Annotated in this window: 46 protein-coding genes, 3 other RNA genes, 13 pseudogenes and 1 CRISPR repeat array (2 of these 63 only partly in view); of the genes and pseudogenes, 31 read left to right on the top strand and 31 right to left on the bottom strand. The window is 63.2% G+C overall.

Features of this window, described 5'->3' with window-relative positions; translation table 11 throughout:
* A CRISPR array of direct repeats spans positions 1 to 124; the repeat unit is 28 nt; unit sequence TTTCTGAGCTGCCTACGCGGCAGTGAAC (it extends 2,364 nt beyond the left edge of the window).
* Positions 125 to 255: 131 nt separating this feature from the next.
* From cas6f to cas1f, 6 genes are all read right to left on the bottom strand, one after another.
* Complete coding sequence (gene cas6f, locus PD885_RS02820; protein ID WP_231892682.1) at positions 256 to 837, bottom strand: type I-F CRISPR-associated endoribonuclease Cas6/Csy4; 582 nt, start codon at positions 835 to 837, stop codon at positions 256 to 258.
* Positions 827 to 1,864, bottom strand: coding sequence for a type I-F CRISPR-associated protein Csy3 (csy3, locus tag PD885_RS02825; RefSeq protein WP_088056636.1), 1,038 nt, complete (start codon positions 1,862 to 1,864; stop codon positions 827 to 829). Before csy3 ends, cas6f begins: the two co-directional genes overlap by 11 nt.
* A gap of 22 nt (positions 1,865 to 1,886) precedes the next feature.
* The gene (gene csy2, locus PD885_RS02830) at positions 1,887 to 2,897 is read right to left on the bottom strand and encodes a type I-F CRISPR-associated protein Csy2 (protein WP_002802606.1); all 1,011 of its coding nucleotides are present in this window, start codon (positions 2,895 to 2,897) and stop codon (positions 1,887 to 1,889) included.
* Entirely contained in the window at positions 2,894 to 4,249 is a 1,356-nt protein-coding gene (gene csy1, locus PD885_RS02835; protein ID WP_002802608.1) for a type I-F CRISPR-associated protein Csy1, read from the bottom strand. The genes csy2 and csy1 overlap by 4 nt, the downstream gene beginning before the upstream one ends.
* Before the next feature lie 78 nt (positions 4,250 to 4,327).
* Positions 4,328 to 7,693: a type I-F CRISPR-associated helicase Cas3f gene (gene cas3f, locus PD885_RS02840; RefSeq protein WP_002802609.1), complete on the bottom strand. Its 3,366-nt coding sequence runs from the start codon at positions 7,691 to 7,693 to the stop codon at positions 4,328 to 4,330.
* Positions 7,690 to 8,679, bottom strand: coding sequence for a type I-F CRISPR-associated endonuclease Cas1f (gene cas1f, locus PD885_RS02845; RefSeq protein WP_002802611.1), 990 nt, complete (start codon positions 8,677 to 8,679; stop codon positions 7,690 to 7,692). The genes cas3f and cas1f overlap by 4 nt, the downstream gene beginning before the upstream one ends.
* 92 nt (positions 8,680 to 8,771) lie before the next feature.
* On the opposite strand from cas1f, the gene PD885_RS02850 reads away from it, so the two are divergent.
* A non-coding RNA gene (locus PD885_RS02850) (sX9 sRNA) lies at positions 8,772 to 8,849 on the top strand.
* Positions 8,850 to 8,859: 10 nt separating this feature from the next.
* Here the strand turns inward: PD885_RS02850 and PD885_RS02855 are convergent.
* The 3 genes from PD885_RS02855 to PD885_RS02865 all read right to left on the bottom strand — a co-directional run bounded on the left by PD885_RS02855 (position 8,860) and on the right by PD885_RS02865 (position 13,912).
* A complete protein-coding gene (locus PD885_RS02855) occupies positions 8,860 to 10,884 on the bottom strand; it encodes an acetyl/propionyl/methylcrotonyl-CoA carboxylase subunit alpha (protein WP_002802613.1) in 2,025 nt (674 codons plus the stop codon).
* 243 nt (positions 10,885 to 11,127) lie between these two features.
* Complete coding sequence (locus tag PD885_RS02860) at positions 11,128 to 12,738, bottom strand: carboxyl transferase domain-containing protein (RefSeq protein ID WP_002802615.1); 1,611 nt, start codon at positions 12,736 to 12,738, stop codon at positions 11,128 to 11,130.
* Between the two features lie 10 nt (positions 12,739 to 12,748).
* On the bottom strand, positions 12,749 to 13,912 hold the full coding sequence (locus tag PD885_RS02865) for an isovaleryl-CoA dehydrogenase (RefSeq protein ID WP_002802617.1): 1,164 nt from the start codon (positions 13,910 to 13,912) through the stop codon (positions 12,749 to 12,751).
* 128 nt (positions 13,913 to 14,040) lie between these two features.
* Between PD885_RS02865 and PD885_RS02870 the strand changes: the two genes are divergently transcribed.
* Positions 14,041 to 14,661, top strand: coding sequence for a TetR/AcrR family transcriptional regulator (locus PD885_RS02870; RefSeq protein ID WP_002802619.1), 621 nt, complete (start codon positions 14,041 to 14,043; stop codon positions 14,659 to 14,661).
* A 109-nt stretch (positions 14,662 to 14,770) separates the two neighbouring features.
* Here the strand turns inward: PD885_RS02870 and PD885_RS02875 are convergent.
* From PD885_RS02875 to PD885_RS02885, 3 pseudogenes are all read right to left on the bottom strand, one after another.
* Positions 14,771 to 15,049, bottom strand: a pseudogene (locus tag PD885_RS02875) (DUF3325 domain-containing protein).
* A pseudogene (locus PD885_RS02880) lies at positions 15,046 to 15,460 on the bottom strand (PepSY domain-containing protein); the annotation flags it as partial. The pseudogenes PD885_RS02880 and PD885_RS02875, both read right to left, overlap by 4 nt.
* A 52-nt stretch (positions 15,461 to 15,512) precedes the next feature.
* Positions 15,513 to 15,801 (bottom strand): annotated as a pseudogene (locus PD885_RS02885) (DUF4198 domain-containing protein); the annotation flags it as partial.
* Between the two features lie 298 nt (positions 15,802 to 16,099).
* Between PD885_RS02885 and PD885_RS02890 the strand changes: the two are divergent.
* Both PD885_RS02890 and PD885_RS02895 read left to right on the top strand, forming a co-directional pair.
* Complete coding sequence (locus PD885_RS02890; protein ID WP_002802624.1) at positions 16,100 to 16,618, top strand: c-type cytochrome; 519 nt, start codon at positions 16,100 to 16,102, stop codon at positions 16,616 to 16,618.
* Between the two features lie 283 nt (positions 16,619 to 16,901).
* On the top strand, positions 16,902 to 18,620 hold the full coding sequence (locus PD885_RS02895) for an ExeM/NucH family extracellular endonuclease (protein WP_088056637.1): 1,719 nt from the start codon (positions 16,902 to 16,904) through the stop codon (positions 18,618 to 18,620).
* A gap of 111 nt (positions 18,621 to 18,731) precedes the next feature.
* Here the strand turns inward: PD885_RS02895 and PD885_RS02900 are convergent, their stop codons facing one another.
* A complete protein-coding gene (locus PD885_RS02900) occupies positions 18,732 to 19,118 on the bottom strand; it encodes a MerC domain-containing protein (RefSeq protein WP_002802628.1) in 387 nt (128 codons plus the stop codon).
* Positions 19,119 to 19,171: 53 nt separating this feature from the next.
* Between PD885_RS02900 and PD885_RS02905 the strand changes: the two are divergent.
* A pseudogene (locus PD885_RS02905) lies at positions 19,172 to 19,939 on the top strand (CobW family GTP-binding protein).
* Between the two features lie 172 nt (positions 19,940 to 20,111).
* On the opposite strand, the gene PD885_RS02910 reads toward PD885_RS02905, so the two are convergent.
* Positions 20,112 to 20,858, bottom strand: a complete 747-nt coding sequence (locus tag PD885_RS02910; RefSeq protein ID WP_231895765.1) for a type III secretion protein — start codon at positions 20,856 to 20,858, stop codon at positions 20,112 to 20,114.
* Between the two features lie 459 nt (positions 20,859 to 21,317).
* A pseudogene (locus PD885_RS02915) lies at positions 21,318 to 21,497 on the bottom strand (EamA/RhaT family transporter); the annotation flags it as partial.
* Positions 21,498 to 21,618: 121 nt separating this feature from the next.
* Between PD885_RS02915 and PD885_RS02920 the strand changes: the two are divergent.
* From PD885_RS02920 to PD885_RS02945, 5 genes are all read left to right on the top strand, one after another.
* Positions 21,619 to 22,281: an alpha/beta hydrolase gene (locus tag PD885_RS02920; protein ID WP_088057096.1), complete on the top strand. Its 663-nt coding sequence runs from the start codon at positions 21,619 to 21,621 to the stop codon at positions 22,279 to 22,281.
* Between the two features lie 79 nt (positions 22,282 to 22,360).
* Complete coding sequence (gene zapE / locus PD885_RS02925; protein WP_002802646.1) at positions 22,361 to 23,455, top strand: cell division protein ZapE; 1,095 nt, start codon at positions 22,361 to 22,363, stop codon at positions 23,453 to 23,455.
* 29 nt (positions 23,456 to 23,484) lie between these two features.
* Positions 23,485 to 23,560, top strand: a non-coding RNA gene (locus tag PD885_RS02930) — sX9 sRNA.
* Positions 23,561 to 23,625: 65 nt separating this feature from the next.
* Positions 23,626 to 24,054 carry an organic hydroperoxide resistance protein gene (locus tag PD885_RS02935; RefSeq protein WP_002802649.1) on the top strand — a complete coding sequence of 143 codons (429 nt, stop codon included), beginning with the start codon at positions 23,626 to 23,628 and terminating at the stop codon, positions 24,052 to 24,054.
* 681 nt (positions 24,055 to 24,735) lie between these two features.
* Entirely contained in the window at positions 24,736 to 25,152 is a 417-nt protein-coding gene (locus PD885_RS02945; protein ID WP_002802651.1) for a hypothetical protein, read from the top strand.
* Between the two features lie 299 nt (positions 25,153 to 25,451).
* Here the strand turns inward: PD885_RS02945 and dkgB are convergent, their stop codons facing one another.
* From dkgB to PD885_RS02960, 3 genes are all read right to left on the bottom strand, one after another.
* Positions 25,452 to 26,255, bottom strand: coding sequence for a 2,5-didehydrogluconate reductase DkgB (dkgB, locus tag PD885_RS02950; RefSeq protein WP_002802653.1), 804 nt, complete (start codon positions 26,253 to 26,255; stop codon positions 25,452 to 25,454).
* A 75-nt stretch (positions 26,256 to 26,330) separates the two neighbouring features.
* Positions 26,331 to 27,359 (bottom strand): NADP-dependent oxidoreductase, encoded by a 1,029-nt coding sequence (locus PD885_RS02955; protein WP_002802654.1) that lies wholly within the window; start codon positions 27,357 to 27,359, stop codon positions 26,331 to 26,333.
* 111 nt (positions 27,360 to 27,470) lie between these two features.
* Complete coding sequence (locus tag PD885_RS02960; protein WP_002802656.1) at positions 27,471 to 28,454, bottom strand: aldo/keto reductase; 984 nt, start codon at positions 28,452 to 28,454, stop codon at positions 27,471 to 27,473.
* A 233-nt stretch (positions 28,455 to 28,687) separates the two neighbouring features.
* Between PD885_RS02960 and PD885_RS02965 the strand changes: the two genes are divergently transcribed.
* On the top strand, positions 28,688 to 29,542 hold the full coding sequence (locus PD885_RS02965; protein WP_002802658.1) for a class I SAM-dependent methyltransferase: 855 nt from the start codon (positions 28,688 to 28,690) through the stop codon (positions 29,540 to 29,542).
* 239 nt (positions 29,543 to 29,781) lie between these two features.
* Complete coding sequence (locus PD885_RS02970) at positions 29,782 to 30,354, top strand: pseudouridine synthase (protein ID WP_002802660.1); 573 nt, start codon at positions 29,782 to 29,784, stop codon at positions 30,352 to 30,354.
* A 335-nt stretch (positions 30,355 to 30,689) separates the two neighbouring features.
* On the opposite strand, the pseudogene PD885_RS22605 reads toward PD885_RS02970, so the two are convergent.
* Together PD885_RS22605 and PD885_RS02975 are read right to left on the bottom strand one after the other, a co-directional pair.
* Positions 30,690 to 30,875, bottom strand: a pseudogene (locus PD885_RS22605) (IS5/IS1182 family transposase); the annotation flags it as partial.
* Positions 30,863 to 31,297, bottom strand: a pseudogene (locus tag PD885_RS02975) (transposase); the annotation flags it as partial. The pseudogenes PD885_RS02975 and PD885_RS22605, both read right to left, overlap by 13 nt.
* Before the next feature lie 257 nt (positions 31,298 to 31,554).
* Here PD885_RS02975 and PD885_RS22890 point away from each other — a divergent pair.
* The gene (locus tag PD885_RS22890; protein ID WP_302179651.1) at positions 31,555 to 31,686 is read left to right on the top strand and encodes a hypothetical protein; all 132 of its coding nucleotides are present in this window, start codon (positions 31,555 to 31,557) and stop codon (positions 31,684 to 31,686) included.
* Between the two features lie 178 nt (positions 31,687 to 31,864).
* On the opposite strand, the pseudogene PD885_RS20375 reads toward PD885_RS22890, so the two are convergent.
* Both PD885_RS20375 and PD885_RS02985 read right to left on the bottom strand, forming a co-directional pair.
* A pseudogene (locus PD885_RS20375) lies at positions 31,865 to 32,034 on the bottom strand (IS5/IS1182 family transposase); the annotation flags it as partial.
* 68 nt (positions 32,035 to 32,102) lie between these two features.
* Positions 32,103 to 32,534, bottom strand: coding sequence for a hypothetical protein (locus tag PD885_RS02985; protein WP_002802663.1), 432 nt, complete (start codon positions 32,532 to 32,534; stop codon positions 32,103 to 32,105).
* A 163-nt stretch (positions 32,535 to 32,697) separates the two neighbouring features.
* Here PD885_RS02985 and PD885_RS02990 point away from each other — a divergent pair.
* Positions 32,698 to 32,778, top strand: a non-coding RNA gene (locus tag PD885_RS02990) — sX9 sRNA.
* Positions 32,779 to 32,866: 88 nt separating this feature from the next.
* Here PD885_RS02990 and hrpB read toward each other — a convergent pair.
* Positions 32,867 to 35,368 carry an ATP-dependent helicase HrpB gene (hrpB, locus tag PD885_RS02995; protein ID WP_002802665.1) on the bottom strand — a complete coding sequence of 834 codons (2,502 nt, stop codon included), beginning with the start codon at positions 35,366 to 35,368 and terminating at the stop codon, positions 32,867 to 32,869.
* A 257-nt stretch (positions 35,369 to 35,625) separates the two neighbouring features.
* Between hrpB and PD885_RS03000 the strand changes: the two genes are divergently transcribed.
* Complete coding sequence (locus tag PD885_RS03000) at positions 35,626 to 35,931, top strand: hypothetical protein (RefSeq protein WP_002802667.1); 306 nt, start codon at positions 35,626 to 35,628, stop codon at positions 35,929 to 35,931.
* A 114-nt stretch (positions 35,932 to 36,045) separates the two neighbouring features.
* On the opposite strand, the gene PD885_RS03005 is transcribed toward PD885_RS03000, so the two are convergent.
* On the bottom strand, positions 36,046 to 36,519 hold the full coding sequence (locus PD885_RS03005) for a YehS family protein (RefSeq protein ID WP_088056640.1): 474 nt from the start codon (positions 36,517 to 36,519) through the stop codon (positions 36,046 to 36,048).
* Positions 36,520 to 36,800: 281 nt separating this feature from the next.
* On the opposite strand from PD885_RS03005, the pseudogene PD885_RS22610 reads away from it, so the two are divergent.
* A pseudogene (locus tag PD885_RS22610) lies at positions 36,801 to 36,995 on the top strand (hypothetical protein); the annotation flags it as partial.
* Positions 36,996 to 37,003: 8 nt separating this feature from the next.
* Here PD885_RS22610 and PD885_RS03015 read toward each other — a convergent pair.
* On the bottom strand, positions 37,004 to 37,810 hold the full coding sequence (locus tag PD885_RS03015) for a TatD family hydrolase (RefSeq protein ID WP_088056641.1): 807 nt from the start codon (positions 37,808 to 37,810) through the stop codon (positions 37,004 to 37,006).
* A 153-nt stretch (positions 37,811 to 37,963) separates the two neighbouring features.
* Between PD885_RS03015 and PD885_RS03020 the strand changes: the two genes are divergently transcribed.
* The 6 genes and pseudogenes from PD885_RS03020 to purU all read left to right on the top strand — a co-directional run bounded on the left by PD885_RS03020 (position 37,964) and on the right by purU (position 42,664).
* Positions 37,964 to 39,238 carry an MFS transporter gene (locus PD885_RS03020; RefSeq protein WP_002802672.1) on the top strand — a complete coding sequence of 425 codons (1,275 nt, stop codon included), beginning with the start codon at positions 37,964 to 37,966 and terminating at the stop codon, positions 39,236 to 39,238.
* A gap of 96 nt (positions 39,239 to 39,334) precedes the next feature.
* Positions 39,335 to 39,490, top strand: a complete 156-nt coding sequence (locus tag PD885_RS03025) for a hypothetical protein (protein WP_231892681.1) — start codon at positions 39,335 to 39,337, stop codon at positions 39,488 to 39,490.
* Between the two features lie 24 nt (positions 39,491 to 39,514).
* Complete coding sequence (locus PD885_RS03030; RefSeq protein ID WP_002802675.1) at positions 39,515 to 40,396, top strand: NAD-dependent protein deacetylase; 882 nt, start codon at positions 39,515 to 39,517, stop codon at positions 40,394 to 40,396.
* Positions 40,397 to 40,458: 62 nt separating this feature from the next.
* Positions 40,459 to 41,577, top strand: coding sequence for an NADH:flavin oxidoreductase/NADH oxidase (locus PD885_RS03035; RefSeq protein WP_040762027.1), 1,119 nt, complete (start codon positions 40,459 to 40,461; stop codon positions 41,575 to 41,577).
* Between the two features lie 59 nt (positions 41,578 to 41,636).
* Positions 41,637 to 41,744: pseudogene (locus tag PD885_RS22615) on the top strand (XVIPCD domain-containing protein); the annotation flags it as partial.
* A gap of 68 nt (positions 41,745 to 41,812) precedes the next feature.
* Positions 41,813 to 42,664, top strand: a complete 852-nt coding sequence (gene purU / locus PD885_RS03045) for a formyltetrahydrofolate deformylase (protein ID WP_088056642.1) — start codon at positions 41,813 to 41,815, stop codon at positions 42,662 to 42,664.
* Between the two features lie 306 nt (positions 42,665 to 42,970).
* On the opposite strand, the pseudogene PD885_RS20380 reads toward purU, so the two are convergent.
* A pseudogene (locus tag PD885_RS20380) lies at positions 42,971 to 43,358 on the bottom strand (winged helix-turn-helix domain-containing protein); the annotation flags it as partial.
* A 188-nt stretch (positions 43,359 to 43,546) separates the two neighbouring features.
* On the opposite strand from PD885_RS20380, the gene PD885_RS03060 reads away from it, so the two are divergent.
* The 4 genes from PD885_RS03060 to PD885_RS03065 all read left to right on the top strand — a co-directional run bounded on the left by PD885_RS03060 (position 43,547) and on the right by PD885_RS03065 (position 45,833).
* Positions 43,547 to 44,488: an efflux RND transporter permease subunit gene (locus PD885_RS03060; RefSeq protein WP_231895766.1), complete on the top strand. Its 942-nt coding sequence runs from the start codon at positions 43,547 to 43,549 to the stop codon at positions 44,486 to 44,488.
* 15 nt (positions 44,489 to 44,503) lie between these two features.
* A complete protein-coding gene (locus tag PD885_RS22350; protein ID WP_040762033.1) occupies positions 44,504 to 44,686 on the top strand; it encodes an efflux RND transporter permease subunit in 183 nt (60 codons plus the stop codon).
* Complete coding sequence (locus tag PD885_RS22355) at positions 44,683 to 44,802, top strand: efflux RND transporter permease subunit (RefSeq protein ID WP_250637300.1); 120 nt, start codon at positions 44,683 to 44,685, stop codon at positions 44,800 to 44,802. Before PD885_RS22350 ends, PD885_RS22355 begins: the two co-directional genes overlap by 4 nt.
* Positions 44,803 to 44,864: 62 nt before the next feature.
* Positions 44,865 to 45,833, top strand: coding sequence for an IS5 family transposase (locus PD885_RS03065; RefSeq protein WP_002801490.1), 969 nt, complete (start codon positions 44,865 to 44,867; stop codon positions 45,831 to 45,833).
* A 575-nt stretch (positions 45,834 to 46,408) separates the two neighbouring features.
* Here PD885_RS03065 and PD885_RS03075 read toward each other — a convergent pair.
* Positions 46,409 to 47,553, bottom strand: a protein-coding gene (locus PD885_RS03075; protein WP_088056644.1) for an IS3 family transposase whose coding sequence is annotated in 2 segments (ribosomal slippage) — positions 46,409 to 47,316 and positions 47,316 to 47,553 — 1,146 coding nt in all. Because the reading frame shifts where the segments join, the coding sequence is not laid out codon by codon here.
* Positions 47,554 to 47,838: 285 nt separating this feature from the next.
* Between PD885_RS03075 and PD885_RS03080 the strand changes: the two genes are divergently transcribed.
* Positions 47,839 to 48,645 (top strand): IS5 family transposase, encoded by an 807-nt coding sequence (locus PD885_RS03080; RefSeq protein WP_002801519.1) that lies wholly within the window; start codon positions 47,839 to 47,841, stop codon positions 48,643 to 48,645.
* A 20-nt stretch (positions 48,646 to 48,665) separates the two neighbouring features.
* Here PD885_RS03080 and PD885_RS21690 read toward each other — a convergent pair whose 3' ends face one another.
* Positions 48,666 to 50,456, bottom strand: coding sequence for a hypothetical protein (locus PD885_RS21690; RefSeq protein WP_197685830.1), 1,791 nt, complete (start codon positions 50,454 to 50,456; stop codon positions 48,666 to 48,668).
* A 601-nt stretch (positions 50,457 to 51,057) separates the two neighbouring features.
* A pseudogene (locus PD885_RS03090) lies at positions 51,058 to 52,251 on the bottom strand (cyclic di-GMP phosphodiesterase); the annotation flags it as partial.
* Positions 52,252 to 52,392: 141 nt separating this feature from the next.
* On the opposite strand from PD885_RS03090, the gene PD885_RS03095 reads away from it, so the two are divergent.
* From PD885_RS03095 to ilvD, 3 genes are read left to right on the top strand one after another with little or no spacing between them, the layout of a single operon-like run.
* On the top strand, positions 52,393 to 52,938 hold the full coding sequence (locus tag PD885_RS03095; RefSeq protein WP_040762037.1) for a gamma carbonic anhydrase family protein: 546 nt from the start codon (positions 52,393 to 52,395) through the stop codon (positions 52,936 to 52,938).
* A 58-nt stretch (positions 52,939 to 52,996) separates the two neighbouring features.
* A complete protein-coding gene (locus PD885_RS22620; protein ID WP_156775372.1) occupies positions 52,997 to 53,161 on the top strand; it encodes a hypothetical protein in 165 nt (54 codons plus the stop codon).
* A gap of 49 nt (positions 53,162 to 53,210) precedes the next feature.
* Positions 53,211 to 55,049 (top strand): dihydroxy-acid dehydratase, encoded by a 1,839-nt coding sequence (gene ilvD / locus PD885_RS03105; protein WP_002802691.1) that lies wholly within the window; start codon positions 53,211 to 53,213, stop codon positions 55,047 to 55,049.
* A 311-nt stretch (positions 55,050 to 55,360) separates the two neighbouring features.
* Here ilvD and PD885_RS03115 read toward each other — a convergent pair whose 3' ends face one another.
* Positions 55,361 to 55,792 carry a winged helix-turn-helix transcriptional regulator gene (locus tag PD885_RS03115; protein ID WP_002802692.1) on the bottom strand — a complete coding sequence of 144 codons (432 nt, stop codon included), beginning with the start codon at positions 55,790 to 55,792 and terminating at the stop codon, positions 55,361 to 55,363.
* Between the two features lie 153 nt (positions 55,793 to 55,945).
* Here PD885_RS03115 and PD885_RS03120 point away from each other — a divergent pair.
* Positions 55,946 to 56,268 (top strand): annotated as a pseudogene (locus PD885_RS03120) (NAD(P)H-binding protein); the annotation flags it as partial.
* A gap of 258 nt (positions 56,269 to 56,526) precedes the next feature.
* Here the strand turns inward: PD885_RS03120 and PD885_RS03125 are convergent.
* Positions 56,527 to 56,844, bottom strand: partial view of an Abi family protein gene (locus PD885_RS03125; RefSeq protein WP_002802695.1) — the 3' portion only. It continues 594 nt past the right edge of the window; only the last 318 of its 912 coding nucleotides appear in the window; its start codon lies beyond the right edge, outside the window; the stop codon is at positions 56,527 to 56,529.

Raw genomic sequence — 56,844 nt, forward strand, 5'->3', positions numbered from 1 at the left:
GAACAACACATTCGATAGTATACGAGGAGAGACGTTTTTCTGAGCTGCCTACGCGGCAGTGAACCGACCTCGCCGGTCTCACTACGGGCCTAGTGTTTTCTGAGCTGCCTACGCGGCAGTGAACAAGATCAGATCTTCATCAATCCATTGATAAATAAAAGAAATACCGACAAAACAGGGCAGGCACCCTTTGAAACAAGGTGCCTGCCAAGTGGTTGATTCTAAAGCAGCCTTTGTTCTGTCCGGGAAAAAGGGTCAAAACCAGGGCACGGTCGCTTCCTGGCTCAGGCCATAGCTGTTGAAGCTGCCGTTCGTCGGCTCCGATAGCAGGGGGCCGTGACGGATGAACAGCGGGAATGACGCCTGTCCCGTGCTGCGGCTGCCCAGTACGACGAACGGCAGTGGCAGCTGTTCGGCTGCCGCATCCGGGATGCGTTGGGCGGCTGTCTCTGCATCGATCCCATGACGGCGCATGGCACGACGGCGCAGGCGCGAGGGACTGCTCTTGGCCTGCACCCTGGTGACGTGCCGATGTTGGGTGTCGGCAGGGGCAGCGAGAATGGCCGATACCGCCAGGTGATCGAGCATCCCGTGCAGCCAGGGTCTCGCCATCAACATCTGCAAGGCGGTCTGTCGACCGTGCAAGCGCAGGTGGGCACCCAGACTTGGCTTGCGCGCGTCATGGCGTGGAAAGCTGACGCCGATGTCTTGGCGTTGCTGCTGCACCAGTGCGCGGTGCAGGCGCACATACAGGCCGCTGAGCAGCTGGTGCGGCGCAAGCTCCGGGTCGGGACGAAGTTGGAGATCCACATAGTGGTCCATGGCGTCAGCCCGCATCGCCGAAGACACCGCCCCGGATCAGCGTGGCGATCACGAAATGCTGCTGGTCCGGCTCGGGCAGCTTGTCCTTGAGCACCCAGTTATCGAGCAGGTTGTAGAAATCCAGCTTGGCCTTGGGCTGCCGGTAGGCTTTGCCTTGTGTGGTAACCGAACCGTACGGCTCCACGGCGATCGGGCCGTTGTCGTCTGCCTCCGGGTACCAGGTGTCGATGGTGCGCAGCGCATTGCCGATCTTCTGCGAATGGATCGCAGCCACCGCATTGTCGCCATCGCCGACGGCGTAGAGGGTCTTGCTTTTCTTGCTGCTACCCTTGTCCAGGATGAGCTCCTGCGAGGGAAATACCTCCTGGCCCGCACCCACACGCACAAACGCGGTGACCTGCAACAGCAGGTGCGCACTGCCCGCCAGCGCGGTGGCGATCAGCGAGGACAAGGCGACCAGATCCGCGGCTTCGGCAGATGGAGCCCGCAAGGTGCGCAAAGAATGGTCGTGCGCCTGGAACGCCCACTGCGCGGCAGGCACGCCATTTTTCAGATGCGCGACCTGCACCTCCACCTGCTCCGCACCGATACGGTTGCGCCACAAAAAACGCCCGTTGGCCAGGTTGGCCGCATAGCGTTGGGCCAGCGTGTCGAAGCCATGCTGTTGTACATAAGCGGCAACGGTGGCGGTGAGTTTCTTGCGGTAGTCGGTGTCGTTGCAGGCCGAGGGTGTGCCGGTACCACCAAGCACGCGCAGAGTGAACTGTACCTTCAGCGTGTCGGCATCCAGCGGTAGGGCAGCCACGTCCACGGTCTGCAGATTGGGGTTCTCAATGGCGGCATCGAGTTTGGTCGGGTCCTGTTCCTTGACCTTGAGTCGGTTGGAAATGGTGCCGCGGACGGATTTTTCGCGCAGCTTGATGGGCCGCCAGTCGGCAGGCGTGGCGCGCGCTGCCCACGCGCCGGAAAACAACAGCGCGTCGGAGGGATCGAGTTTGCGTTCGAAGGCGAGGACGGAGGCGGTCTTGAGGTCGGTTGTCATGCTGAAATTCCTTGTCGTGAGGTCAGTCGAGAGAGAAGGTGGAATCTGGCGTTTGGTCGGCAATGACTGCCGCAGCGAAGTCGTTGCGACAGCGGTACAGGCCCTGGCCGGGGTCGCTGCTGGCGTACCAGAGCAGTTGCTGCGGTGCGTCCAGGCGGTGCGGGCTGATCCACTGGCCGAGCGAGTACAGGCTTTCGACGAAGCGGAAGGCCGTGTCGGTATCGCGTGCATTGGCCACGCTGCCGGCCGCCTGCAGCTCGCCCAGAGCGCCGTAGCCCACCGGGATCGGCACGGTCCAGCCATGCCCGCTGCGGTCGTGGCTCCATCCGGGCGTGTCGTTCGGGGTGGTGTCGCTCTGATAGCGCCAATTGATGCGCGACAGCGACAACCAGGCATCCAATCGAGTGGCGCCGGGATCGGTGGCTTGTAGTTCGGCCAGGCGGGCGTCGAGCAGGTCGGCGCGTTCCACCAGCGCGAAACCGGGTAGCAGCCGCATGCGCGCCTTGCGGAATTGCGTCGTGCGGTCGTCCTCGGTGCCGGTCAGCTCCAGCGTCCATGGCTGGTAGCGATGCCGCCAGGGCTGCGCCGGTGCCCGCAGGCTGCCGCCGGCGATGCGCATGCCGGCAAGCAGTTCGGCCACGGCGTCGGTGTCGGCTTGCTGCGCCGGCGGGTCGTCGCTCCAACGTTGGCTGTGCACGCCCAGCACCAGGCTCAGTTCCAGATGGATGCGGCCTTCCTCGACGATGGGGGCGGTCTTGCCGTCCTTGCCGATCGGATTGCGGGTCAGGTGGAAGGCTTTGACGAAGCCGCCCTCGGTCACCTGTTCCTGATGGGCGTGGCAGACCGCGCCGATGGCGTGAAACGTCAGCTCCAGCCCGGCGGCGTGGACCTTGCGTTGCAATGCCCACATCAGGCCCAGCAACGCGGTCATCGACGGGAAGCCGTGGGTCAGAGGGCTGGAAACGGCGTTGGCGTTGTGGACATGCAGATGGGGCAGCACCAGCAAGTGGCTGAAAGCGGGGCAACGGCTCATGCCTGGCCTCCGGCAGACGCACGTCGCTGCAGTGGCACCGGCCAGGTCGCCTCGATGATCGCCTGCCTGGCCCAGTGTCGGTACTCGTTATCGCCGACGCTGGTCAGCCCTGCCTTGTGCAGTTGCGCATTGACCCAATTGGCGAAGCGACCCGCGACCTGGTCCGGCCAGTCGCCGAAGGCGTAGGCAGCGTTGAAGGCGTCGTCGTCCTGGGTCCATTGCGGGTGTTGCGGATCGCGGCGGACCGGCAGCACGGTGCGTTCCGGGTCCAGCCACAGTTGTTCGTAGAGCGGCAGCGTGCAGTTCGCATCGCGGGTCCAGCCGGGAGCGAAGCGCGCCTGGGTTTCGGCGGCGAACACGGCCAGTTGTGCGCTCAGTTCCTGTTCGATGCGTTGGCGGATTCGGCGCGTCTTGTCGTTGGGCGGCGGATCGTCAAGCAGAAAGTCGGCCAGTGTCTTCACTATCGCGCGCACGTCCTTGCCGTAGCCGAACCGGTCTATCACCGAGTCGGTCTTCAACAAGCTGCGCGGATGGTCCAGCGTCCAGCTCGGCGGCAGCGAGGCCAGCAGGTAGTTCACGCCGCCGCGTTCGCTGTTGAGTTGGCTTACATTTTGTTGATTGGAGCCGCCGAGTTTGCGTGCCACCAGATTGCGGTAATCGCGGTAGCTGCCGTCGTGCGGTTGTTTGGTGCGCTGGGCCTGGCGAGCCAGCTTGTTGGTCTCACCAAAGCGGGCGTCCTGGATGTCGGCGTGCACCACATGCGCCAGCGTGCTGGAGAACAGCGGTTGCAGCAGATGGTACTGCGTGTCATCGGTTGGTTGGTCGCCAACCAGCCAGTAGACCTGTTTGGCCATGCCATGCGAGCTCAGTTGCGGTTCGCTGCGGGCCAGTGCGGCGAAGGCCTGCATCCAGCCGGTGGCGACGTCGGTATCGGGGTGCAGGGCAGCGCGCAAATCGCTGTCGCCGGCCTGCATCCACGCCAGCAGACCCTGGCCCTCGACCTCGATCTTGAGGAATTTGAAGACATCCAGCGCGGCGGCATTGCCCACCACGTCCTGTGCGTAATGCGCACCCAGCAGATGGCTGCCGATCTCGGCGTGCTGCGGCAGGCTGTCGGGCGGCACATGCAGGCTGCTGCCGCGTGCGTCCGGGTGGGTGGCCTTGAGCACATGGGTGACGGCCTGGATCTGTCCGACCCGCCGCGCCGCATCGGCCAGCCATGTCGCGTAGTCGTATTTCGATGCCGCTCCGGCATCGCCTTTGCCATCCTTCAGCTTGGCCAGTCGCCGGGCTTCAATAAAGTCGACGATGGCGGAGCGGAAGCGTTTTGCTCTCTCGGTTGGTTCTGTCATCCCAATCTCCTTGTCGGTACTTCAGTGTGTCATCTTGGTAAACGCTTGCAGTATCACGGGATGAGACGCAGCAACCGATCATCCTTTGAACTTCGCAAACCCCAGCCACGGGTGATAACGCCAGCCGGTTTCGCTGGCCGGCACGTCTACTGTCGTGAACTTCCTGGCGCACTCCTCCAATGACAGGTCGAGGGAATCGGCCTGCTCGATGAGCAGATTCATCAACTCGAAGCGCCCCCATGGTCCGATGCCTGGTGCCGATGCCAGTGCGAGGTCATGGCGCTGGCTCTGCTCGATGCGGACATACAGGTCGGCGGCATGACGGTCGGGGGATCTCTCGACGCGATGCAGTCGCGGCACCTCGTTGTCGTCCGGCAGGAACACCAGGGTGACGCGGGGCTGGTTGTCGTCGCGGAATGGTTGCTGTTGCGGCAGTAACCCGGTCAGGGAGGCATGCGGGTGTTTACGGGCGGCGAAGGCGTGGTCGCGCTCCAGCGACGTGGCGTTTGCCTGCGTCAGCATGCTGGCGGCGATGCGCTTCTGCTCCAGATCCACCAAGCGTTCGGAAGGCTCCCACTGCGCGTTGTCGGGGCGTGGGCGAATGCGTGGCACGGCGCTGAGCGTGCGGTAGTCGTCTTCGCGCAGCAGTTCGCGTAGCCACGGCGTTTTCAGGCGGAATTTGCCCGCTTCTTTCCCACTTCCTTCTTTCTCGAAGCCTGGCCTGATGTAGGTCGGCCCGCCCTGCCCGCCCTTGCGGAAATGCCGTACGTTGGTATCGAAGATCAGCACGTTGGGCGTTGCGCCGGCCTTCCCACGATGGCGCTGCACGCGCCCGGCCAGTTGGATCAGCGAACGCATGGAGGAGGGCTCGGCCACCGCCCAGTCGGCATCCCAATCGCGGCCGACTTCGCAGACTGGCGATGCCAGTACCACGAACAGTTGCTCGCGTGCGGGGTGTGCGTCGATCAGGGCGCGGATACCCGGCAGGCGATAGACGCCGTTGCCATCGCCGCGCCGGTTGAAGGCCTGGTCGAGTTGATGCTCGATGGCCGAACGCTGCACTAGCGGAAAGCGGGCGTGATAGACGCACAGGTGGATCTGCGTGCCCTCCGGCGCGCCGGCCGCATGCAGTGCCTGCGCAACGTCGAACAGCGGCTCGATATTGGCCATGCGTACCAGCCCGAAGCTGATGCGCTTGCCGCTGACCGGATCGGGTTCGGCATGCGCGTGGTGCAGGCGCAGGCAGGCGTCGCGTACATACGGTGCGAACTGCTCATGCAGCTGTGCATCCGGCAGGTTGCGTGGCAGATCCAGCGGCAGCAGTTCGCCGCGCCGTAGGGCTGGGGCCTTGGCGAGCGTGGCGATGCGTTTTTCGACGAACTGCATGTGCTGGTCGAGAAAGCCTGTGCCGCCGACGCACGTGGCGGACTGCACACCGAACTCGTCGCTCCACAGACAGGGAACGTCGATCGCGGCGCCAGCTTGACCGCCATCCTGGCCACGGTTATGCCGATACCGCTGTCGACCGGCGCAGTAGGCCAGGTACATGCCGGCCACCAGCGACGGCGGCAGCGTGGCCGATGACAGCAGCACGCGCGTGCCCAGCATGCCGGCCCATTGCACCAGCCGGGTCAGCGCCGGCAGGTCGTTGAGGTCGTAGTCGTCCAGCTCGTCAAGAATCAGATCGGCACTCATCAAGCGCAGCATCGGTGCGATCTGGCGGCCGGCGCGCAACGATTCGGTCGCCGGCACCATGTGGTCCACGGTGCAGACCAGCACCGGCGCCGACAACAGTTTGCCGATATCCGGATCGTGTAGCGCACGCGACAGCAGTGGGTGGTCGGCGGTGACGCCTTCGTAGAGCACGTGGCTGTCTTCGTCGAGCAGATCCTGCACCGAGGCCGAGCCGTGCGCTTCGGCTTGTTGCGCGTAAAACTCGAATAATGCGCGGCTGGCCGAACCGCCGACGCGGATGGCCAGTTCGTCCTCGCCCAGATGCAGGTCGGTGCGGAAGCTGCGCCCGGTCTGCAGGGTGAGCGTGCGCAGGCCCAAGGCGTAGGTGGCACGCAGGCCCTGCTGCGGATCGGCCAGTGCATAGAGGATGCGCGCATTGGCCAGCGTTTTGCCGCAGCCGGTCGAAGCCATGTTGACGATAAAGGCGCCGTGTTCGCGCGCTGCCTCGCGCATTGCGGTGGCTGCGTCGAAGGCCTTGTCCTGCCAGGCGAAACGCGGATCGGCACTGCGTTTGCGCAGGCCGCGGTGGTTGGCCAGTCTGGGCAGATGGCGCTCGAAGCCGGGCAAGGCATGGGCGATCAGCCCGGCATCGCGGGCGACGCCAAGCAGGTGCTCGTCCAACGGTTGTTTGAGGCCTTCGCGGTCGGTATTGGCGTAGAGCTGCGTCTTGCCATCGCCATGCACGCGCAGCGGCGAGCTCTTGGGCAGGGCCGAGTAATGATGGTCTGCCAGCATCAACGTCAGCCGCGCCAGATGCAGGACGTAAAGATTGTCCAGCCAGCTCTGATCGCGACGCAGGCGCAGTGCGAGCAGACGCTTGGCCAGCCGCGCGGCCTGTGCGCGCCATTTTGGTTCCGTCACCGGCAACGATCCGGCAGGTGTCCAGTACGACAGGACGCTGTCGGGTTCGGCGGGCTGCGCAATCTCGTTCCAGTCGTGCGCCACCAGCGATAGAGGTGTTTCCAGCCAGGCCGGGTTGAAGTTCAGCGCACGCTTGCCTAGCCAGTCCTGCCTGCCGTTGTCCTGCCGGACCGGTACGACTGGAAGCCGGTGATGCGTGAGCACCAACCACGCCACGGCCGCGGCAAGCGGTGGCAGTTCGCGAAAGGGATAGCGCGATGTTGCATCGATGCCATCGCGTTGATAGCGCCCGTTGGCAAGCCAGTCCGCCTCGACGAAGGCGTGCGGGTCGGCCAACCGTTGCAGCCAGCCTGCGTCGTCGTCGCTGCCGACGAACGCCTGGAACAGCCGCAGCGAGACCCATTCGTGGCGATACAGGTTGCGTTCGCGCAAGTTTCCACGCAGGCGTGCCTGGAAGGCGATGCTGGCTTTGCCCAGATCGTGAAACAAGGCGGCAAGCTGGGCGAGCAGGCGGATGTCTTCGGCGCGATGCCAGTCGTTTTCGTCGTCGCGGCGCAGGATGTTGCGCGTGCTGGTATTGGTCGGCACTGCGCCTTCGGCATTGAAGCGACGCGCATCGCCGACGATCCACAGCAGCTCGGAATGATCGCGGCCGCGAATCCAGTGGCAGGCGATGGCGCTGTTCTTGCGCGCGGTTTTGCGCAGCAGTTTGCGCAGCGTCGTCAGGCCGGCCTCGGTGATGGGCGATTGCCAGGTGCGATCGCCACGCCGCTCGGCGAATTGGTCGAGGATGCGGCGGGTTTCGGTCAATGCGCGCTTGTCGCACTGCGAGATCAGCAGGATGTTCACGGCGCCGGATCCGCCTGCCCGGCCGCCGCTGTCTGCAGTGCCACTGCCTTGAGCGTGTCCAGCATGAAATCCAGCGCCTCGCTGCGGGTGAGCGCTTCGATGCAGTTGCGCCGAAACGCCTGCTCGTCGTCGCCACGCATTGCCGACAGGAACGCTTGCGGCAGGATGCTGGCGTCCTTCACCAGATCGGCGATGTCGAACACCAGCCCGCCGCGGCGCGTCTTGCCATGCAGCACGGCCAGTCCATGCGGCAGGCCCAGCACCCAACTGGCGGTGGCGCCCAGCCCGTAGGCCAGATAATTGCCGTGGTCGAGAAAGCGATTGGCCGGGTCGCCGCCCGTGCCGCGCTTGGCGCGAGTGAAATCGCCATAGCCGACGGTGTCGACCGCCAGCTTGAACAAGGCCTTGGTCAGCCTGGCTTCTTCGGTCAGCAATGACGCATTGTCCTGCGCCTGTTCGATGTTGCGGCGTGTCTTGCCCAGAAGGGCTTCCAGCCTGGCTGCATCCGGCGCAAAGCCGGCGTCCTTGAGTGCGCGCTGCTGCCACTGTTCGCCGATGCGTACCGCGCGGGCCTGCTGGAATGCCTTGGCCGCCATCAGGCGCAAGTCGTCGTCGAACCAGAACGACACCCAGGCCTGCAGATATTCGGTCGGGCGATACTCGCTCTGCGGCGAGAACCAGGCCACTTCCACGTCTATCTCGTTGGCCGAGAACAACGGTGTACCGCCACCGCCGCAAAACCCGACCAGCACCCCAGCTTTGGCCAGCTCGCGCATCGCGGCCTGGGTGATGGACGTGCCGGTGCCGAGCAATACCGTGGTGGTATTGGCGATGGGGATATTCCAATACAGCGAGCGTTTGCCTGCGTCGGTGACGTACTCCACGCGACCACCGTTGACCAGCACGCGGCAATGCTGCAGGTAATAGATGTTCGCCCGCTTGGAATGCAGGATGGTCTTGAGATCTGAAGCCGATAGCTCGTCCATTTGCTCGGTTTCCTGGCTGGGGCAGCAATTAGAATGGCCAACAAAATTACTGCGCAATCGCCAAGCGGCCGCGCCCGGTGCCCGGAATCCTCATGTACCACTTGTACAAGTTAAGGTTCCTCCGCGCCGTCCGCACCCGTCTGGCGACTGCCCGCTACGTGTCGTTAGCCAATCTAATCGCTAAGCGGACGTGGACACAAATTCCACCAGCGCGACGCCGTCAGATACCAGATCGCCTTCCGCAGCCAGATACGCTTTTACGATGCCGTCGCTGGGTGCGTGCAGGGTGTGCTCCATCTTCATCGCTTCGAGCACCACCAAGGCTTGCCCGCGGGTGACAGGCTGACCCACCGCTGCAACCAGCGATACGATGCGGCCGGGCGTTGGTGCGGTCAGCCCGCCGGCGTCGTGCGCCGGCTGATCCGCCTCGACCAGCGCGTCGTGGTGACGGAACACCACCCGCTGCGTGGCACCGATCAGGGTCAGCATGTTGCCGTCACGCAACGTCTGCATGCGCCATTGCCGACCATCCATTTCCACGCGCACTGCGTTGTCCTGCGCGTGGTAGCGCAATGTGTGGGTGTTGCCTGCAGACGTTACTTGCCAGCCATCGACAAGCCGACGTACCCCGAACTGGCGGCGCTCACCGCCTGCCTCCAGCATCACGGCCTGCGCCGCATGCGCGCCGATGCGCCAGCCATCGCTGTGCTGCCACGGCGAAAATGGGTCGGCTGGATCTGCCGCGGCCTTCGGCAACGACTCGGCAATCAACACTGCCGCCAAGCACCAGGCGCTGCCCGGCCTGACCGCATCCGGAAACAACGCTGCATGCTCGCGCTCGATCAATGCGGTGTCCAGATTGGCGGAGGCAAACGATTCGGTGCCGATCAGGCGTGCGAGAAACACGCTGTTGGTGGTGACGCCCACCGCATGGAACTGCGCCAACGCCTCGCGCATGCGCGCCAGCGCGGCGGGGCGATCGACATCCCACACGATCAGCTTGGCAATCATCGGGTCGTAGTACGGGCTGATGGTGTCGCCTTGCTCCACGCCGGCATCGACGCGTACGTGGGCACTGGCGGCAGGTAACTGCAGCTGGCGCAGCGTGCCGGTCGAAGGCAAAAAGCCGCGCTCGGCATCTTCGGCATACAGGCGCGCTTCCAGCGCATGCCCGTGAATGCTGAGCGCGTGCTGACGACGCGGCAATGGCTCGCCTGCTGCAACGCGCAGTTGCCATTCGACCAGATCGGTACCGGTGATCAATTCGGTCACCGGGTGCTCGACCTGCAGCCGGGTGTTCATTTCCATGAAATAAAAATCACCGTCCGGTCCGGCAATGAATTCCACTGTGCCCGCACCGACGTAGCCCACTGCGCGCGCCGCATCCACGGCGGCCTTGCCCATTGCCGCGCGGCGTTGTTCGGTCATGCCGGGAGCCGGCGCTTCTTCCAACACTTTTTGATGCCGACGCTGCACCGAGCAATCGCGCTCGAACAGGTACACCACGTCCCCGTGCGTATCGCCAAATACCTGAATCTCGATATGGCGCGGGCGCTCGACGTATTTCTCCACCAACACTTGCGCATCGCCGAACGCCGATTGCGCCTCACGCTGGCAGCTGGCCAACGCCTCTTCGAATGCGTCGCTGGCGTCCACCCGACGTATGCCCTTGCCGCCACCGCCAGCAATGGCCTTGATCAAGACCGGGTAACCGATCGCATCGGCCTGCGCACGCAGGAAGGTCGGGGCCTGCTCGTCGCCGTGGTAGCCCGGGGTCAGCGGCACGCCGGCACGTTGCATCAACGCCTTGGCTGCACTTTTGTCGCCCATCGCGCGGATTGCGGCTGCCGGCGGACCGATAAACACGATGCCGGCCTGCGCACATGCGTCGGCGAACGCTGCGTTTTCAGAGAGAAATCCATAACCGGGATGGATCGCCTGCGCGCCGCTTGCGCGTGCCGCATCCACAATCGCAGCGCCGCGCAGATAGCTTTGCTGCGCCGGTGCCGCACCGATATGAATCGCCTCGTCGGCCAGCCGCACATGTCGTGCATCGCGGTCTGCATCCGAGTACACCGCTACAGTGGCGATGCCGAGCTTGCGACAGGTCGCGACGACGCGGCACGCGATCTCGCCGCGATTGGCGATCAGGATTTTGTCGAAGTACGGCTGCGTTGCTGCGGCGATGGGGTCGCGCTGGGTCATCGGATAAGTCTCTGCACGTCGCTGGGGCGGCGGGTGGCGCTACGAAGAAGAAACGGTTGCGCGTAATGCATGAAAGCTTTGACTGCGATGGAAGTTTGTCTCTGCTGTGCAACAACGCCGCCAGCTGTCTGGAGATCAAACAGTGCGGGCACTCAAGTAGCGAACTCCGCGGCGTGCACCCAAAGGCAGATGCATCCGCGATCGCAGCGCGCAGCAATGCCAATGCACGCGCGCTTCACCACCTCACATCCGAAACACGCCGAAGCGTGTCGGCTCGATCGGCGCATTCAGCGCGGCCGACAACCCCAGCCCAAGCACGCGACGCGTATCGGCAGGATCGATGATGCCGTCGTCCCATAGCCGTGCGCTGGCGTAATACGGATGGCCTTGCTGCTCGAACTGCGCACGGATCGGCGCCTTGAACGCCTCTTCTTCTTCGCCCGACCATGCGCCGCCCTTGGTTTCGATGCCGTCGCGGCGCACCGTGGCCAGCACGCTGGCGGCCTGCTCACCGCCCATCACCCCGATGCGCGCATTCGGCCACATCCACAGGAAATTCGGCGAGTACGCGCGGCCGCACATGCCGTAATTGCCGGCACCGAACGAGCCGCCGATCACCACGGTGAACTTCGGCACCTTGGCGCAGGCCACCGCCATCACCAGCTTGGCGCCATCCTTGGCGATGCCAGCGTGTTCGTATTTGCGCCCGACCATAAAGCCGGTAATGTTCTGCAGAAACACCAGCGGAATGCCCCGCTGTGTGCACAGTTCGATGAAGTGCGCGCCCTTGAGCGCGGACTCGGAAAACAGAATGCCGTTGTTGGCGATGATGCCGACCGGGTAGCCATGCAGATGCGCAAAGCCTGTCACCAACGTACTGCCGTAGCGTGGTTTGAATTCGTCCAGCCGCGAGTCGTCGACGATACGCGCGATCACCTCGCGTACATCGAACGGTTTGCGCGTATTGGCAGGAATCACGCCATACAGTTCGTCGGCACCATAGCGCGGCGGCAACGGTTTCTGCAGTGCCAGCGATGCGGCCGGTTTGCGCCAGTTGAGCTGCGCAATGATGGCGCGCACACGTGCCAATGCCTGCAGATCGTTGTCGGCAAAGTGATCGGCCACGCCGGAGATACGCGTGTGTACATCGGCGCCGCCCAGTTCTTCGGTACTGACTTCTTCGCCGGTGGCGGCCTTGACCAATGGCGGGCCGCCGAGAAAAATCGTGCCTTGCTCGCGCACGATCACCGTTTCATCGCTCATTGCGGGCACGTAGGCACCACCGGCGGTGCATGAGCCCATCACACAAGCGATTTGCGCAATGCCGCTGGCAGAGAGATTGGCCTGGTTGTAGAAAATGCGCCCGAAGTGATCGCGATCCGGAAATACTTCATCTTGCAGCGGCAAGAACGCACCGCCGGAATCGACCAGATAAATGCACGGCAGGCGATTCTGTTGCGCGATTTCTTGTGCACGCAGATGTTTCTTCACCGTCATCGGATAGTAGGTGCCGCCCTTGACAGTAGCATCGTTGGCCACGATCACGCATTCAACGCCGGACACGCGCCCGATGCCCGCCACCACGCCCGCGCACGGCACCTGATCGGCGTACATGCCATGCGCGGCGAGTGGCGCGATCTCCAGCAACGCGCTGCCCGGATCCAGCAATGCGTCGATGCGCTCGCGCACCAGCAACTTGCCGCGCGCGGTGTGCTTTGCACGTGCGGCATCGCTACCGCCCAGCGCGATCTGCGCCAGCGTGCGGCGCAGATCGTCGATCACCGCGCGCATCGCAGCGAGGTTGTGTTGAAAACTCTCGCCGCTGACCTGCAGCTGGCTGTTGATCACGCTCATGATGGCTCCGTCAGGCGGTGCGATCGAACAACTCGCGGCCGATCAACATACGTCGGATCTCCGAGGTGCCCGCACCAATCTCATACAGCTTGGCATCGCGCCACAAGCGCCCGGTGGGGTAGTCGTTGATGTAGCCGTTGCCACCCAGCACCTGGATCGCCTGGCCGGTGAGCCAGGTGGCTTTTTCGGCCGCATACAAAATGGCACCGGCCGCATCCTGGCGCGTGGTGCGCCCCGCATCGCAGGCGCGCGCCACAGCGTAGACATACGCGCGGCAAGCGTTGAGCCCCACGTACATGTCGGCCAGCTTGGCCTGCATCAACTGGAAGGTGCCGATCGGCTCGCCGAACTGCCTGCGTTCGTGCACGTACGGCAGCACCACATCCATGGCGGCGGCCATCAACCCGAGCGGGCCGCCAGCCAACACCGCGCGTTCGAAATCCAGGCCGGACATCAACACTCGCACGCCACCGTTGAGCGTGCCGAGCACGTTTTCGGCAGGCACTTCGCACTCGTTGAACACCAGCTCGCAGGTATTGGAGCCGCGCATGCCCAGCTTGTCGAGTTTCTGTGCGGTGGAAAACCCCGGCATGCCCTTTTCGACGATGAATGCGGTGATGCCGCGTGCACCCGCATCCGGATCGGTCTTGGCGTACACCACCAACACATGGGCATCGGGGCCGTTGGTGATCCACATCTTGCTGCCATTGAGCACGTAGCAGTCGCCGCGCGCATCGGCACGCAGCTTCATCGACACCACATCCGAGCCGGAGCCGGCCTCGCTCATCGCCAGCGCGCCGACATACTCGCCAGTGCACAATTTCTGCAGATAGCGCTGTTTCTGTTCGGGCGTGGCGTTTTTGCGCAGCTGGTTGAGACACAAATTCGAATGCGCGCCGTACGACAAGCCGATCGCGCCACCGGCCCGCGAGATTTCTTCCATCGCCACCACATGGGCCAGGTAGCCCATGCCACTGCCGCCGTAGTCTTCCTCCACGGTCAGGCCGAGTAGGCCCTGCGCGCCGAACAGACGCCACAGCTGCGCGGGAAAGACATTGTCGTGATCGGCCGCGGCGGCGAGCGGGGCGACATGGTGGCTGGCGAAGGCCGCGACGCTTTCGCGCAGCAGATCGATCTCTTCGCCAAGCTCGAAGTTCAAGGACGGCACATGCATGGAGCGACTCCACAATGATCTGGACGTGCCCGGTGGGAGCGGGCAGGCTGCGCGGCGTTTGTGAGCAGCCTAGCGGTACGCAACAAAAAAGTGAACTAAAATTCAGCTATTGAACCCAGAATCTCACCATGGCTTATCGACGCTCCGCCCTGATGGAAGAACGCCTGGCCGGCAACCGCGAACGCATACTGCACGCGGCCCGGGCCTTGATCGCTGAAGGCGGCTACCGCAATGCGCCGGTCACCGCAGTCGCCGCCGCCGCAGGTGTTTCGACCGGGCAGATTTACCGACATTTTCCGTCCAAAGCTGAGTTGTTTGTAGAAGTTCTCAACGCCGCCGTACAGCGCGAAATGACCATCCTGCGCGCCATTATCACCACGCAGGCCAGCGCCGCCGAGCGCCTGCGCAATGCGATCACTACCTTCGTGCGGCGTGCCTTGGCGGGCCCGGCGCTGGCCTACGCCTTCATCGCCGAACCGGTGGAGGGCGAGGTAGATGCCGAGCGCATCCGCGGCCGGCGTTTGTTTGGCGAGGTGTTTCGCCAGCTGCTTGCCGAAGGTATTGCAGCTGGCGAATTCCCCGAGCAGTCGTTGGATGCGGCTGCGGCCTGCATCGTCGGCGCCTTTACCGAGGCCCTGGTGGGGCCGGTTGCGCCCAGCCGTGGCGATTCGCAGCAAGGCGAACAGCTGGTCGAAGCGATCTGTGGCTTTTGTTTGCGTGCGGTCGGCGCGCGACAGGCTGCGCGCTGACCTCGCACTGACCTCACGACCCGCTTTGCTGCTCCGATGCACCTGACTGTGCATTCCCTTGCCGGAGTCGTGCGATGGCCGCCGTCCTCACTTCCCTGGCCCTGACCGATCAGTCCACCAGCAAGTGCGCCACTGCGGCCAGCACCGGCGCCGCCACAGCCGTCGGTAGGATCAGGCCACGCCGCTACGGCAGCGACAACAGCGCTGCCGCGCCGGTCAACGTGCCCAGCCACACTGCCTAACCGATTCCCCAGCCCTGCGCACGCAGCTGCCGCGAGCGCGTAGCGCCCAGCATGCGGGCATGCACCTGTCGTTGATGCTTGTCCATCGCCAGGCAAAAGGCTGCCAATCCAGACAAATTCGGCGCCAGCAACAGCAGTACGCTCATGCACTTTCCTGCATCGGTACGCTGCCCTGCACGGGCACGGCGGCAGCGGCACACACACGTCGCGCACACGCGGGCTGCGGTGCACTTCTCAATGCTGCAAGCGCCAATATCCAGACACACGCCCAGTTCCGGACACACCAGATCGACACCGGCCAGCGTCCATTGCCCGGCCGGCAACCTCACGCCCAGATACAGCTGCCAGCTCCCCATTGCGCGACGCGGCCAAACGAACGCGGCCAATAACGCTGTGGCCCAGGCGACAAAGAACAGGTTCGCTTCCATTGCAGCCCGCGCCTCCAACGTCACCGGCAACAACCGGTTTGCCGAGAAGAAACTGGTGAAGGCGATCGGCAAGCCGGCGACAGCGCCGATGTTGAGCGCATCCATCAGGCGCAGGCCTTTGCCCGGGCGAAAAGTAAAGAAGTCCTTGAAGATTTTCTTGTGCTTGATCACCCCACTGAATATTGCTGCTCGCAGCGGTGGGCACCAGTTCCAAAGCGAGCTTGGGCGAGGGCGTGGCGCGACCGTCACGTGCGTAATAGCTTACCGTCACGAAACCGCCGGCCTCGGCCTTCCACGGCGCGAATACGCTGTAGTCGCTCAACCAGGCATCGTCGTTGCCGGAGAGTGGCGCGGTGAGGAAGGTCGCTGCCGCGCTGTAGTGCACCGGCCTTGCCGGCAATGCCGAAAACGGTCGGCTTCACCACGCGCTTGATCTCGTCTCCGCCGTGATCGAGGGTTTCCTGCGCCGGTCCCATAAGAGAGACCAATGCGCTATCCAGGCACGCAGAGGCCGAGGAGCCTGTGGTTATCAAACTACGATTAGGGGGGGCTGGCCGACAAAGCCGGCAATGCCTACCGGTGTCGCTATGCGGCATCGCGGCAATCTCTCAGCGGGCGCGAGCGTGTGTCTGTACAAGATTTGCAGCCCGCCAAGGCGCAGTACGCAAAGCTGCGACAGCTGTCATGCGCGCTGGTCAGACTGGTGCGAACTGTGCTCTATACTCCGGCGCTAGCAGAGGTCTTCGACCAACAGCCAGGGGTGAGCGCGTGCGGAATTACGACCTCGAGTTTCTGAAAAAATTCTCGATGGTGATCGGATTATTGATAGTGATCACCCTGGGCCTGATCGCCCTGGCAGCCTATTTGCAACGCGCTGTCCCCGACGAAGTCTCACCCACCGCCGCCAAACGCGTGCAGCAACGCATCGCTCCTGCAGGTGCGGTGTACGCCGGCACCACTGGCGCGTCCGCGCAAGCCGCGGCGCAGGCCGCAGCCTTGGCCAAGACCGCCTCGCAGTCCGCCTACGGTGGCAGCACCGATGGCAAGACTATCTTCGACAACCTGTGCACTGCCTGCCACACCAACGGCGTGGGCAAGGCGCCGACGCTGGACCATGCGCACTGGGACGCGCGTATCGCCCAGGGCAAGGACACTTTGTACAAGCACGCGATCGAAGGCTATAGCGGACCGGACGGCGGCATCATGCCGCCCAAGGGTGGCAATCCGGCGCTGACTGAAGAACAGGTACGTGCCACGGTCGATTGGATGCTGGCCAATCTGAAATAAGCGATCGGTGTGCCAGCCAGCAGTTGCGGATGCCGCGCGCTGGCACGGTCACGGTCGTCAGTGTCATTTGAGCGTTCCGGTTCCTCTGCATGACCACGCCAGCGCCGACCCGCCGGACTGGACGTACTTCCCCGCCGCCTGCACGCTGCGCATCAGCAGTCTCGTTGTGCACCGACTGGTAGCTTTTCACAGCGTTTTGTTAGCTTGTTAAAGCGCTTGGCCGCCATGCGCCACCTTTGGGGGCTGCGCTTGCATGTGATCTACCTCTTTTGGGAGTGTATCGATGTCGCGTTGCTCGCTGGTTGTGCTTTGTGTGATCGGTCTGCTGGCCCCGCTGCTCGGCAGCGCCGACGACGGCGCGCCGCAACGTCTGACGATTGCGGATGTGCAAGGCGAAGACACACGCAGCCCCTACGACGACCGGGTGGTCGAAGTGGAAGGCATCGTCACTGCAGATACGCGCGTCGGTCTGGCTGGCCTGTTCGTTCAGCAACCCGGTTTTGAGCCGAGGCGTTCGCATGGCCTGTTCGTTACCGGTGCAAGTAATGCCGAGGTGGCGGTAGGCGATCGGGTACGCATCGTCGGTGCGGTTCGCGAAGTCTCGGCAGGTGGCGAGGCGAGCCTGACCACGGTGGATGCCAGCAGCATCGAGCGGCTCGCCAGCGGCCAGCCGGTGCCGGTGCGCATGCTCAGCGGGCCGCCGGCCAACTGGGAAGCCCTCGAAGGCGAGCATGTGCGCATCGCCGCGCTCACGCTCAACGGCAGCGACCGTCTGGACACTTACGGCGAGCTGGTCGCTGCCTTCGGTGGACGCTTGTGGCAGCCAAGCGAAGTAGCCGCCGCCGGTACCCCGGCCTTTGCGCAAGTGGACGCCGACAACGCGCGGCGCCGTGTGCTGCTGGACGATGCGCACAACGGCCGCAGCCCCAGGACGGCGCCCTATCTGCCGGCTGATCCGGTGCTGCGCAGCGGCAGCCTGCTCAAGTCGGTGGACGGCATCGTCGATCAGCGCTACGACGGCCAGTACCGCATCCAGATGTTGAATTCGCTGACGCTGCCGGCCATGCCCACAGCGGTGGCGCCGCAGGTCGGTGGCGATCTGCGCATCGCCTCGTTCAATTTGGAAAACTTCTTCAACGGCAATGGCCACGGCGGTGGGTTTCCGACCGAACGCGGTGCGCGCACGCACGAGCAGTTCCAGGCGCAGCTGGCCAAGCTGGTGTCCACCATCGTGCCGTTGCGTGCTGATGTGGTCGCGTTGATGGAGCTGGAAAACGATGGTAACGGCGCCGATGCGGCCGTGGCGCAACTGGTGACCGCGCTCAATGCCTTCGGCGAGGAAAAAGACTGGCGGTTCGTCGACACCGGCAGCGGCCCGGGTAACGACGCGATTCGGGTCGGCATCGTCTATCGCAGCTCGCAGGTCACCCCGGTCGGCCCGCCGGCCACAGTGACCGGCGGGCCGTTCGACAGCCACAGCCGCGTGCCGTTGGCACAGGCGTTTCGAAGCAGCTGCGGCGTCACCTTCGTGGTGGTCGCCAACCATTTCAAGTCCAAGGAGTGCGGCAATGCCAGCGGGGCCGATACCGATCAGCAGGACGGCCAGGCCTGCTGGAACGCCGCCCGCACCGAATCGGCCAAGCGCCTGCACCAATGGTTGCAGACCGACCCCACCGGTGCGCGGACCAAGCTTGCGGTGTTGCTTGGCGACTTCAACGCATATGCGATGGAAACGCCGATGCGCAGCCTGCGGGCCAGCGGCTGGCAGGACGCCTTCGCAGTGGCCGGGGTCAAGCAGCCCTACAGCTATGTTTACTACGGCATGAGCGGGCGGCTGGACCACGCGCTGCTCAGCCCGGCGATGGCCAAACAGCTACGCGGTGCGGTCGAATGGCATATCAATGCCGATGTCATGGGCGATGCCGGCTACGCCAAACGCAACCTGCCCGGGGTGTGGCGCAGTTCCGACCATGACCCGTTGCTGCTGGGCTTTTCGCTTTAGCGCAAGCCGGCAATAGATTTTGAAATAGCGGCATGTGCGCGATGCGCGCCGCCTGAGCGTTCTGGTGCGCTGCCCCGAAAAGTGGCTCTCCCAAGGATGGGCGGTGTTCACCTAGCTCGCGCACCGCTCCGCACGGCCACGCAGTCGCAGATTGACCAGATGCGTGCTGGCCAGCAGCACGCTGCCGGCCACTGTGATCGGTGTTTCCAAGGCGCCGCCGGCCCATCCGCCTGCGCCGATCACCAGGCCCACCAGTCCGAAGATTGCCAGCACCCACACTGGTGCCGGCAGCGCGCGTCGGCGGTGGGTGCTCCACAGCGCATAGCCGCTCAGTGGCACGGCTGCGGTGGCGAACACCACATGCACCCACTCGGCCTGGCTCCAGGCGCCGAACAGCGGTAGCGCGGCGGCCAGCAGTGGCAACGCCAGGCAATGCAGCAGACACAGTCCCGATAAGGCGATGGACGAACTGTCCAGCAGAGAAGCGGGGGCGCGCATCGAGCGTCTCCTGTCGAATGAGCGTTATAGAGTAACACTCCACTTCTCCGAGGCTGCCTGGATGCCCGTATCCACCGCCCCGCGATCCGCGTCTTCCCGTCACCGTGTTGTGCGGCTTTCTCGGCGCGGGCAAGACCGACTTGCTCAATCGCATCCTGCAGAACCGCGACGGCCTGCGCGCGGTAGTGATCGTCAACGACATAAGCGAGGTCAACATCGATGCACAGTTTATGCGCGACGGCGGCGCAGCGTCGCGACGCACTGAAGAGACGCTGGTGGAGTTCAGCAACGGCTGCATCTTCCGCACGCTGCGCGAAGATCTGCTGCAGGAAGTGCGTCGATTGACCGAGCACGGCCGCTACGACTATCTGTTGATCGAATCGACCGACATTGCCGAGCCGATGCCAGCGGCAGCCACTTTTGCGGTGCGCGATGCGGACGGCTTCAGCCTGTCGGATATCGCAGCCGGCTCGACACCATGGTAACGGTGGTGGACGGCAGCGGCTTCCTGACCGATTTCGGCTCGGCCGCTACTGCCGTATCCCGACATCGGTTGGCAGCGGCAGCAGACGCAGTGCTGGACCGCGCCGTTACCGCAATTGCACGAAGTGGGCGAGGCAACCGAATACGCCGCAATGCAGCGGCTGTGGCGCCCGCTGTGGGGCGACCGCCGTCAGGAGCTGGCGGTCATCGGTGTGGACATGGATGGCCCGCGCACCCGTTCCGCATTGGATGCCTGCCTGCTGAGCGACCTGGACCTGCGTCAGGGCCCGGCGCAGTGGCAACTGCTGGACGATCCGTTCCCCCAACGGAAGCGTTGATGGCGTCCTGGATCACGGTGTCGACACCGGCCAGCCTGCAATCAAGATGCAATCGCTACGGACTGTCAAACCTCAACATGGCGTGCGGGACGCGACACCACGTGGATGCGTGTCGCACGCGTCACACGTTGCCGCCGGGCGTCGTGCACGCGCGAGGGCCGATGTTCGGATCTCATATGTAGCCGTTGTCGATCGCCTCTTGATGGGCATCCAGTGCTTTCTCAAAGGACAATTGACGCTCTCTGGCTGTGGTGGGGATGCTGTCCATCAGGCGTGGCGAACCCATTTCTTCCAGCTGGTCGTCGGTGCTTTTAACGATCTGCTCCAACGCAAGCATGTTTTGATAGCCCTGCATCATGCGTTGCAGGCGCTGTACCTGGCGATATGGTGCGTTGCTTTCCTTCAGAGACTCCAGGCGCCGTTCCGCGCGCGCATAGTGTTTCGCCAACTCTTTTTTGTCGAAGGATTTGCGGTTTATCTTCAGTAATTGGTGCCGATTCCGCTGCATGGCGTCATTTTGAACGATGCCCAAGTCGCTGGTCGTGGCTTGCGGTGCGTAGATGTCTTCCATCGGTGCGAGCGCGGCCAGGAGTGCATCGAGCTGACTATCGCGCACCTCGTTGCGCTGAGCGATCAGGGCCGCACGATTATTGAGCATTTTTTGCTCACCTGGAGTTGCCTGGCGTCCCTGCACATACAGGCACTTTTGAATTTCACCGCACTGCTTGTTCATCCCTGCCAGTTTCTGATTCAAGCCACGCAGTGATGGTTGCCGCCCTTGCTGGGGCACTGGAGAAAGCACTGACGATGGCGACGGCTTGGGCGTGATCGCCACGGAATGTAATGTCGGCAGGGTGTGCTGCCGCTCCGGCCGCTGCACTCGCTCACGATCCGCTTTGTTGGGTGTGGGTGCCTGCAATCTTTCATCGACGCGGCCTTGCCGCCCTTGCATCTGCTGCGTGCGACTGGGCGTTGCACTGGGCGAGGTGGGTGCCGTACACGGAGGCGGGCGCTCTACTGATTCGAGTGTTGCAGAGCCCATGCGCCTCAAAGGCAACTGCTTGCGCAGCGATGACAGCGATCTACGCGCTGACGCAAGCATGTCTCGATGCGATTTCGACGCGCCCTGTGCTGCTGCGGACTTGGGAGCGTGAGATAGCGGCTGCTGTGGTGACGCTCTTTGAACCGCCTCTGCCGCGTCGCTTGAGGTGGCGCTGGGCGGTTCCGGGGTGACTCGATGACGGCTGATCGAAAATGAAAATATAGTTGGCAGGCGCATCACACACTCCCATTAGCCTTGGACGCCCATGTTAGCTACTGATGCCGACCCCTTGAGGCGCACCGCGAATTGGTGTCGCGCAAGCCGAACGCTTTATCGTCAGCCCGGACGCATACCCCAAGCGATCGCAGCAATTGCAGGGGCCGCCAGCAATAGCTCCATCCACCCACGGCTGCCGATGCGCTCGGCAAACCCCAGCTTGCCGACGCGCGCTCCCAGGATGACCACGCCCAGACTCATGCCGGCGAAGACGGTTGCCGGGCCAGGCGGCGGCAGCCTCAACAGCACCGAGACGAGGGCAGCGGCAGACAGCGGCAGACAGCAAAATAGTGCATGGGCAATGCAACGCGGCGGCAGGCAGGGCGATGAACGCGGCCGGCGGGACGGCTATTATGAGCGCATGTCCAATCCTCCTTTCCCCACCGAATCCGCTGCGTTGACATTGGATGGGCCCATCGGCCCGCTCGATGTCGCGGTCGATCTGCCTGAGCCGGACGTCGCCGTACAAGCCGTCACCGCTATCATTTGCCATCCGCTCTCCACCGAGGGCGGCAGCATGCATAACAAAGTCGTCACCATGGCCGCGCGCGCGCTGCGCCAGTTGGGCATCACAGTGGTGCGCTTCAATTTCCGCAGTGTCGGCAACTCGGCCGGCGCCTTCGATCATGGCGACGGCGAGCAGGACGACCTGCGTGCCGTCGCGGCATGGGTGCGCAGTCAACGTCCCGGCAACGCATTGTGGTTGGGCGGTTTCAGCTTTGGCGCGTACGTGTCGTTGCGTGCTGCCGGCTCGCTCCAACCGCAGGCGCTGATTTCGATCGCACCGCCGGCCGGGCTCTGGGATTTCAGCAGTATGCAGCCGCCTGCACAGTGGTTGGTGATTCAGGGCGATGCCGACGAAATCGTCGACCCGCAGGCGGTTTACGACTGGTTGGATACATTGGAGCAGCAACCCGAGCTGGTGCGCATGCCCGACACCAGCCACTTCTTCCACCGCAAATTGATCGACCTGCGCGGTGCGATCCAGCATGGTGTCCGGCGCTGGTTGCCGGCCGCAGTCTGACCGCGGCACGGCCCACGCGTATCGCCCAGCGATGCGCCGTTGAGCGGGCAAGGCAGCAGCCGGCCCGCGGAGAAAGATGATGCGTGAGATGACCCCGTCGCAGCGCTACGCCGCCGGCGTAGAACGCGGCGACTGGCGCGCCGACCCTGCACAGCAGGCGGCCTTGGCGGAACTGGGCCGTATTCACGAGGCGCTGGTGGACTGCGCGCAGGACGGCTGGCTGGATCGGCTGTCCGCATTCTGGAAAAACCCCGAGCCGGTGCGCGGCCTGTACTTCTGGGGTGGAGTAGGGCGCGGCAAGACCTTTCTGGTCGACCTGTTCTACGACGGTTTGCCAATCAAGCAGAAATACCGCACGCACTTCCATCGTTTCATGCGCGGCGTGCACGAGCAGTTGCGCCAGCATGCCGGGCAAAGCGACCCGCTGGCCAGGATCGCGCACCAATGGCGCGAAAATCTGCGCGTGCTGGTGCTGGACGAATTTTTCGTCACCGATATTGGTGATGCGATGTTGCTGGCTCGCTTGCTCGAACGCCTGTTCGCCGAAGGCGTGACCTTGGTGACTACTTCCAACACCGCGCCGGAAAATCTTTACGCCAATGGCTTGCAGCGCGAAAGCTTCATGCCGGCGATCGGTTTGCTGCAGAAGTTCTGCGTGGAACTTTACGCGGAAGGCACCGAAGATTATCGCATGCGTGCATTGACGCGCTCGCCGGTGTATCGCACGCCATTGGATGCGCATTCCGATGCATGGCTTGCGCAGCGTTGGAGCGAACTGAGCGGAAATTCCGAGGCACGCGGCGGCAATATCGAAATCGAGTCGCGCAAAATTGCGGTACGCGCACGCGGCAAAAGCATCGTCTGGTTCGATTTTGCCGCGCTCTGCGAAGGCCCTCGCGGCCCAGGCGATTACATCGAGATCGCGCGCGAATTCACCACCGTGTTGCTGGGCGGCATTGCGCACTTTGATCGCATGAACGAGGATGCCGCGCGCCGCTTCGTCAATTTGATCGACGAGCTGTACGACCGACACGTCAACCTTGTCTGCACCGCGCAGGATACCTCGCCCACCTTGTACAGCGGCCAGCGCCTGGCTGGCGCTTTCGAGCGCACCGCGTCGCGTTTGATCGAAATGCAGAGTGTGGAATATCTCGCCGCTGCGCATCGACCGTGAACGTGCACGCGCGCCCCGGCCCAATTGGCATGTACCACTCGTACACTGCGGTTATTCCGCGCCGTCCGCTCCCATCTGGCGACTGCTCGCTACGCTTTGTTGGCCACTCTTAACATCGTCGACAATTCAACTACACTACGCGCTGACCGCGCTTACCCTGGAGAACCACCGTGGCCTCACCCGAAAAAGTCCTCTACACCGCCCACGCCACTGCAACCGGCGGCCGCGAAGGCCGTGCCGTGTCCTCGGACAAGGCGCTGGACGTCAAGCTGTCCACCCCGCGCGAGCTGGGCGGCGCTGGCGGCGACGGTACCAACCCGGAGCAGCTGTTCGCTGCCGGCTATTCGGCCTGCTTCATTGGCGCGATGAAAGCCGTAGCGGCGCAGGACAAGCTGAAGCTGCCGGGCGAAATCAGTATCGATGGCAGCGTCGGTATCGGCCAGATTCCGGGCGGTTTCGGCATCGCTGTGGAACTGCGCATCGCCGTGCCGGGCATGGATCAGGCCGAACTTCAGGCGCTGGTCGACAAGGCCCACCAGGTCTGCCCGTATTCCAATGCAACGCGCGGCAATATCGACGTTACTCTCACCCTGGCCTGATCGATGCCAGTGCGCCATGCGTAGTGCGCATGGCGGTGTCAGCAGCGGCCCGGCGCATGCGTCGGGCCGCATGCGTTCAAGCAGGTGCCGCTTCTTCCACATCGATGCGCGGCACACTGGCTTGGTGGCGGTGCACAGTTCATCGGCGTTGTCTGGAATCTTCCGCGCATGAGTGCGCCGCGTTCTACGCTGTTGCCGCTAACTGGGTTGCTGAACGATGCCGCGTTGTGGCTGCGCAGCGCGAAGCGTTGGCCGGGTTTTCCTTCGGCGGCTAACTCGCTCAGGAAATCCTGCGTATCGCGCCCGAGCGTGTGGAGCGGCTCGCCTTGCCGGATACCTGCGCGCGTGCCGATTCGCCCGAACGCCTCGCGAAGGAGGCCAGCATGCCGCGGCGCAAGCACCTTCCACCGATTCGGCGAGCGTTCGATGCACCACTACGTGCATCCCTTGCGTTGGCGAGACGAAGCGTTGCTCTGGAGCGTGTGCGCGGCATCGCGCAGGGCCCTACAAGCCGCCACGGGCAGAAAGTCGGGGTGCCGAACGTGCAACCCGACAAGCAGTCGCTACAAAGCGTGAACCGGGTCGTGCATCGACACACTGATATCCTCCGCACCGCTGGCTCACTTGATTCTCACCGCGTATGGTGCGAATTATGTTGCACAGCAGCATCGGAGCTCCGCAATGCTCGACTCACGCATCGAAAAGGTTGATCTGGCGCTCTCCGAGATCGCCCAGGACCCATCGGAAAAGGTGGCGCTGTGGCAGTGGGCGTGCCGCGAGATGCTGCATGAGACGCTGATCGGCATGCACCAGCTCTCGCACCTGGCCGGCATCGCCCGCCATGTCGCCAACGACTGGCGCGCACCGGTGGATGTCATCGCACCGAAAAAGCCCTATTTGGCCGCATCGGCACTGGCCGACCGTCGCCTGCCGCAGGTGCTTGATGGCCTGGGCAGCACCCATGACGACAACGACCGCGCCAACTTGTGGCGGCTGCGCTATGCCAGCCTGATCGCCGCTACGCTGCAAGGCATGCAGGCACTAGCCGAGAAGCACCGCATCGACCGTCAGGTGATGGCGATCGATCAGTTGAACTAAGAATGGCTAACAAAACGTAGTGCGCAGTCGTCACGTGGGCGTAGTCGGCAAAATCCCAGCCGCCCAGATGGCCTTCGGCATGGACATCGCGCCAATAGGCGATCTCTGCGTCGAGATTGACCACGCGGCGGGTCAAGGCAGATGCGGTTTGCATGGGTAGAACTGCGTTGTCGAGACTAACCCCCTGTGCCGGCACCGTAGCAGTGCCGGCACAGGCAACAAGCACGCGATGACGGGCGGTCGTTACGCGCTGGTTGTGCGCGCACCGGGTGGCGCCGATGCGTACGTCAACTGAGTGCTCAGTCCCAGTCGGGTGCGATGGTCTGCGGGTTGGCCAGGCGTCGCCCGCGGTCGAGTGCGGCGATTTCGCTCATGTCCTGTTCGCTTAGCTGCAGCGTCAGCGCCTTGAGGTTGCTTTCAAGGTTCTCGCGCTTGGTCGAGGACGGAATCACCGAATAGCCCTGCTGCAATGCCCAGGCCAGCGTGACCTGTGCCGGCGTGGCAGCGTGACGCGCGGCGATTGCCTGGATGACTGGGTCTTGGAGCACTTCGCCAACCGCAAGCGTCATGTACGAGGTGACATGGATGCCTTGCTCGTGCAGGAAGGCGATCAACGCACGATTCTGCAGATACGGATGCACTTCGATCTGGTTGGTGGCGATGGCGTCGGCGCCTAGGATCTCGATGGCCTGCCTGGTCAGCGCGATGGTGAAATTGGATACGCCGATCGCACGGGTCAGGCCCTGCTGCCTGGCCTGCGCCAGCGCTGCCAGATACTCGCGCATCGGCACCTGATCTTTTGGCGACGGCCAGTGGATCAGGGTCAGATCGACATGGTCGGTGCCCAGCTTGCGCAGGCTCTCCTGCAGGCTCGGCAGCAAGGCATCGCGGTCGAACTTTTCGACCCAGATCTTGGTGGTCAGATACAGCTGATCGCGTGGCACGCCGGAGGTCGCGATCGCCTGGCCGACCTGTTCTTCGTTGTCGTAGATCTGCGCGGTATCGACCGCACGATAGCCCAGCTCCAGTGCGTTGCGTACCGAGTCGATGACGACCTGGTCTTTGAGACGAAAGGTGCCTAAGCCAAATGCGGGGACAGTCATGTTGTTCCTTTGGTAACGTGTCTGGGGAATGGGGATTGGTAAACGTGCAAGTTGTGCGTTGCGCTGCGAGTTGATTCAGTCGAGTGCGACAACGGCTTTGCCGAAGTTTTCGCCGCGTAGCAGGCTGATCAAACCTTGCGGGGCGCTGTCCAGGCCGTGTAGGACATGCTCGCGATACTGGATGCGGTCTTCGCGCAGCCATTGGCCCATTTCGCGCAGGAAGGCCGGCATCAGGCGGATGAAGTCGTGCTGGATGAAGCCGCGCACGGTCAGGCGTTTACGCAAGACCTGTCCCATGAAATCTGGCAAGTGATCCGGCCCCGGCAGCTGCTGGCCGCGACTGTTGTAGGTGGCAACCATGCCGCAGACCGGTACGCGCGCAAACGCATTCAACTGTGGAAATACCGCGTCGAACACCTTGCCACCGACATTTTCAAAATAGATGTCGATGCCGTCCGGTGTGGCGACGCGCAACTGTTCGGCGAAGTCGTCGGCGCGATGGTCCAGTGCCACCTCCACGCGCAACGTATCGCGCAGGTAATGCACCTTTTCTTCGCCACCGGCAATGGCGACCACGCGCAAACCTTGCAGGCGCGCAAGCTGCGCCACGGTGGCGCCGACCGGCCCGGTGGCGGCCGCAACCACCAACGTTTCGCCTGCCTGCGGTTTGCCGATTTCGTGCAGGCCCGCGTACGCGGTAAAGCCGGGCATGCCGTACACACCCAGCGCAGTGCTCAGCGGCAAGGTGTCGTCCTTGGGCAGCTTGCGCAACGGCGTTGTCGGTGTCAGCAGGCTATGCGTTTGCCAGCCGCCTGGCAGCACCAATAGATCGCCGGGGTGATAGTCGGGGTGATGCGATTGGAGCACCTCGCCGACGGTGCCGCCTTCCATCACCGCATCGATCTGGACCGGTGCGGCGTAGGACGGGCCTTCGTTCATGCGTCCACGCATGTACGGATCCAGCGACAGGAAGCGATTGCGCACCAGGATCTGGTCGTGGCCGGTGGGTGGTACGGCGACGTCTTCGCTGCGGAAGTTGTCTGCGCCGGGTTCGCCGTGCGGGCGCGAGGCCAGCACGATGCGCCGGTTGGGGATTGATGTCATGTGGAACTCCTCGCAAATAGGCCGCGCGTGTGCGGTCGAGAGAGCACAGCCGCGAGGGCGACTGCGCGAGGGAAGTGCCGGAAGAAGCTCGGCAGGTGTGGCGCGACCTTCCTACGTGCTGCGTCCAGTCGCCTCAGGCGGCTCCGTCGCGCTTGCGCCATCCAGCTGCGCAATCTGATCGGCGCCCAGCGACACGCGTGCGGCGGCCAGAACGTCATGCAGTTGGGGCACGCTGGTGGCACTGACGATCGGCGCGGTCAGGCCCGGGCGTGCGATCAGCCAGGCCAGAGCAACCTGCGCCGGCGTGGCGTTGTGCGTCGCGGCCAGATCATCCAGGGCCTGGAGAATGCGCAACCCACGCGGATTGACGTATTGCTTGACCACCGACGCACCGCGCGCGCTGCTCTTGCCGGCATCGTCGGCACTGCGGTATTTGCCAGTGAGAAAGCCGCTGGCCAGCGAGTAATAACTGAGCACGCCCAACTCGCGTTCGCGCACCAGCGGCTCCAGCTCAGCTTCGTACCCGGCGCGATCGTAGAGGTTGTATTCGGGCTGCAAGCTCTCGTAGCGCGGCAGCTTGTAGTGCTCGGAAATATCCAGCGCATCGCGCAGACGCGCGGCGGTGTAGTTGGAGGCGCCAATCGCACGCACTTTGCCTTGCTCGATCAATCGACCGAATGCAGCCAGCGTGGCTTCCAGCGGAACCGATTCGTCGTCCTCGTGCGCCTGATACAGATCGATCACATCGCTCTGCAGACGGGTGAGCGAATCTTCCACTGCTGCGGCGATATTCTCCGGCGACAGGCCCGGATGCTCGCTCCACTTGGCCACCTTGGTGGCGATCAGCACCTTGTCACGTTTGCCGCTACTTGCAAGCCAGCGCCCGATGATGGTTTCCGATTCGCCGCCGCGATTGCCGGGCACCCAACCGGAATACACATCGGCGGTATCGATCAGATTGAAGCCGGCATCGACGAAGCCATCAAGCAACGCGAACGAGGTTGCTTCATCGGCGCTCCAGCCAAACACATTGCCACCGAACACGATCGGTTGAATCTGCAGGCCGGAGCGGCCTAGCGCGCGGGACTGAATCATCACGGATGCTCCTGATTCGAACTGGCCACAGGATAGTCATGCGCACCGATGTTGCGTGTGACACCGATGTAGGTTCAGCGTTCCGCCGATCATGCGCATCGGCTCACAGGACTTGAACATGTCGATCACCAGGCGCAGTGCAATGCGGCCTATGCAGCAACGCTTCGGGCACATGGCGGGCTCCGGATCGCATGCTAGGCTCGCGCTACTTTTTCCCGGAAGAGGGCGCTGCGATGATCCGCAACAAGCTGGCCTGTGCGTGTGTGATGAGTGTGGTGGTGGCGATGAGTGCGCCGTTGGCGATGGCGATGAAGCCGGCCGATAGCGCCACCTTGCCGGCGCCCGATGCCGCGCTGCAGGCGGCCATCAATGGCAACTGGCGCGATCGGGTATACGTGCAGCGCGATGTTTATCGCCACCCCGGCCAGACGCTGGCGTTCTTCGGCATCAAGCCGACCCAGACCGTTATCGAGATCACCCCAGGCGGTGGCTGGTATTCGGAAATCCTTGCGCCGTATCTGCGCGAGAAGGGCAAGTACGTGGCGGCAGTGGTCGACCCGGCGTCGGCGCCGGAAGGCCGCAGCCGCGACGGTGCGCAACGTGCGCGTGACGAGCTGGAAAAGAAGTTCCAGGCCAAGCCGCAGCTCTACGGCAAGCCCTCGTTCGTATCGTACGTGCCCAAGGCGCCATCGTTCGGTGTGGACAATTCGGCCGATCTGGTGCTGACGTTCCGCAACGTGCACAACTGGCGCATGGCCAGCAATGCCGAGGCGATGTTCGCCGGCTTCTACAAAGTGCTCAAGCCCGGTGGCGTGCTCGGTGTGGTCGAGCATCGCGCCAAGACCGATGTGCCGGCCGACGACAAGAGCGGCTATGTGGGGCAGGCACAGTTGATCGCGATGGCCGAAGCTGCCGGTTTCACTCTAGCCGGCAAGAGCGAGGTCAACGCCAACCCGCGCGATACCAAGGATTACCCTGGCGGCGTGTGGACGTTGCCGCCGAGCAACAACCACCAAGCCGCCGACGATGCCAAGTACAAGGCGATCGGCGAGAGCGACCGCATGACCTTGAAGTTCGTCAAGCAGTGATGACAGGACTGCATGCCGGCGCGTAGAACTTGTCCGGCATGCAGGTATCGGCGGTGCGCTGTCGTGGTCGATGGTGGTGTCGCGCGGTGCAAAGGTGACGTGGACGCAGTGGCTGCGCCGGTTTTGCACGCGCATTCTTCTGCACTGTTCACTGTTCACTGTTCACCCACTTCGACCACTCGCACGACGCCAAGCGCGAGCATCGTGTTGGGGCAGCAAGCTTGCGCAACAGGATTCGGATGTTGGTGTTGTTGAACAAACCCTACGGCGTGCTGTCGCAATTCAGCGACCGCACGCAACCGCCCAAACGCACGCTGGCCGAATTTGGTCTGCCGGCCGATGTGTATGCGGCGGGCCGTCTGGATCACGACAGCGAAGGTTTGCTGCTACTGACCGATGACGGTGCATTGGCGCATCGCTTGACCGACCCACGCTACAAGCAGCCCAAGACCTATTGGGTACAGGTGGAAGGCGAGCCGGATCCGGCGCAACTGCAGGCATTGCGCGATGGCGTGGCGCTCAATGATGGCCCGACCCGTCCGGCCAAGGTGCGCAGGCTCGACCCGGCACCTGACCTATGGCCGCGCGATCCGCCGGTGCGCGTGCGCAAGACCGTGCCCCATGCCTGGCTGGAATTGCAGATCGCCGAAGGCCGCAATCGTCAGGTACGCCGCATGACCGCATCGGTCGGCTTGCCGACCTTGCGGCTGGTGCGCGTGGCCATCGGCGATTGGAGACTGGACGCGCTTGCGCCTGGTCAATGGCGGACGGAACAAACGCATAGCGCGCGCCCGCGCCGGACGCGACGCTAGTCGTTGCGCATTCGACGAACGCCTCGCCACACAGCAACGCACCGCGACCAAAAGCCGCGGTGCGTGCGTTCCAAAGCAATTGACAGAAACAACGGAGCGAGCAGCACGCCACGCCGCTCATTTGCAATGTCCTTTCAGCCGCACGCAATCTCAATAATCAAAGCTCACACTCACTCGCAACGACCGTGGCGCCTGCTGCACATTGACCACTCCGTACAGCGGATTGGGTCGCCCGGGAGCGCGTTCCGAATAGAGGGTCGGCAGGGAATCATTAGTCGTCCCTGAAAAATCCCCTTCAAGCGCCAAGTGCCGTCGGTGACAGCGGCACGGCACTCAAGGATGACCGTCCCATCGCCCGCATCCAGGCACGCAAAAACGCGATCCAGCGCAGCAGCCAGCGCAGGTTGTAGCCGGCCGCGCAGCCGAGCACGTGCAGCGCATCGCCTTGGGCACCTTTCAGCCTGCAGCGACGCAACCTGCAGTCGTCTTTCAGATGTCCGATCACCGGCTCCACCGCCTGCATCGCATGCGCGGCGTTGATGGTGTGCGCCAGCAGCTCTTCCATCCCGGCCTCACCCAGGCGCTGCCGCCAGCGCGTCAGCGAGCTGGCATCGCACGGCAAGCGCGTCTGGAACACGACCTCGCCAGTGAAGAACTGCCAGTACGGATTCTCCAGCCAACGCTCGCACACCGCTTCATCGGACAGGTCGTAGGCGTGTTTGAGGTAGAGCAAACCGGCAATCAGCCGCACCGGCAATGCCGGCCGACCGCCACCGGCCTGGGTGGCCGGCAAGCGCGATGAAAGTGCTTGCTCCAACGCCGCCCACGGCATCCGTTGGCTCAGCCGCGCCAGCGGATGACGCAGATCGATCTGGTTCTCCAGCCGCGAACGAAACAACTCATCGGCAGGCATCTCTTCGGCAGCAGGACGGCGTGTACGCATGGGCGGAAATTGCAAGAAACCAGCCTTCAGCGTAGCGAACACTGGTAGTTCTGGCACGCCGGTGCAGACATCAAGGCCTTGCGGTCGTTGGGTGGTTGGGGTTTTTCAGGGGCGACTCTTGAAGACGTTCCGAGCGGGCTGAATGGCGCACCGGTGATCATGGCCAGATTGGCCGACAGCAGCCACTGCGGCGTGATCTGGTCATAGCCGTACAAGTTGAGCTGACGGGTGTGATCGTTACTCTGCGGGCCGTTTGTATGTTCTCGACCAGGGTGAAGGTGTTGGCCTTGCCGGGATTGATCAGCCAGCAGCTGACCGGATTGCTCGCTTTGGTAACGTTGTCGTCCAGCGCAGCGGACTTGGCCAACACTGCGTCGATGTCGCAGTAATCGTCCACGCCGCTACGCAGCAATCGCTAGGTTGCCCTGGCGCCGTAGATGCAGCTGTCACCGAGCGTCCTGGGAAAGCCCAGGATGAGTTGGTCCTGGAACGAAGGTTTGATGCCGGAGGCTGCGACCGTCTTGGGAACGGGCAGCACGCTGTAGTCGTTATTGGACGACACCGGCTTAGAGTGGCTAACAAAACTACATCAAGCCGCTTGCAGTCATGGACGTTGGCCCCGGTCACGACGAGCGACAACCGGACGCTACGGCCGTTCACCAGCAGGTGGCGCTTGCTGCCTTTTTTCACTGATCCGTCGCGTTGGGTCCCATGGCATCCTGTGCCAGCGGCGCCTTCTGCACCCCACAAACGACAACGCCACGGCACAGGGCCGTGGCGTTGAGGAATTGCTTGGAGGCAGGGTTTATTCGATGCCGTCGCTTGGGGTCACTGCGCCGCGACGCTGGTAGGCCGCACGACGTGCGTTGGCACTGCCGGGGTTTTCGCGGCCAAGGCGGTGCACGTTACCGCCGAGCACCTGTTGATCACGCTGGCGCTTGCGATACACGGCGTAGCCGATCAGGCCCAGGCTTGCGACAGCTGCGGCGACGGTGACGGCCGGGTTGCGCTTGACCAACTTGCTGGCGGCCTTGCCGCCGGAGCGCACGGCACCCAGTGCAGCGCCGGACTTCAACCATTGGCTGGCGCCCGGGCGGAAATGACGCAGGCTACTGCCAGCGTTACGTGCCTGATCGCCGGCATTGGATGCGGCGTGACGCAGGTGGCCGCCGGCATTGCCAGCCAGTTCCAGGGCACGCTCCAGGGCGCGTTCGGTGATGACAGTCAGCTTGCTCATTATAGTCGTTTCCTCTCTGAGTACGTGTTTCGCAGTCTGTGCGGTGGCGCGTATAGGCGGCGTTAGCGGGGTTCGGGTCTGTTTGGCTTGCGGTTAAGAGCGGCGAACAAAACGACTGCGCTCACCGCCAGGCAGGCGGGCGCGGCCGGTGCTCGGAATCGGCATGTACCACGCGCACCCTGCGGTTGCTCCGCGCCGTCCGCGTCCGCACCACCTGACGACTGCTCGCTACGTTTTGTTACCCACACCAAGTTGTGCCGCTGAGCGCCGCTGGGATTGGTACTCGTGGGACACGCGGCGAAGGTGTGGTCTGACTAAAGGAAGAAGGGCGATTACGTCCCGCGCGGCTTGGCTCTATGCGTCGCTGCCGCCGTCCATGGATCATCTGGCCATGGATGTCTGGGGTATCTCCCCTTTATCTCTTTCCTGACGTCCGGATAGGTGTTCGCCCAGAAGCTTTTCAGATCCTGGGTCACCTGCAGCGCACGGCCGCCGGGCGAGAGCAGGTGCAGGGTCAGGGGGATGCGGCCGTCGGCGATGCGAGGGGTTTCGGCCAGGCCGAACAGTTCCTGCAATTTGACTGCCAGCACCGGCGGCAGCGGCTGCGCGGCGTGGTCGACGGCGTAGCTGACCGGCCGTTCCATGCCCGAGGGCACGCTGATGCGGGTGGGTGCGTGGCGGTCGATCAGCTGGCGGCGGTCCCACGGCAATGCGGCCTTGAGCGCTTTGCCCAGGCTGGCTTCGTCCAGTGCATCGAGTCGGGTCTTGCCGACGAAGGCCGGGCGCAGCCAGCTATCGAGCGTTGCCAACAGCGCTGTGTCGGAAAGGTCCGGCAACGCAAGTTCGGGCATCCACACGCGTAGCGACTGCACACGTGCGCGCCATTGGCGCAGGCTATCTGTCCATGGCAAGGCATCCAGACCGAACTGACGCACCGCTTCGGTCAGCGCGTCGGCGGCCTGCGCCGGATCGACGCGGCCGGCCGGGCGGTTGTCGAGCACGATGCGGTCGAAGCTGGATTGCCGGCGCGTGACCAGGGCGCGCTTGTCCGCGTCCCACTGCACGATGTCCTGTTGCACGAAGCGCTCGGGCACGCTGCGGCGCAGATAGTCCTTGTCCACCGGTGCGGCGCGTAGCAGCAGTGCGTCCTTGGCCTCGTAACGTAGCTCGCTGGCGACAAGCCAGGGTTCGCCGCGCAGATCGCTGTGGTCGAACAGCCGCGCGCTGCGGCCGTTGGCGAGCAGGTAGCGCAGTGGGTCGCTGGGATGGCGTGCGGCGATACGGTCGGGGAAGGCATGCGAGAGCAGGTCGCCGAGCGCGTGCGCCTCCACGCTGACCGGCGGGGCGGTGTCGCAACGCAGCCGGCGTCGCCATTGTTTGGCGGCACTGTCGATGATGGCCAGGGCGCCGCGGTTGGCATCGTGTGCATTGCGGCCTTGCCGAAACGCTGCCAGCGCACGCCAGCGCGCGGCCAGTCCGTCGCCACCGTGACGTAGCGGGTCGCGTGCTTCCAGCAAGGCGGCCAGGTCGCAGGCCAGCGCCACGCGTGCTGCATCGCCGGCCTGCGCCAGCATCGCGGCCAGGCGCGGATGGGTGCCCAGCGCGAGCATGCGCCGGCCCAGCGCGGTGATGCCGCCGTTGTCGGTGAGCGCGCCCAGCCGCTGCAGTAATTCGTGTGCGGCGGCCAACGCGCCGCTCGGTGGCGTATCGACAAAACGCAGCGCGGTGCTGCCCCAGGCAGCCAGTTCCAGCGCCAGGCCGGCCAATTCCACCTGGGTGATTTCGGCACGTCGCTGCGGTTCCAGCCGCTGCGATTGCGGCCATAGCCGGTAGGCCCAGCCGCTGGCCATCCGTCCGGCGCGGCCGGCGCGCTGGTCGGCCGAGGCTTGCGCAATGGTGGTGACGTCCAGCCGCGAAAAACCGCTATTAGGGTCGTAATGCGGCTCGCGCGCCAGCCCGCTGTCGATGACTACGCGCACGCCGGGCAGGGTGACTGACGACTCGGCGACGTTGGTCGCCAGCACCACGCGGCGGCGCCCCTGCGGGTCGGGCTGCAGCACCTGGCTTTGCGCCTCGACCGACAGCTCGCCATGCAGCGGCAGCACCTGCACCTCCGAGTCCAGCACCTCGTGCAGCGCGCTGTGCACGCGCGCGATCTCGCGTTGGCCGGGCAGAAACACCAGAATATCGCCCGGATGCGTGGACAAGGCGTGTTCGATCGCGCGGCGCGCCTGCGGTTCCAGCGTTTCGTCGCGGCGTGCAGGAAAGTGCGCGACTTCCACCGGAAAACTGCGCCCGGCACTGCTCAAGCGCGGTGCGTCGAGGAAGCCGGCCAGCCGCTCGCCATCGAGCGTGGCCGACATCGCCACGATGCGCAGGTCCTCGCGCACCTGCGCCTGGACATCCAGCGCCAGCGCCAAACCGAGGTCGCCGGCCAGATGGCGTTCGTGGAATTCGTCGAACAGCAGCGCGCCAACACTCTCCAGCATCGGGTCGTCCTGGATCAGCCGGGTCAGGATGCCTTCGGTGACCACTTCTATCCGCGTACGTGCAGAGGTCTTGTTCTCGAAGCGAATGCGGTAGCCCACGGTCTCGCCGACCGGCTCGCCGAGCTGGCGTGCCATGAACACGGCCGCGCTGCGGGCTGCCACGCGGCGCGGCTCCAGCATCACAATTTTGCGGCCGGCCAGCCATGAGGCATCCAACAGTGCCAACGGCACCTGGGTGGTCTTGCCGGCGCCGGGCGGGGCTTCCAGCACCAGCCGCGAGTGGTTGGCCAGGGTCTGGCGGATCTGCGGCAGCAGCGCGGAGATGGGGAAGACAACGTCTGTCATGCGCAGCAAGGATACGGATCTGCTGCGGTGGGTGCGATGGACGACTTGCGGTGCTGCCGCATCCGCTGCCAGTCACCGCGGACTGCGGCCAGCGGCTGGGTGCGGCGTGATGGACGGCAAGCAGCGCGAAACAGTCCACGCCTCAGCGAAGCGGTTTTCCGACTTGCGTAATCGCAGCGCCAAAAAAGAAACCTCCACATCGCACTTGTCAGCGCGCACTGCCATCGTGCGTCGCCACCAAACCCACCAAAGACGCTATGAACGACTACGGCTCCTATCGCTACCTTCCTGCAGACGGTTGGTACGCCACGTATCCTCAACCCACCAATGCGCAGGAACCGTCCACCAATGCGCGGGAAGCGCGCGTCTTTCAACGTGTGGCGCTTTGGCGGGTGGCCCCGCATGGAACGATTGTGGGCTTGATCTCGGCACCCGACACCGCCGAGGCGGAGATCGAATCGCAGCTGCTCAGCGCCCCGCGCGGCCAAGGTGTCTATTACGTACACATCAATGATCTGACTGACGAAGATCGCGAACAGATCCGCTGCAAACGCTTCAGCTGATCGCAATCTGCAGCGCTTGCTGAGGGTTGCCGGGTCAGCGTGGTCCGACGACCAGGTCGATGCGGATGGCGCATCGTTCATCCGCACCGGCCAAAAGTCATGCGCTGAGGTGTGTCAACCCGCTTCGCGCATCCGTGCGGTCAGGCCTTTGAGGAAGGCGCGCAGCAGTTGGTCGCCGCAGGGGCGGAAGTTCTTGTGGCCGGGTTGGCGGAACAGCGCGGACAGTTCCGGCTTGGACAGCGGGAAGCCGGCGCTGGCGAAGATGGCGTGCATGTCCACGTCTTTCAGTTCGAAGGCCACGCGCAGTTTCTTCAGCACCAGGTTGTTGCCGACGCGGGTTTCCAGCGGGCGGACAGGCTGGCTTTCGTCGCGGCCGCGGAAGCGCAGCACCAGGCCGTCGAGAAAGCGCGCCAGCATTGCATCGGTGCACGGCTCGAAACCGGGCTCGTTTTCCTTCTTCAACCAGGTCTGTACCTGCGGCTTGTCGAGCGCGAACTCCGGGTCGGCCAGGTGGGTGATCTCCACCACCTTGTCGTCGCTGAGGTCGAGCATGTAGCGGATACTGCGCAGTACATCGTTGTGGATCATGACAATTTCGGTGTCCCGGCCTGTCGCCGGAAAGGCCGCATTCTACGGGGCCAAAGCAGAACGCGGCATGTGGCGAACCGAACCGGTGCGCACCTGACGCCGGTCAGGTGGCCGACAAGACGCAGCGGGCAGCCGTCAGGTGAATGCGGAGGGCGCGCAAGAGGGGCAGGTCGAGCGCGGCCAGCTCCGGTCCTGATTGGTAACGCTTTCAAAGCGCAGCGTGTCGCCAGCGGCGGGGCGGCCAGTGGCGGTACAGCACATGCGTGGATAGCGTGCTCATGCCACCGGCTGAGTCGGTGCGGCCATTGGCCGACGAACTCGGGTTGGTCGTAGGCCAGGTAGCTGTCGACGTAGCCGTCGACGATGGCCTGGCGGTCGTTCAGGAACGGCACTGGTTCCCACAGCAGCGCCAGCTGCCGCGGGCCGATGGTTTGCGGGTCAGCGTGGATGCGCCACAGCCAGTGCTGCGCCTGCGCCGCCCCACTCATGCAGCGGCCGCAGGGGCCGGCAGACGGAAGAACGCACGCGCCGCGGTGGTGCTGTTGGCCGCAGTCAGCGCAACGTCTTCGCCGCGATCGCGTGCGAGTTCGTCCACGATATGCGATAGAAACATCGGCTCGTTGCGGCGGTCCTTGGGCATCGGCTTGAGCGTACGCGGCAGCAGGTAAGGCGCGTCGGTTTCGATCATCAAGCGATTGGCCGGGATATTGCGTACCAGCTCGCGCAAATGCGCACCGCGGCGCTCGTCGCACAGCCAGCCGGTGATGCCGATGTAGTAATCGCGGTCCAGATAGTCGAACAGTTCTTCACGGGTGCCGGTGAAGCAGTGCACCACCGCCGGACCGAGGCGGCCCTCGAAGCTGCGCATGATCGACAGAAAATCGTCATGCGCCTCGCGTTGATGCAGGAACAATGGTTTGCCATTGTCGGCAGCCAGCTGCAGCTGGCGTTCGAAGGCCCTGTGCTGCGCCGGGCGCGGTGCGAAATCGCGGAAGTAATCCAGCCCGCATTCGCCCACCGCCACCACCTGCGGGTGCGCGTGCAGCGTGCGCATTTCGGTCTCGCATTCGGCGGTGAATTCCACCGCGTGGTGCGGGTGCACGCCAGCGGTAGCGTAGAGAAATCCGGGGTGTTGCTGGGCCAGTTTTAGTGCCGATGGCGAATGCTCGCGGCTAGCGCCGGTGATCACCAGTTGCGCAATGCCCGCATCGCGTGCGCGTTGCAGCACCGCATCGCGGTCGCGGTCGAAAGAGTCGTGGGTGAGGTTGGCGCCGATATCGATCAACTGCACGTTGCGGGTGTCGTGTGGGAAAGCTGGGTAAGTGTAACGAGCGGGGGGTATGCGCGCTCAGACATTCGCATATGGCAACTGCCAGCATCAGATAATTGGACAGGGGGTGGTAGCAGGCGAATACTGGCCGTCTCAGGTCTCGATATCGCGCCCATGTCTTCCCCTGATCGCCGCCCCGACACGTTGCCGGACACAACTGCCGTTGTCGAAATCGACGCGCCCGCGAGCGGGCGCATCCGGCTGGCGCTCTTCATGGCCGGTTTTGCCACCTTCTCGCTGTTGTACAGCGTGCAGCCGGTGCTGCCCGAGTTCGCGCGCGCCTTCGGCGTGGATGCGGCCACCGCTTCGTTGCCGTTGTCGCTGGCGACCGGTGCGCTGGCGTTGGCGATCTTCTGCGCTGGCGCGATGTCGGAAAACCTCGGCCGGCGCGGGTTGATGTTCGTGTCGATCGCACTCGCTGCGGTACTCAATCTCATCGCCGCGTTCCTGCCGCATTGGGGCGCGTTGGTGGCGGTGCGCACCTTGTCGGGCATCGCACTGGGTGGAGTGCCGGCGGTGGCGATGGTTTATCTGGGCGAAGAGTTGCCGGCGAACAAACTGGGCGCGGCCACCGGCTTGTATGTGGCCGGTAATGCGTTCGGCGGCATGAGCGGGCGCATTGTGATGAGCGTGCTGACCGATCACTACGATTGGCGCACTGCGCTGGCGATGTTGAGCGTGTTCGACCTGCTGTGTGCGCTGGCGTTCGTCTGGCTACTACCGCCGTCGCGGCACTTTGCGCGCCGGCATGGCATCAATCTGCGCTTTCATTTGCGTGCCTGGGCCGGGCATTTGCGCGATCGCAATCTGCGGTTGTTGTTCGCACTCCCATTCTTGTTGATGGGTGTGTTCGTGTGCCTCTACAACTACGCCGGCTTTCGTCTGGGCGGGCCGGAGTTCGGCTTGAGCCAGAGCCAGATCGGCATGATCTTCAGCGCGTATGTGTTCGGCATCGTCAGCTCGTCGGTGGCCGGCGCGGCGTCGGATCGTTTCGGGCGCGGCCCGGTGGTCACCGCCGGCATCGTGGTATGTGTGCTCGGTGTGGCGCTGACCTTGGCACATGTGCTGGCGTTGGTGGTGGCTGGCATCGTGCTGTTGACGATCGGGTTTTTCATCGCCCATTCGGCCGCCAGTGCGTGGGTGAGCCGGCTCGGCGGTGCGCATCGCAGTCATGCCGCGTCGCTGTATCTGCTGGCGTATTACGCCGGCTCCAGCGTGATCGGCGCGCTCGGCGGCTGGTTCTGGCAACACGGTGGCTGGGGCGGGTTGGTCTGCATGTGCCTGACGCTGCTGGCACTCGCATTTGCTGCTGCGTCCCTGTTGCGCCACCGTGCTAATGACCCGCGCCCGTACGGAAGGTTCATACCGCATCCTGCGCGGTGCGAGTGAGCGCGCTTTTCACGCGTGCGCTCTGCCATTTGCGAACGCACGGGGCCGCCGCGGTGGGCGCGCAGGCGCTCGCCGCGTGCGTTTGCGGCAGCGCTCGTGGCCGCCTCGCAGGTGCGGTTGGACGACTGCGAGGCCGTGGCCGGCATCGGCATGTTTGCCATCACCGGGCCGTTGAGAAGCCTGCTGGAAGATGGCACGCTGGCCGCGTGTTGCACCGCTACACGCACAATAGATGGCGTTGTTGCACAGTGATCTCTTCGCCACCGGAGTTGCCCGATGAGTGCGGCACTCGTTCAAGACAGCAACGCGCTACAGGATTTCATCGAGCGCCATCGGCGCCTGTTCGTGCTCAGTGGCGCCGGGTGCAGCACCGATTCGGGCATCCCCGACTACCGCGATCTGCAAGGCGGTTGGAAGCGTCCGCAACCGGTGACTTTCCAGGCCTTTATGGGTGAGTTGTCCACACGGCGGCGCTATTGGGCGCGCAGTCTGGTCGGCTGGCCACGGTTCGGCTTGGCGCAACCCAACGCGACGCATCGCGCACTGGCTGCGCTGGAAACGCGCGGCCAGCTGGAAGTGCTACTCACGCAAAACGTGGACCGCCTGCATCAGGCCGCTGGCAGCCAAGCGGTGATCGATCTGCACGGCCGGCTCGATGTGGTGCGCTGCATGGGCTGCGAGCGGCGCATGCCACGCACTGAATGGCAGATGCGGCTTGAGCAGGCCAATCCCGGTTGGGCCGACTTGAAAGCGGCGCAGGCCCCCGATGGCGATGCGGATCTGGACGATGTGGCCTTCGACAATTTCGTGGTGCCGCCGTGCCCGGTGTGCGGCGGGCTGCTCAAGCCGGATGTGGTGTTCTTCGGCGAGAACGTGCCGCGCGAGCGCGTTGAGCGTGCATTCGCGCATCTGCACGCGGCCGATGCAGTGCTGGTGGTGGGCTCGTCGCTAATGGTGTATTCGGGCTTTCGTTTCGTGCAGACCGCTGCACGCAACGGCTTGCCGATTGCCGCACTCAACTTCGGACGTACACGCGCCGACGAACTGCTCAGTTTGAAGGTGGAACAGTCGTGCGCGCAGGAGTTGGCGTTTCTGCAGGCACCGGTCGATCCGCTGCGCGCACGTAGCGGCAACGACGCCAGTGCGCACTCTGCATGACGCAGTGATCCATCGCAGCGGTTGTGCCGACGCGCGTGGCGCAGTGCAATGGGCGCTCCTCCATGTCACGTGTGGATATCCTCTTGAGCCAGTTGTTCTCTCCCATCAGCTTCGGTCCGCTTGCGCTCGCTAATCGGATCGTGATCGCCCCGATGTGCCAGTACTCCGCACAGGATGGTCGCGCCAGCGATTGGCACCGCATCCACCTGGGCACGTTGTCGCAATCCGGCGCCGGCCTGCTGATTCTGGAAGCGGCCGCGGTGCAGCCGCAGGGCCGTATCTCTTACGCCGATCTGGGCTTGTACGACGACGCCACCGAGCAGGCCTTGGGCGAGGTGCTGCAATCGGTGCGACGCTGGTCGCCGATGCCGATCGGCATCCAGTTGGCGCATGCCGGCCGCAAGGCGTCCACCGATCTGCCGTGGAAAGGCGGCGAAGCGATCGCACCCGATCACGCGCATGGCTGGCAGACCGTGTCTGCCTCGGCAGTGCCGTTCGGTGACGGTCAGCCATTGCCGCAGGCGCTGGACGAGGCCGGCATCGATGCGGTGGTCGAGGCGTTTGTCGCGTCGGCCAAACGTGCTGAACGCCTGGGTCTGGACCTGATCGAGCTGCATGCCGCGCACGGTTATCTGATGCACCAGTTCCTGTCGCCGCTGAGCAATCAACGCAGCGATGCGTATGGTGGATCGCTCGAAAACCGCATGCGTCTGACGCTGCGTCTGTTCGATGCGGTGCGTGCGGCGGTGTCCGAGCGCATTGCGATCGGCGTGCGCATCTCGGCCACCGATTGGGTGGACGGCGGCTGGGATCTGCAGCAGAGCATCGCCTTGTCGAAGGCGCTGGATGCGCGCGGTGCGCACTACATCCATGTCTCCAGCGGCGGGCTGGACCCGCGCCAGCAGATTCCGGTGCAGGCGAGTTATCAGATTCCATTTGCGCAGTCCATCAAGGCGCAGGTCAACATGCCGGTAATCGGCGTGGGCCTGATTACCGAGCCGACGCAAGCCGAAGCGATTCTGCAAGGAAGCCAGGCCGATGCGATCGCGTTGGCACGCGGCATCTTGTACGACCCGCGCTGGCCGTGGCATGCCGCTGCCGCACTTGGCGCATCGGTCATCGCGGCACCGCAATACCTGCGCTGCGAACCGCGCGAGGCGCGCGGCGTGTTGGCCAGCTGACGCACACCGCTTATGTTCGATGTACGTGGCTGGCGCGCTGGCACGTGGTCACGGTGTGGAGGCCAAACATCGCCACGCAAGAAGCGATGGAGACCTCGGTCGAGGCGTCGATGGCGCAGCTGGATGAGATCAATCGGCGTCTGATGCTGCGCCTGCCCTCGCGCTGAGTCACACTGCAACAATAGCGGACGCAAATACTGAGCCCGTCACTGCGCGTATTGGCTATCATTGGCCGATGCGCTCCGACTACATCCTCACTCTGTCCTGCCCAGACCGCACCGGTATCGTGTATCGCGTGACCGGGCTGCTGTTCGATCTGGCCTGCAACATTCTCGACGCACAGCAATTCGGCGACGACGAAAGCGGCCGCTTCTTTTTGCGCGTGCACTTCGAAAAGCCGCCAAATACCGAGATCGCCAGCCTGGAACGGCGGTTTGCGCTGCTGGCCGATGAATTCCAGATGGACTGGCAGCTGCGCGATGCACGCCGTCGCGCGCGGCTGCTGGTGCTTGTGAGTAAGCAGGGGCATTGTCTCAACGATCTGCTGTTCCGCATGCATAGCCGGCAATTGCCGGTGGACATCGCCGCGGTGGTGTCCAACCACGCCGATTTCGCACCGCTGGCCGCTTCTTACGGCATCGCCTTTCACCATCTGCCGGTGACCGCAGACACGCGCGCCGCACAGGAAGCGCAGCTGCTCGCCCTGGTCGAACACCTGCAGATCGATCTGGTGGTGTTGGCGCGCTACATGCAGATTCTATCGCCGGGGTTGTGCCGTGCATTGGCCGGGCGCGCGATCAATATCCATCACAGCTTCCTTCCCAGCTTCAAGGGCGCGCAGCCGTATCATCAGGCGCACGCACGCGGGGTCAAGATCATCGGCGCCACCGCGCATTACGTCACCGAAGATCTGGACGAAGGCCCGATCATCGAACAGGACGTCGCCCGGGTGGACCATGCAATGACCCCGCGCCATCTGGTGCGGCTGGGCAGCGACACCGAATCGCTGGTGCTTGCCCGTGCAGTGCGTCGCCATGTCGAACACCGCATCCTGCTCAACGGCCATCGCACGGTGGTGTTCCGCTAGCGATTCACGCTGCACGCCATTGGCCAAGGGTGGTTGCGGTAAGTGCAATGGATAGGTGGTTATGCCACGTCTGCGTAGGGAGCGTTACCCGCTTACTGGGCGTTGCGGCGTTGCGGCAGTGAAGCGTCTGGGGCGCATCCGCTCGATCGTGCTGGGCGCGTTGCTGGCCAGCGCGGGTTTTTCGTGTTCACGCTGGTAAGCCCATGGCAGGCATCGCTGGCCGGCTCTACGCGGTGGTTGAAGGTGCGAGCGCTGGGCGTTGTTGACGTGCAGTTGTTGGGTTTTCGGTAACGCCTCACTTAAATATTCGAAGCGATACCCCACGCCATACACCGAGCGCACCCACTCTTCGCCGCCGACATCGGGCAGTTTGCAGCGCAGGTTCTTGATGTGGCTGTCGACGGTGCGGTTGGTGACGATGCGGTGGTCAACATACACGCGGTCCATCAGCTGTTCGCGCGAGTACACGCGACTAGGCGATGCACAGAGAGAGCGTGCCTAGTTGGAACTCGACCTGCGTGAGATCCAGATCGCGCCCGGCGACACTGGCGCGGCAGGCGGAGTCATCGACGACCAACCCGTGCGTCGGCATCGCGTTGGGATCATGCCGATGCCGACGCAACACCGCCCGCACGCGTGCCATTGCTTCACGCGGGCTGAAGGGTTCGCAGATGTAGTCGTCGGCGCCGAATTGCGACAGATCGCAAGACCCAGCCCACCGCCGCCGCTGGCGCGATTACGCGAGCCTTCGACGCGGTAGAAGCGCTCGTACAAGCGCTCCAGAAGGTGCGCGACATCAGCCAGCCAAATAGCGCGGCGACACCGATCGATGCGGCGCCGACTGTCCACCGGGCGCGTTGCTGGGCGCTGTAGAAGCGCGCGTTGTTGGCCATTACCCGCAACAGCAAGGGCCAAGCCGTAGCGATGGTGGTCGGCGCCGGCGGCAAGGTGGCGCAGCGCATGCTCACCACCGGCGATGCGGTGGGCGCGCGTTGGGTGGTCAGCGAAGGTTTGTCTGCAGGCGAGCGCGTGATCGTGCAGGACTTGCAGAAAATCCAGGTCGGCATGCCGGTCAAGACACGCGAGGTGACTGTCGCCGCGATCGCGCCGGCTGCAATTGCACCTAACGCCGTGCCGGTAACCGCAGCGCCAGCCAGCACCGCGCCCAAGGTGTCGCAAGGCGAGGCGCTGCTATCCGATGACGTCAAGACCAATGGCCTGACAGTGACCAAGTCGGACAGCGGCAGCATGTTCATGGTGCTTGCCTTCACTTCCGAAGACAGCAGCATGGACAGCACCGACATCGGCGACTACATGGTGTCCGCGTTGCAGGACCTGATCAGCCGTCTCAACGGTATCGGCAGCGTCAACGTGTTCGGCGCCGAATATGCGATTCGCGTGTGGCTGGATCCGGAAAAACTGCACACCTATGCGTTGAAGCCCTCGGATGTGAGCACTGCAATTGCCGCGCAGAACGCCGATGTGTCCTCCGATGCGCTCGACGCATTGTCGGCGCTGCAAGGCCAGCAATTGGATGCCATGGTGACCTCGCGCAGCAAGCTCAGCACGCCGGCGCAGTTCGAGAACATCGTGCTCAAGTCCGATGCCAGCGGCGCCACTGTGTACCTGCGCGACGTCGCGCGGCTGGAGCTGGGTTCGGAATCTTACGGCCCCAGTTCCAGATTCAACAGCAAGCCTTTCGCGGGTATGGGCCTGCAGCTGGCCACCGGCGCCAATGCGCTGGATGCCGCCAAACCGGTGGAGGCCAAGCTGGATGCGCTCACACCGTATTTTCCGGCCGGACTTACCTATCAAATGGCCTAAGACACCACGCCGTTCGTGCGCATCTCCATCGAGGAAGTGGTCAAGACCTTGATCGAAGCGATCGTGCTGGTGGTTGTGGTGATGTATCTGTTCTTGCAGAACTGGCGCGCGACGCTGGTGCCGGTCATTGCGGTACCGGTGGTGTTGATGTGCACCTTTGGTGTGTTGTCGCTGCTGGGATTTTCGATCGACACGTGACCATATTCGCGATGATGCTGGCGATCGGCTTGTTGGTCGCCGATACCATCGTGGTGGTGGAAAACATCGAGCGGCTGATGACCGAGCAAGGCATGTCGCCATGCCAGGGCACCTAGGGAACCTCTGAACAACGCACTTCAAATGCGCGACACTACACACCTACGTTGAGGAGTCATCCATGCAACTGACGTTCGGTGATGCTGAAGGTTTGGGCAAGCGCAAGCAGACTCGCCGCGAGATCTTCCTGGCCGAGATGGAGCAGGTGGTTCCGTGGAGGCATTTGCTCGGACTGATCGCGCCGCACTATCCGGTGTCGGGGCGGCCTGGTCGACAGCCGTACGCACTGGCGACGATGTTGCGGATTCATTTGCTGCAGCAGTGGTATGCGTTGAGCGATCCGGCGATGGAAGAAGCGTTGCACCAGATCCCGACCTTGCGCCGTTTTGCCCGGCTCGGCGGTTTGGACAATGTTCCCGACGAGACCACGATTCTCAACTTTCGCCGCTTGCTGGAAACCCATGGCCTTGCAGCGCGGATGCTGGAGGCCGTCAACGCGGATCTGGTGCGCAAGGGTCAGAGCCTGCGGTCCGGCACGATCGTCGATGCAACCCTGATCGCTGCGCCCAGTTCGACCAAGAACACCGACCGCGCGCGCGACCCTGAAATGCATCAGACCAAGAAAGGCAATCAGTGGTATTTCGGGATGAAGGCACCCATCGGCGTGGATGAGTTTTCCGGGCTGGTGCACCACGTCCGTTGTACGGCTGCCAATGTGGCCGATGTCACGGTGACCCACGCATTGCTGCACGGCAAAGAAGACAGTGTGTTCGGCGACAGCGGCTACACCGGTGCGGACAAACGCGAAGAACTGCAGACCTGCAAGGCTGGTTTTTTCATTGCCGCCAAGCGTTCGACGATTCAAGCCATTGGCAACAAACGCGAGCGCCGCCAGGAAGAACGTTGGGAATACTTCAAAGCAAGTGTGCGTGCGAAGGTGGAGCATCCATTCCGCGTGATCAAACGCCAGTTTGGCTACACCAAGGTCCGCTATCGCGGCTTGGCCAAGAACACCGCGCATGTGCTGACCCTGTTCGCACTATCCAATCTGTGGATGGTGCGCCGGCAGTTGCTGCCGGCCAGGGGATAATGCTGTCTGGCGCCAGCCAACGCCGCAAGAAACCGTAGAAATCGTATCGTACGCATCAACTCTGTGCGCTATTGGCACGCAGCAGGCTCGAATTTTAGAGGTCTGGTGCGTTGTTCAGACCTTCCTTAGATCGAATCCGGACGAATCGAAGGGATATCGCATTGCCTCGCAGCCCTCGATCGTGAAGCAGGTCATCCATAATATGGCTGAGTGCCATGCGGTTTGCGCGCACGTCTGGCTCGCAATGTAACGGGATGCCCTAGCGAGCAGGAGATCCAAGTACGCTGAACCGTACGGACGTCCTAGAACTGCTGAATCCAAAAGAGCGGCGTCCAGACCATCCCCGTCCAAGCCAAGTGCTATCATTCACTCGTTCCGAGAAGAGCTACATCTTGTCCTCCATGGGCGCGGGACGCAGTGCTACTGTTCAAGTGAGGAAATGTGATGGACACTTCTCGCCGTGCAAGAATACCTCGTTCTGTTACTTGCGGCTTGGTTGCAGCGGCCACTCTGCTCATCGCCACAGCCCTAACAGGTTGTGTGAGCGACTGATACGCCCAGGGTTCCGTAGACACTCAAGACCCTTGTTGCGCGTAGCGCCGTTCAAACTCTACAGGGGACAGGTCGCCAGTTGAACCGTGGCGGCGGTTGGGGTTGTAGAACATCTCGATGTAGTCGAATACCTCGGCGCGAGCGGCGTCCTTGGTGGAATAGGTCCGCCGCCTGATCCGCTCGCGTTTGAGCAGTCCGAAGAAGCTCTCCACGGGTGCGTTGTCGTGGCAGTTGCCACGCCGACTCATGCTGCACACCACGCTATGGGACGCCAGGAAACTGCGCCAGTCATCGCTGGTGTAGACAGACCCTTGGTCCGAATGAACCAAGCAACCAGCGTTGGGTTTGCGCCGCCACACCGCAGACAACAAGGCCTGCACGACCAACTCGGTGTCGGCCCGATCGCGCATCGCCCAGCCGACGACCTGCCGGGAAAACAGATCGATCACAACAGCCAGGTACATCCAGCCTTCATGCGTGCGGATGAAGGTGAAATCGCTCGCCCAGGCTGTGTCCGGCTCAGTCACGTCGAACTGTCGGTCAAGCAGGTTGGCCGCCGCCTTGCACTGCATTCCTCCATGGAAGCGCGGTTTGCGACCATAGCCCACCTGGGCACGCAGTCCCTCGGTGCGCATCAGCCGATGCACCCGATGGCGACTGCAACGCTCACCCAGATCGCGCAGATCCCTGGTGATCTTGCGATGCCCATAGACACTGCCGCTGGCCAGCCAGTGGTGCTTGATCAGTCCAAGCAAGCGCTCATCTTCCTTGGCGCGCTCACTGTTGGGCGAGCACAACCAGGCGTAATGGCCCGACCGGTTGACCCGCAATACCCGGCACATCGCACACACCCTGAATTCCCCACAGTGGGCTTGCATGAAGGCGTACTTTGCCCTTACCCCTTGGCAAAGTACGCGGCGGCCTTTTTTAGGATGTCGCGCTCCTCGGTCACTCGACGCAACTCTGCCTTCAGCCGCCGAACCTCGGCGCTCTGGTCCACCTCGGCGCGCTGCACCACGCCAGGCTTGCCGAACTTGCGCAGCCAGGCGTAGAGGCTGTGCGTGGTGACACCCAGTCGCTCCGCGACTTCTGCCACCTTGAAACCACGATCGGTCACTTGCCGGACCGCCTCGATCTTGAATTCATCCGTATACCGCTTGCTGCTCATAGACACCTCCGAATTGACCATTTTCCATGGCCTTGAGATGTCTAGGAAACCCTGGGCGTATCAATAGGCAATCGCCGCCTCATCTTCAACGAACGAAACGGTGGAACATGGCTGCATCGGCCCAGCGTACTTGCCTTCATTTGAGCGAAAAGATTGCACCATCAACACCTGGGATCAAACATCGTAGCGGGATGTCAGCGCACTGCATCGACGATGCGCTATGCAACGTGCCCACACGCTTAGAGCGTGTTATGAACTTTGCCCTTGTCACGCTAACGTATACGGATGAAGCCTCGTAAGCCTTATTCCACCGATATTTCCGACGAAGAATGGGCCTTTGCGGCTCCCTATTTGACGCTGATGGACGTGCAGGCACCGCAGCGCAAGTATGAGCTACGCGCGATGTTCAACGCACTGCGGTGGATCGCGCGCGCCGGCGCACCATGGCGATTGCTTCCCAACGATTTTCCGCCCTGGGAAGCGGTGTATCAGCAAACACAGCGCTGGCTGCAAGCGGGCTGCTTTGAGGCCATGGTCAGTGATCTGCGCTCACTCTTGCGTGTGGCGCAAGGGAAAAAAGGCCAGCCGAGCGCGGTCATTTTCGATGCTCGCACGCTGCAGTCCACCTGCGAAAGCGGGCCGCGTGCTGGATACGATGGCTATAAACGCAAGAAAGGCAGCAAGGTACACATGGCCGTCGATACGCTTGGACATCTGCTCGCTGTCCAGGTGACGCCGGCTAATGAGCAGGAGCGCGCGCAAGTCCGATCGTTGGCACAAGAGGTACAACACGTGACCGGTGAAACGGTCAAGATCGCCTTTGTTGATCAGGGCTACACCGGTCAAGAACCGGCGCAGGCGGCCACGGAAGAAGGCATTGAGTTGCACGTGATCAAGCTGCAAGAAGCGAAAAAAGGCTTTGTCTTGCTGCCGCGCCGTTGGGTTGTCGAGCGCAGCTTCGGATGGGCCAATCGTTTCAGACGGCTGGCACGCGACTACGAGCGATTGCCGGAAACCTTGGCCGGTTTGCACTTCGTCGTCTTCACGATCCTGATGCTTGGAAATGCAGCCACCCTCTTTCAAAGTTCATAACACGCTCTAGGGCGAATCGCTCAACCACCTAAAAATTGCTCTGGTTTAAGCCAAAGTTTGGCCTGGTTCACCCCATCCACCTCGACCTGTTTGGTGAAGACGCGGTACTCAATGCCGCGGATACGAACCATCTGCTCATCGCGAACCGCATGCTGCAATAGCCAGTCGGGAACCTGCTGTGCACCAGGCTTCCAACTGGGCCCGGTGTCCTTCTCGTCGAAGCTCAGTGTTGATGCTTGCGGCATAGCGGTGGTGTGCTGCGGCTCTGTCGCTTCTTGACACAGTATCTCCCAGTCGAATGGAATGCTGTAACTCGACGCCTCGGGCTGGGCTGACGACGCAGACGCCATGAACTGCTCAGGAAATGTATCGAGATCCCACTCTCTTTGATCCGCCCGCGACAAAACATCCGCTTGATACAGTGCGTCCCCCCAGTCGAATTCAAAGGGGGGACTCGACGCCTCGGGCTGAGCTGAGGACGCAGGTTCCGTCACCTCCTCCACGGGTGTATCGAAATTCCAGACGCGTTGAGGCGCCGGCGGCAAAACACCAGAAGTAGTGGATGGAAACCGGGAGGAGTAAGAAGACCCCGACGGTTCAGCTCTGCCTCCAAGGTCAGGCAGCTGAGCGTTAGAAGAGGATATCTCGCGCACTTGCGTCAGAATGCCTCTGATCGAAGATTTATACTTTGAGCTCCCGTCACTGGTATAAAGTTCCACATCTTCATCCAACGTTCGGTCGTGCAAACGACATGCTATTGGATCCTTTTTGTTTTGCTGTAGCCAAGCGCTGAAGGAGCGCATAACGCCTGACGTCATATCGGCATAGGTTCGCCCGTCAGTGTATGTCATCCCGCAGCTGGACTCCCATCCAGCAGCTTTATAGTCTTCGCTGAGTTGGCAGTCGACCTCAGGGATCTCGCGCGTATCAAGTTTTTTCTGTAAGTCCGTACTTCCGGTGCATTTAAATATCTGCAGTTGCCGCAGCGCCGCATTCAAATGGTGACTGCCCGGCATTTTCATTTTCATGAAGGCGCGGGCGTCATCCGTCAAGGCTTCGGAATGCAGTCTGCCCGGTTCGCACAATGCCTTTTTTTTCCCGGCATGGAGCCATCCACTGAACGCGCGCAACACGGTTGCATACTCGGAAGTAGCAGAAAGCGCATCATTGATGAGTTGTTTATCACCGTCAGGAATCTCATTGCGGCGGTATCGCCGGGTCTTTACCGTTCCGTCTTTGGCAGATGCCATATCATGCAGTTTCTTCACTGCCGCGATCAGACGACGGCTTCCCGTCTCTGTTTGGAAATTCAAGGCATCGCTTCTCAGCTCGTTTAAGTCTTGCAAGAGCCGGTCTTGCAGGCCACCCTTCTTCTGCTTCTTGAGCCAAGCGCTAAAACGTATCAATATATATACGTAGTCTTTTGTGGTGTAGAAGTTATTCGCGCCCTTCTCGGCGCCGTCTACAAACCGCCCGATGAGTGCCTTGTCGGCTGTATAAGGTGTCCCGGAGCCTGACCACCTGGTCCCGCTTAGCAAGTTATTTCTTAGCTTGGCGAACTCTTTGCGCATATCGCCTGAGGTTAATGGACAATCAACTTGAGCCTGAGGTTCTTCATGAACTGCGGCGTCTTCAGAAGCAGGCTGTTGCGCTGTTGCCCCCTGGGGCTCGGGCGCATCAGCGCGCGAGAGCTGAGGATGATGAACATGACGGTTGGGGGGCAGGTCGCCGTACGGCAGCGCGGAGGAGGGAAACGGCGTCGATGTGACGTTCGGCGCCGGATGCGCGCCCCATCCCGGCGCCGAACGCACAGCAGATGCCTGGGTGCGACGACGCTTAGTCGGTCGAGCTGACAGTTCGTTGAGGACGCCAGAGGGCTCCGAGGGCGAGGGCATACCGGACGCGACAGTGCCTGCGCCAGCCGGCTGGCCAGCGGGCTGCTCTGGCTGGCTCTGGTAGCTGCTCTGGGCATGCGTCCGACGATTGCTGCTCTTTGTGCTCCGCATTTTTTCGCTCCGCTTCATGATGAAAAAGACGGCTCGTTGTTGGATCTTGTCAAGCTCATGCGGCTCAGGGATATCCGCTGAACACCGCCGGCAAACTCTCGCGCACCGGCGCCACTGATGAGCTTGCTTCCCGTCTGGTCGAAGCGCTGCCGATCCAGCTCTCAGGTATCGAACATCGTGATCGATCGATCGCAAATCTGCTGCGCAGATGGCGAAGGCGTAGCGGGCTTGCCGAACTTCAACGTGAGCGTCTAACGGACGCCCGCTGGCACCGTTTGTCGGGTGATCGCTTGGGCCTTGACGTCATCGGTATAACGACGGAACCGGCCAGAACCCAACCGACCGCGGTCGAACTTGCAGATCGGCGCGATGGCAGCGACTTCGAAAGGCAATGCACGCAGAGCGACTACGGCAGCCAGAGTTTCTCAAGATCGCGGAAGCCCCAGTCGGTCGGGCTTTCCATCTGCGCGATGCGGTCCTGGCAATCCGGCCGCGAGAGGTCGATGTCCTGCACCAGCACGTGGCTGCGCAGCTTGGCCGAATAGAACACGCGCACCCTCGGCTTGAGCAGCGAATCGGGCGACTGCTCGATCACCACCGCCAGCTTCTGCGATTCCAGCCGCACCAATGAGCCGACCGGATAAATGCCGAGTCGACGCACGAATGCCTGAAATACCGCCGGGTCGAAATGCCCCTGCCACTACGCCATGAGCTTGAGCGATTCGGCCGGATCCCAGCCGCGTTTGTACGGACGGTCCGAGCTGATGGCGTCGTACACATCGCACACCGCACCCATTCGCGACATCAGCGAGATGTTCTCGCCCATCAGTCGATTCGGGTAGCCGCTGCCGTCCATCTTTTCGTGATGATGCAGCGCGATCTCCAGCACCACCGCGCTCTGCACGCCGCCGGCCACCAGCAAACGGTGGCCATCCAGCGGATGCTGGCGCATGACCTCCATTTCTTCGTCGGTGAGCTTACCCGGCTTGTTGAGAATTTCCAGTTGAGTCACCGCTTTGCCCATGTCGTGCAACAGGCCGCCCATCGCCGCTTCCACCACCTGCGCCTCGGGCAGACCGAGTTGGCGTGCCAACCCGCTCATCAAGCCTGCCACGGCCATTGAATGCAGATAGGTATAATCGTCGGCGGTCTTGAGCCGCGCCACGCTGATCAAGGCTTGCGGATGCCGCAGCACCGAATCGTTGATGGCTTCCACCAGCGGCATCGCTGCGTCGGTGTCGACCGTGCGCCCAAGCCGTACATCGCGAAACATCGCCTCGACCATGTCGCGGCCGTCTTCGAAAATACGCCGCGCGCGCACCACCTCGGCCTCCATACCGACCTGCGCAGTGACGCTGTCGGTTCGCGCGGAGCGCTCTTTGCCGGCAGGCTCCGGCGGCTCGGGCGCGGATGGCTCGGTTGCAAACGGCGACGGCGGACTCGCGGCAACCGGCTCGGCTTGCGCAGCGACCGCGACCGCCGCTTCCACATCCAACCCACGCGCGGTGTCGATCACCAGTTGCTCGATGCGACTGCCATGGATCTTGTCCACATCGTCGGAGTCGACCAGAAACGAGGTCTTCCAGAACGGATGGTGCACTGGTGCGCTCGACCTCGCCAGACAGCGTGACTGCCCATCCGACAACGCAGCACCAGGATGCGTCGCACGCACCCGCGCACCGCCCGCTATCATGCAAACAGTGCCCGCATCGGGCGATACGTTAGATTGCCGGAGAGTGCCGTGACCCCGATCCGTTCGTTCTTGGACCACACCCCACAGCTGGGCGCACGCGTCTACGTCGACCCGGCCTGTACCATCATCGGCAAGGTGAGCCTGGGCGATGACGTGTCGGTGTGGCCGGGAACGGTGATTCGCGGCGACGTCAATCATGTGCAGATCGGCGCACGTACCAACGTGCAGGACGGCACCATTATCCACGTCAGTCACCACAGCCCGTTCAACAAGGCCGGCTATCCGACCGTGATCGGCGAAGAGGTCACCGTCGGCCACGCCACCATCCTGCACGCGTGCACCATCGAAGACCTGTGCTTGATCGGCATGGGCGCCTGCGTGCTCGATGGCGCCACCGTCAAACGCTACGGATTTGTCGGCGCCGGTGCGGTGGTCGGCCCGGGCAAGATCGTCGGCGAAGCCGAGTTGTGGCTGGGCAATCCCGCGCGCCTGGCGCGCATGCTCAACGACAAGGAAATCGAAAGCCTGCATTACTCCGCGCAGCATTATGTGCGGCTCAAGGATCAGTATCTTGGCGTGCCCAGCAGCAGCTGATGGCCGCGCTGCCTGCGCCAGCCTTCAAGGCCCGGTCGCACGCTTCAGCGCCAGCGCCATGAGCATCGTCAGCGCGTGCTCGCGCGATGTCCCACACATTGCCATCGACGGCGGCAAGCTGCCGCATACCGCCGGACGCGTCGGCGCGCCGAATGAACAGCTGCGTGCTACCGTGCTGGATCACCTGAATGCGCCGCGACGGTTGCAGCAGCAACAGTCGTGACGCGTTCTAATTGCCAGCCACCACTCGCCGATCAGCCGTCCAATTCGCCATGCCCGAGTACCGCTCCAAGACCTCCACCCACGGCCGCAACATGGCCGGCGCCCGCGCACTGTGGCGCGCTACCGGCATGCAGGATGGCGACTTCCACAAGCCCATCATTGCCATCGCCAACTCGTTCACCCAGTTCGTGCCCGGGCACGTGCATCTGAAGGATCTTGGTCAGCTGGTCGCGCGCGAGATCGAACGCGTCGGCGGCGTGGCCAAGGAGTTCGATACCATCGCGGTAGACGACGGCATCGCGATGGGCCACGACGGCATGCTGTATTCCTTGCCCAGCCGCGAAATCATCGCCGACTCGGTCGAATATATGGTCAACGCACATTGCGCCGACGCGCTGGTGTGCATTTCCAATTGCGACAAGATCACCCCCGGCATGTTGATGGCCGCGCTACGGCTCAACATCCCGACCGTGTTCGTGTCCGGCGGGCCGATGGAAGCGGGCAAGACCAAGTTGTCCGAACACAAGCTCGACCTGATCGATGCGATGGTGATCGCCGCCGACGATAACGCCTCCGATGAAAAGGTCGCCGAGTTCGAACGCAGCGCCTGCCCCACCTGCGGCTCGTGCTCGGGCATGTTCACCGCCAACTCGATGAACTGCCTGACCGAAGCGCTCGGCCTGTCGTTGCCCGGCAACGGCACCGTGGTGGCCACGCACGCCGACCGCGAGCAGTTGTTTCTGCGCGCCGGACGCGTTGCGGTGGAGCTGTGTCATCGCTGGTATGGCGGCGAAGATCCCACCGCTCTACCGCGCGGCATCGCCACCTTCGAGGCATTCGAAAACGCGATGACCCTGGACATCGCGATGGGCGGATCGACCAACACCATTCTGCATCTGCTCGCCGCCGCGCAGGAAGGCGAAGTACCGTTCGGCATGCGCGATATCGATCGTCTATCCAAGCGCGTGCCGCAGCTCTGCAAAGTCGCACCGAACACGCCGCAGTACCACATCGAAGACGTGCATCGCGCTGGCGGTATCATGGCCATCCTCGGCGAACTCGCGCGCGGTGGCCTGCTGCATACCAACGCAGCCACCGTGCACGCGCGCAGCTTGGCGGACGCCATCGCGCAATGGGACATCACCCAGACCGACGATGAGAGCGTGCACACGTTCTACACGGCGGGTCCGGCCGGCATTCCCACGCAGATCGCCTTCAGCCAAGCCACCCGCTGGGACACCCTGGACACCGATCGCAGCGAGGGCTGTATCCGCGATGTCGAACACGCGTTCTCGCAAGAAGGCGGCCTGGCCGTGCTATACGGCAATATCGCCCGCGACGGCTGCGTGGTGAAAACCGCAGGCGTGGACGAATCCATCCACGTGTTCGAGGGCAACGCCCGCGTCTACGAAAGCCAGGATTCGGCTGTCAAAGGCATCCTCGCCGACGAAGTCAAAGCCGGCGATATCGTGGTGATCCGCTACGAAGGCCCCAAGGGCGGCCCCGGCATGCAGGAAATGCTGTATCCCACGAGTTATCTCAAATCCAAGGGCCTGGGCAAACAATGCGCCCTGCTCACCGACGGCCGCTTCTCCGGCGGCACCTCGGGCCTGTCCATCGGCCATGCCTCGCCGGAAGCAGCAGCGGGAGGCGCGATCGGCCTGGTGCGCGACGGCGACAGGATCGTGATCGACATCCCTGGTCGCTCGATCAACCTGCGCGTCTCCGACGAGGAGATTGCTGCGCGTCGCGCGGGGCAGGATGCCAAAGGATGGAAGCCGGTTGAGGTCCGCCCACGCAAGGTCACGACTGCGTTGAAGGCGTATGCGTTGCTGGCCACCAGTGCGGATAAGGGCGCGGTGCGGGATAAGGCGCTGCTGGATGGTTGAGACCACCCAGCGATAGCGGCAGCCGTTCTTGCTTTCGTGGCACTTGACCGTACTGGGAAGCTTACAGCGCTGGAACTCCGCCGCACCGACACCAGCGCTGCGCCCGCGGTGTGCGCCAATACATCGAGCAACGCGCGCGACCAATCCGCCGCACCGGCAGCGCCGCAGACCTCGCCACTGTGGGCCGGGCCTGCGTGCCGCGGTTGGCCGTCAGTGCCGAGCAACCAGACCGAATACGCTGCCACGCAGTGCGGGCGCACCCCGTCAGCGCCCGTCCGTCAGCTCACTGGCAAAGACACGATGTCCTTCGCCTACGCCATCGCCTCATCGGTATCCAGTGCAATCACCGTTTGCTGTGCACGATCGAAGCGTTCGCGGGCGGCGCGGATGCCGGCGTGGTTTTCGCCTGCCCAATTGAGCAGTTGCGAGACCGGGCCGAGTAGTGCCACGCCCAGTTTGCATAGTGCGTATTCCACGCTCGGCGGTTTGGTGGCGTAGACCTTGCGAGTGATCATGCCGTTGCGCTCAAGATTGCGCAGGGTCTGGGTCAGCATCCGCTTGGAGATGTCCGGCACGGCTCGCTGGATGGCGCTGAAGCGAGACGGGCCAGGGATCAGCGTCAACAGGATCAGCAGAGTCCACTTGTCGCCGATCTGATCGAGCACATCGCGCACGGGACACTTGGTGGCATCAAACGGACCTTCCAGAGACGGCGGCGGCGGGAACAGAGCAATCGCATTCACAGGGGTATCTCGCAGTAACCAGGGTGGAGGAAAACCGCCTCCTTGCGGAGGATCGAACGGCCCTGACAATAGGTCCACAGACATCAAGATCTAGATAATAGACCAAATCTCGTCTCGATACCTGTTAGAGCCCATCATGGCACACGCCCCCCACTGATCCTTGTCACCGGCGCCGGCGGGTAGCTGGCGCACTGGTGGACGAAGCACTGCTTGAGCGCGTACCAGCCACGCGCATCGTAGCAACGGCCCTTAATACTGCGTCACTCGCAGAGTTCGCAAAACGCGACATCAGCGTGCGTGGCGCTGATGTCGCGGACCCGCAGAGCCTGGACGCGGCCTTTGCCGACGTCGACCGGGGGTTGCTGGTGTCGTTCAATGCAGTGGGCGCACGCATGCTGCAGCACCGCAACGTGATCGAGGCCGCCAAGCGTGCCGGCGTGGAATTGCTGGCCTATACGAGCGTGCCGCGCGCCAATGCAGATCTTCGCCGAGCTGGCTCCGGCTCCGGCTCCAACTTCGCGCAGCTGCGCGGTGCCTAGGCCGACATCCCAACGCGTGGCCGCGCACAGCATCTATTACCCGCAGCCGTTCTGCCTGCTGCCGAATCGTGCGAGGGGCCTCGCCTTGCGCAGTCGCAACTTAACAATCGGGCAGGCAATACACATACTTCAAACGCTCTATCGAGCATCACTTGCAAGTATGGCCGCGTGCCAAACGCATGCCAGGGCAAACTTCTATTGCCACAGCGCGTGGGTCTCCCAGTTGTCCGGAGCCCCCATGCTGGCTCTACGCGACGGGTCGACCAGGAGAGGTCGTAGATGATCGCTTACCGTCGTCCGCCAGTGCGTGATATTGGCCGCAGTGTCTTTGAGAAGGTGGTTCAACACGCACAGCATGAAGAACAGGCGTGTTTGTGGAACCGTCGAAGACGTGCCTGCCCAGACTCCGTGCCTGGGCAACTTCGGCGACACGCCAAGAACCCGATTCCACAAGCGACCGTGATGCGCCGCAATGTTGCGGACCACAGAGACGGCGTGAAGCCAGCTGAGCAG

The organism is Xanthomonas fragariae (assembly GCF_900183975.1).
GTDB classification, from domain to species: Bacteria; Pseudomonadota; Gammaproteobacteria; order Xanthomonadales; family Xanthomonadaceae; genus Xanthomonas; species Xanthomonas fragariae.

Bases quoted from the DNA above. Each gene is read 5' to 3' on its own strand.
- cas6f (WP_231892682.1), bottom strand. From the start codon at position 837: ATGCGGGCTGACGCCATGGACCACTATGTGGATCTCCAACTTCGTCCC.
- csy3 (WP_088056636.1), bottom strand. From the start codon at position 1,864: ATGACAACCGACCTCAAGACCGCCTCCGTCCTCGCCTTCGAACGCAAA.
- csy2 (WP_002802606.1), bottom strand. From the start codon at position 2,897: ATGAGCCGTTGCCCCGCTTTCAGCCACTTGCTGGTGCTGCCCCATCTG.
- csy1 (WP_002802608.1), bottom strand. From the start codon at position 4,249: ATGACAGAACCAACCGAGAGAGCAAAACGCTTCCGCTCCGCCATCGTC.
- cas1f (WP_002802611.1), bottom strand. From the start codon at position 8,679: ATGGACGAGCTATCGGCTTCAGATCTCAAGACCATCCTGCATTCCAAG.
- PD885_RS02855 (WP_002802613.1), bottom strand. From the start codon at position 10,884: ATGACCCAGCGCGACCCCATCGCCGCAGCAACGCAGCCGTACTTCGAC.
- PD885_RS02860 (WP_002802615.1), bottom strand. From the start codon at position 12,738: ATGAGCGTGATCAACAGCCAGCTGCAGGTCAGCGGCGAGAGTTTTCAA.
- PD885_RS02865 (WP_002802617.1), bottom strand. From the start codon at position 13,912: ATGCATGTGCCGTCCTTGAACTTCGAGCTTGGCGAAGAGATCGATCTG.
- PD885_RS02870 (WP_002802619.1), top strand. From the start codon at position 14,041: ATGGCTTATCGACGCTCCGCCCTGATGGAAGAACGCCTGGCCGGCAAC.
- PD885_RS02895 (WP_088056637.1), top strand. From the start codon at position 16,902: ATGTCGCGTTGCTCGCTGGTTGTGCTTTGTGTGATCGGTCTGCTGGCC.
- PD885_RS02900 (WP_002802628.1), bottom strand. From the start codon at position 19,118: ATGCGCGCCCCCGCTTCTCTGCTGGACAGTTCGTCCATCGCCTTATCG.
- PD885_RS02920 (WP_088057096.1), top strand. From the start codon at position 21,619: ATGTCCAATCCTCCTTTCCCCACCGAATCCGCTGCGTTGACATTGGAT.
- zapE (WP_002802646.1), top strand. From the start codon at position 22,361: ATGCGTGAGATGACCCCGTCGCAGCGCTACGCCGCCGGCGTAGAACGC.
- PD885_RS02945 (WP_002802651.1), top strand. From the start codon at position 24,736: ATGCTCGACTCACGCATCGAAAAGGTTGATCTGGCGCTCTCCGAGATC.
- dkgB (WP_002802653.1), bottom strand. From the start codon at position 26,255: ATGACTGTCCCCGCATTTGGCTTAGGCACCTTTCGTCTCAAAGACCAG.
- PD885_RS02955 (WP_002802654.1), bottom strand. From the start codon at position 27,359: ATGACATCAATCCCCAACCGGCGCATCGTGCTGGCCTCGCGCCCGCAC.
- PD885_RS02960 (WP_002802656.1), bottom strand. From the start codon at position 28,454: ATGATTCAGTCCCGCGCGCTAGGCCGCTCCGGCCTGCAGATTCAACCG.
- PD885_RS02965 (WP_002802658.1), top strand. From the start codon at position 28,688: ATGATCCGCAACAAGCTGGCCTGTGCGTGTGTGATGAGTGTGGTGGTG.
- PD885_RS02970 (WP_002802660.1), top strand. From the start codon at position 29,782: ATGTTGGTGTTGTTGAACAAACCCTACGGCGTGCTGTCGCAATTCAGC.
- PD885_RS22890 (WP_302179651.1), top strand. From the start codon at position 31,555: ATGTTCTCGACCAGGGTGAAGGTGTTGGCCTTGCCGGGATTGATCAGC.
- PD885_RS02985 (WP_002802663.1), bottom strand. From the start codon at position 32,534: ATGAGCAAGCTGACTGTCATCACCGAACGCGCCCTGGAGCGTGCCCTG.
- hrpB (WP_002802665.1), bottom strand. From the start codon at position 35,368: ATGACAGACGTTGTCTTCCCCATCTCCGCGCTGCTGCCGCAGATCCGC.
- PD885_RS03000 (WP_002802667.1), top strand. From the start codon at position 35,626: ATGAACGACTACGGCTCCTATCGCTACCTTCCTGCAGACGGTTGGTAC.
- PD885_RS03005 (WP_088056640.1), bottom strand. From the start codon at position 36,519: ATGATCCACAACGATGTACTGCGCAGTATCCGCTACATGCTCGACCTC.
- PD885_RS03020 (WP_002802672.1), top strand. From the start codon at position 37,964: ATGTCTTCCCCTGATCGCCGCCCCGACACGTTGCCGGACACAACTGCC.
- PD885_RS03030 (WP_002802675.1), top strand. From the start codon at position 39,515: ATGAGTGCGGCACTCGTTCAAGACAGCAACGCGCTACAGGATTTCATC.
- PD885_RS03035 (WP_040762027.1), top strand. From the start codon at position 40,459: ATGTCACGTGTGGATATCCTCTTGAGCCAGTTGTTCTCTCCCATCAGC.
- purU (WP_088056642.1), top strand. From the start codon at position 41,813: ATGCGCTCCGACTACATCCTCACTCTGTCCTGCCCAGACCGCACCGGT.
- PD885_RS03065 (WP_002801490.1), top strand. From the start codon at position 44,865: ATGCAACTGACGTTCGGTGATGCTGAAGGTTTGGGCAAGCGCAAGCAG.
- PD885_RS03080 (WP_002801519.1), top strand. From the start codon at position 47,839: ATGAAGCCTCGTAAGCCTTATTCCACCGATATTTCCGACGAAGAATGG.
- PD885_RS22620 (WP_156775372.1), top strand. From the start codon at position 52,997: ATGAGCATCGTCAGCGCGTGCTCGCGCGATGTCCCACACATTGCCATC.
- ilvD (WP_002802691.1), top strand. From the start codon at position 53,211: ATGCCCGAGTACCGCTCCAAGACCTCCACCCACGGCCGCAACATGGCC.